This is a genomic window from Pigmentiphaga sp. NML030171, from assembly GCF_002188635.1.
GTDB classification, from domain to species: domain Bacteria; phylum Pseudomonadota; class Gammaproteobacteria; order Burkholderiales; family Burkholderiaceae_B; genus Pigmentiphaga; species Pigmentiphaga daeguensis.
The window spans coordinates 1-55,160 of the sequence record NZ_NINX01000003.1; the positions used below are offsets into that span (position 1 = coordinate 1).

At 68.1% G+C, this 55,160-nt stretch carries 56 protein-coding genes and 1 pseudogene (1 of these 57 running past the window's edge); 32 read left to right on the forward strand and 25 right to left on the reverse strand.

Annotated elements, in window-relative coordinates:
• Positions 1-172: 172 nt before the first annotated feature.
• Together CDO46_RS00110 and CDO46_RS00115 are read right to left on the reverse strand one after the other, a co-directional pair.
• The gene (locus tag CDO46_RS00110) at positions 173-880 is read right to left on the reverse strand and encodes a GntR family transcriptional regulator (protein WP_087836549.1); all 708 of its coding nucleotides are present in this window, start codon (positions 878-880) and stop codon (positions 173-175) included.
• A gap of 16 nt (positions 881-896) precedes the next feature.
• Complete coding sequence (locus CDO46_RS00115) at positions 897-1,913, reverse strand: ABC transporter substrate-binding protein (protein WP_165963367.1); 1,017 nt, start codon at positions 1,911-1,913, stop codon at positions 897-899.
• A 379-nt stretch (positions 1,914-2,292) separates the two neighbouring features.
• On the opposite strand from CDO46_RS00115, the gene CDO46_RS00120 reads away from it, so the two are divergent.
• The 12 genes from CDO46_RS00120 to CDO46_RS00175 all read left to right on the forward strand — a co-directional run bounded on the left by CDO46_RS00120 (position 2,293) and on the right by CDO46_RS00175 (position 15,590).
• Positions 2,293-3,285, forward strand: coding sequence for a tripartite tricarboxylate transporter substrate binding protein (locus CDO46_RS00120; RefSeq protein ID WP_165963366.1), 993 nt, complete (start codon positions 2,293-2,295; stop codon positions 3,283-3,285).
• A 119-nt stretch (positions 3,286-3,404) separates the two neighbouring features.
• Positions 3,405-4,973, forward strand: coding sequence for a sulfatase (locus CDO46_RS00125; RefSeq protein WP_087836552.1), 1,569 nt, complete (start codon positions 3,405-3,407; stop codon positions 4,971-4,973).
• Positions 4,974-5,025: 52 nt separating this feature from the next.
• On the forward strand, positions 5,026-5,751 hold the full coding sequence (locus tag CDO46_RS00130) for a FadR/GntR family transcriptional regulator (RefSeq protein WP_176400614.1): 726 nt from the start codon (positions 5,026-5,028) through the stop codon (positions 5,749-5,751).
• Positions 5,748-6,668: an SMP-30/gluconolactonase/LRE family protein gene (locus CDO46_RS00135; RefSeq protein ID WP_087836554.1), complete on the forward strand. Its 921-nt coding sequence runs from the start codon at positions 5,748-5,750 to the stop codon at positions 6,666-6,668. Before CDO46_RS00130 ends, CDO46_RS00135 begins: the two co-directional genes overlap by 4 nt.
• 9 nt (positions 6,669-6,677) lie before the next feature.
• On the forward strand, positions 6,678-7,604 hold the full coding sequence (locus tag CDO46_RS00140; RefSeq protein WP_087836555.1) for a YncE family protein: 927 nt from the start codon (positions 6,678-6,680) through the stop codon (positions 7,602-7,604).
• Positions 7,605-7,635: 31 nt separating this feature from the next.
• Positions 7,636-8,664 (forward strand): 4-hydroxythreonine-4-phosphate dehydrogenase PdxA, encoded by a 1,029-nt coding sequence (locus CDO46_RS00145; RefSeq protein ID WP_087836556.1) that lies wholly within the window; start codon positions 7,636-7,638, stop codon positions 8,662-8,664.
• A 20-nt stretch (positions 8,665-8,684) separates the two neighbouring features.
• Positions 8,685-9,857 carry an L-rhamnonate dehydratase gene (locus CDO46_RS00150; protein WP_087836557.1) on the forward strand — a complete coding sequence of 391 codons (1,173 nt, stop codon included), beginning with the start codon at positions 8,685-8,687 and terminating at the stop codon, positions 9,855-9,857.
• Between the two features lie 5 nt (positions 9,858-9,862).
• Entirely contained in the window at positions 9,863-10,852 is a 990-nt protein-coding gene (araD1, locus tag CDO46_RS00155) for an AraD1 family protein (protein WP_087836626.1), read from the forward strand.
• 49 nt (positions 10,853-10,901) lie between these two features.
• Positions 10,902-12,302 (forward strand): aldehyde dehydrogenase family protein, encoded by a 1,401-nt coding sequence (locus CDO46_RS00160; RefSeq protein WP_254914534.1) that lies wholly within the window; start codon positions 10,902-10,904, stop codon positions 12,300-12,302.
• A 20-nt stretch (positions 12,303-12,322) separates the two neighbouring features.
• Positions 12,323-13,303: a tripartite tricarboxylate transporter substrate binding protein gene (locus CDO46_RS00165; RefSeq protein ID WP_254914527.1), complete on the forward strand. Its 981-nt coding sequence runs from the start codon at positions 12,323-12,325 to the stop codon at positions 13,301-13,303.
• Complete coding sequence (locus CDO46_RS00170; protein ID WP_087836559.1) at positions 13,304-14,752, forward strand: sulfatase-like hydrolase/transferase; 1,449 nt, start codon at positions 13,304-13,306, stop codon at positions 14,750-14,752.
• Complete coding sequence (locus CDO46_RS00175) at positions 14,742-15,590, forward strand: cytochrome b561 domain-containing protein (protein WP_254914528.1); 849 nt, start codon at positions 14,742-14,744, stop codon at positions 15,588-15,590. Before CDO46_RS00170 ends, CDO46_RS00175 begins: the two co-directional genes overlap by 11 nt.
• Here the strand turns inward: CDO46_RS00175 and CDO46_RS00180 are convergent.
• Together CDO46_RS00180 and CDO46_RS00185 are read right to left on the reverse strand one after the other, a co-directional pair.
• Positions 15,587-16,531, reverse strand: coding sequence for a VOC family protein (locus CDO46_RS00180; RefSeq protein ID WP_176400615.1), 945 nt, complete (start codon positions 16,529-16,531; stop codon positions 15,587-15,589). The two genes, CDO46_RS00175 and CDO46_RS00180, sit on opposite strands and share 4 nt — an antisense overlap.
• Positions 16,528-17,400, reverse strand: coding sequence for an alpha/beta hydrolase (locus CDO46_RS00185; RefSeq protein ID WP_087836561.1), 873 nt, complete (start codon positions 17,398-17,400; stop codon positions 16,528-16,530). Before CDO46_RS00185 ends, CDO46_RS00180 begins: the two co-directional genes overlap by 4 nt.
• Before the next feature lie 221 nt (positions 17,401-17,621).
• Between CDO46_RS00185 and CDO46_RS00190 the strand changes: the two genes are divergently transcribed.
• Both CDO46_RS00190 and CDO46_RS00195 read left to right on the forward strand, forming a co-directional pair.
• Complete coding sequence (locus CDO46_RS00190) at positions 17,622-18,740, forward strand: NAD(P)/FAD-dependent oxidoreductase (protein ID WP_087836562.1); 1,119 nt, start codon at positions 17,622-17,624, stop codon at positions 18,738-18,740.
• 60 nt (positions 18,741-18,800) lie between these two features.
• Entirely contained in the window at positions 18,801-20,204 is a 1,404-nt protein-coding gene (locus tag CDO46_RS00195) for an MFS transporter (RefSeq protein ID WP_087836563.1), read from the forward strand.
• Positions 20,205-20,210: 6 nt separating this feature from the next.
• Here CDO46_RS00195 and CDO46_RS00200 read toward each other — a convergent pair whose 3' ends face one another.
• The 12 genes and pseudogenes from CDO46_RS00200 to CDO46_RS00255 all read right to left on the reverse strand — a co-directional run.
• Entirely contained in the window at positions 20,211-20,705 is a 495-nt protein-coding gene (locus tag CDO46_RS00200) for a MarR family winged helix-turn-helix transcriptional regulator (RefSeq protein ID WP_087836564.1), read from the reverse strand.
• A gap of 62 nt (positions 20,706-20,767) precedes the next feature.
• Complete coding sequence (locus CDO46_RS00205) at positions 20,768-21,649, reverse strand: alpha/beta hydrolase (protein ID WP_087836565.1); 882 nt, start codon at positions 21,647-21,649, stop codon at positions 20,768-20,770.
• Entirely contained in the window at positions 21,630-22,370 is a 741-nt protein-coding gene (locus CDO46_RS00210) for a GntR family transcriptional regulator (RefSeq protein ID WP_254914529.1), read from the reverse strand. Before CDO46_RS00210 ends, CDO46_RS00205 begins: the two co-directional genes overlap by 20 nt.
• A gap of 84 nt (positions 22,371-22,454) precedes the next feature.
• Positions 22,455-23,231 (reverse strand): Asp/Glu racemase, encoded by a 777-nt coding sequence (locus tag CDO46_RS00215; RefSeq protein ID WP_087836567.1) that lies wholly within the window; start codon positions 23,229-23,231, stop codon positions 22,455-22,457.
• A 4-nt stretch (positions 23,232-23,235) separates the two neighbouring features.
• Positions 23,236-24,264, reverse strand: a complete 1,029-nt coding sequence (locus tag CDO46_RS00220) for a carbon-nitrogen hydrolase family protein (RefSeq protein WP_087836568.1) — start codon at positions 24,262-24,264, stop codon at positions 23,236-23,238.
• Positions 24,265-24,284: 20 nt separating this feature from the next.
• Positions 24,285-24,983 carry an ABC transporter ATP-binding protein gene (locus tag CDO46_RS00225; RefSeq protein WP_087836569.1) on the reverse strand — a complete coding sequence of 233 codons (699 nt, stop codon included), beginning with the start codon at positions 24,981-24,983 and terminating at the stop codon, positions 24,285-24,287.
• Positions 24,977-25,744: an ABC transporter ATP-binding protein gene (locus CDO46_RS00230; RefSeq protein WP_176400616.1), complete on the reverse strand. Its 768-nt coding sequence runs from the start codon at positions 25,742-25,744 to the stop codon at positions 24,977-24,979. The genes CDO46_RS00225 and CDO46_RS00230 overlap by 7 nt, the downstream gene beginning before the upstream one ends.
• The gene (locus CDO46_RS00235) at positions 25,737-26,753 is read right to left on the reverse strand and encodes a branched-chain amino acid ABC transporter permease (RefSeq protein WP_087836571.1); all 1,017 of its coding nucleotides are present in this window, start codon (positions 26,751-26,753) and stop codon (positions 25,737-25,739) included. The genes CDO46_RS00230 and CDO46_RS00235 overlap by 8 nt, the downstream gene beginning before the upstream one ends.
• 5 nt (positions 26,754-26,758) lie before the next feature.
• Positions 26,759-27,664, reverse strand: coding sequence for a branched-chain amino acid ABC transporter permease (locus tag CDO46_RS00240; protein ID WP_087836572.1), 906 nt, complete (start codon positions 27,662-27,664; stop codon positions 26,759-26,761).
• Positions 27,665-27,666: 2 nt separating this feature from the next.
• On the reverse strand, positions 27,667-28,833 hold the full coding sequence (locus CDO46_RS00245; RefSeq protein ID WP_087836573.1) for an ABC transporter substrate-binding protein: 1,167 nt from the start codon (positions 28,831-28,833) through the stop codon (positions 27,667-27,669).
• Positions 28,834-28,897: 64 nt separating this feature from the next.
• Positions 28,898-29,809: a fumarylacetoacetate hydrolase family protein gene (locus CDO46_RS00250; protein ID WP_087836574.1), complete on the reverse strand. Its 912-nt coding sequence runs from the start codon at positions 29,807-29,809 to the stop codon at positions 28,898-28,900.
• Positions 29,810-29,898: 89 nt separating this feature from the next.
• Positions 29,899-30,504, reverse strand: a pseudogene (locus CDO46_RS00255) (cupin domain-containing protein); the annotation flags it as partial.
• Here CDO46_RS00255 and CDO46_RS28220 point away from each other — a divergent pair.
• The 3 genes from CDO46_RS28220 (at position 30,476) to CDO46_RS00265 (ending at position 32,562) form a co-directional block, all read left to right on the forward strand.
• Positions 30,476-30,715: a hypothetical protein gene (locus CDO46_RS28220; RefSeq protein ID WP_176400613.1), complete on the forward strand. Its 240-nt coding sequence runs from the start codon at positions 30,476-30,478 to the stop codon at positions 30,713-30,715. The pseudogene CDO46_RS00255 and the gene CDO46_RS28220 overlap by 29 nt on opposite strands.
• Complete coding sequence (locus CDO46_RS00260; protein ID WP_087836575.1) at positions 30,712-31,488, forward strand: alpha/beta fold hydrolase; 777 nt, start codon at positions 30,712-30,714, stop codon at positions 31,486-31,488. The genes CDO46_RS28220 and CDO46_RS00260 overlap by 4 nt, the downstream gene beginning before the upstream one ends.
• Positions 31,489-31,596: 108 nt before the next feature.
• Positions 31,597-32,562: a helix-turn-helix domain-containing protein gene (locus CDO46_RS00265; RefSeq protein ID WP_087836576.1), complete on the forward strand. Its 966-nt coding sequence runs from the start codon at positions 31,597-31,599 to the stop codon at positions 32,560-32,562.
• Between the two features lie 9 nt (positions 32,563-32,571).
• On the opposite strand, the gene CDO46_RS00270 is transcribed toward CDO46_RS00265, so the two are convergent.
• The 5 genes from CDO46_RS00270 to CDO46_RS00290 are packed head-to-tail and all read right to left on the reverse strand — an operon-like array spanning position 32,572 to position 37,554.
• A complete protein-coding gene (locus tag CDO46_RS00270) occupies positions 32,572-33,762 on the reverse strand; it encodes a Xaa-Pro peptidase family protein (RefSeq protein ID WP_087836577.1) in 1,191 nt (396 codons plus the stop codon).
• Positions 33,759-34,745, reverse strand: coding sequence for a D-2-hydroxyacid dehydrogenase (locus CDO46_RS00275; RefSeq protein ID WP_087836578.1), 987 nt, complete (start codon positions 34,743-34,745; stop codon positions 33,759-33,761). Before CDO46_RS00275 ends, CDO46_RS00270 begins: the two co-directional genes overlap by 4 nt.
• 7 nt (positions 34,746-34,752) lie before the next feature.
• Complete coding sequence (locus CDO46_RS00280) at positions 34,753-35,247, reverse strand: aromatic-ring-hydroxylating dioxygenase subunit beta (RefSeq protein ID WP_087836579.1); 495 nt, start codon at positions 35,245-35,247, stop codon at positions 34,753-34,755.
• Positions 35,240-36,604, reverse strand: coding sequence for a Rieske 2Fe-2S domain-containing protein (locus CDO46_RS00285; RefSeq protein WP_176400617.1), 1,365 nt, complete (start codon positions 36,602-36,604; stop codon positions 35,240-35,242). The genes CDO46_RS00280 and CDO46_RS00285 overlap by 8 nt, the downstream gene beginning before the upstream one ends.
• A complete protein-coding gene (locus CDO46_RS00290; protein WP_087836581.1) occupies positions 36,601-37,554 on the reverse strand; it encodes a tripartite tricarboxylate transporter substrate binding protein in 954 nt (317 codons plus the stop codon). Before CDO46_RS00290 ends, CDO46_RS00285 begins: the two co-directional genes overlap by 4 nt.
• Positions 37,555-37,862: 308 nt before the next feature.
• Here CDO46_RS00290 and CDO46_RS00295 point away from each other — a divergent pair, with 308 nt between their 5' ends.
• The 9 genes from CDO46_RS00295 to CDO46_RS00335 all read left to right on the forward strand — a co-directional run bounded on the left by CDO46_RS00295 (position 37,863) and on the right by CDO46_RS00335 (position 46,314).
• Positions 37,863-38,837 carry a tripartite tricarboxylate transporter substrate binding protein gene (locus CDO46_RS00295; protein ID WP_165963361.1) on the forward strand — a complete coding sequence of 325 codons (975 nt, stop codon included), beginning with the start codon at positions 37,863-37,865 and terminating at the stop codon, positions 38,835-38,837.
• Positions 38,838-38,871: 34 nt separating this feature from the next.
• Positions 38,872-40,425, forward strand: coding sequence for a sulfatase-like hydrolase/transferase (locus CDO46_RS00300; protein ID WP_087836583.1), 1,554 nt, complete (start codon positions 38,872-38,874; stop codon positions 40,423-40,425).
• Positions 40,426-40,446: 21 nt separating this feature from the next.
• Positions 40,447-40,845, forward strand: a complete 399-nt coding sequence (locus CDO46_RS00305; RefSeq protein WP_087836584.1) for a 2Fe-2S iron-sulfur cluster-binding protein — start codon at positions 40,447-40,449, stop codon at positions 40,843-40,845.
• A gap of 22 nt (positions 40,846-40,867) precedes the next feature.
• Positions 40,868-41,812, forward strand: a complete 945-nt coding sequence (locus tag CDO46_RS00310; RefSeq protein ID WP_087836585.1) for a catechol 2,3-dioxygenase — start codon at positions 40,868-40,870, stop codon at positions 41,810-41,812.
• Between the two features lie 163 nt (positions 41,813-41,975).
• Positions 41,976-42,884, forward strand: a complete 909-nt coding sequence (locus CDO46_RS00315; protein WP_087836586.1) for a LysR family transcriptional regulator — start codon at positions 41,976-41,978, stop codon at positions 42,882-42,884.
• A gap of 108 nt (positions 42,885-42,992) precedes the next feature.
• Positions 42,993-43,910, forward strand: a complete 918-nt coding sequence (locus tag CDO46_RS00320; protein WP_087836587.1) for a TauD/TfdA family dioxygenase — start codon at positions 42,993-42,995, stop codon at positions 43,908-43,910.
• A gap of 7 nt (positions 43,911-43,917) precedes the next feature.
• Positions 43,918-45,117 carry an alpha-hydroxy acid oxidase gene (locus tag CDO46_RS00325; protein WP_087836588.1) on the forward strand — a complete coding sequence of 400 codons (1,200 nt, stop codon included), beginning with the start codon at positions 43,918-43,920 and terminating at the stop codon, positions 45,115-45,117.
• Entirely contained in the window at positions 45,105-45,881 is a 777-nt protein-coding gene (locus tag CDO46_RS00330; RefSeq protein ID WP_087836589.1) for a fumarylacetoacetate hydrolase family protein, read from the forward strand. The genes CDO46_RS00325 and CDO46_RS00330 overlap by 13 nt, the downstream gene beginning before the upstream one ends.
• A 4-nt stretch (positions 45,882-45,885) precedes the next feature.
• Positions 45,886-46,314, forward strand: a complete 429-nt coding sequence (locus CDO46_RS00335; protein WP_165963360.1) for a nuclear transport factor 2 family protein — start codon at positions 45,886-45,888, stop codon at positions 46,312-46,314.
• On the opposite strand, the gene CDO46_RS00340 is transcribed toward CDO46_RS00335, so the two are convergent.
• Entirely contained in the window at positions 46,315-47,313 is a 999-nt protein-coding gene (locus tag CDO46_RS00340) for a tripartite tricarboxylate transporter substrate binding protein (protein WP_087836591.1), read from the reverse strand. It abuts the gene before it with no gap.
• Positions 47,314-47,444: 131 nt separating this feature from the next.
• Here CDO46_RS00340 and CDO46_RS00345 point away from each other — a divergent pair, with 131 nt between their 5' ends.
• The 5 genes from CDO46_RS00345 to CDO46_RS00365 all read left to right on the forward strand — a co-directional run bounded on the left by CDO46_RS00345 (position 47,445) and on the right by CDO46_RS00365 (position 52,005).
• Complete coding sequence (locus CDO46_RS00345; protein ID WP_087836592.1) at positions 47,445-48,365, forward strand: LysR family transcriptional regulator; 921 nt, start codon at positions 47,445-47,447, stop codon at positions 48,363-48,365.
• Positions 48,366-48,433: 68 nt separating this feature from the next.
• Positions 48,434-49,036: an NADPH-dependent FMN reductase gene (locus tag CDO46_RS00350; RefSeq protein WP_176400618.1), complete on the forward strand. Its 603-nt coding sequence runs from the start codon at positions 48,434-48,436 to the stop codon at positions 49,034-49,036.
• A 31-nt stretch (positions 49,037-49,067) separates the two neighbouring features.
• Complete coding sequence (locus tag CDO46_RS00355; protein WP_207958700.1) at positions 49,068-49,859, forward strand: alpha/beta fold hydrolase; 792 nt, start codon at positions 49,068-49,070, stop codon at positions 49,857-49,859.
• A complete protein-coding gene (locus CDO46_RS00360; RefSeq protein ID WP_087836593.1) occupies positions 49,856-50,992 on the forward strand; it encodes an LLM class flavin-dependent oxidoreductase in 1,137 nt (378 codons plus the stop codon). The genes CDO46_RS00355 and CDO46_RS00360 overlap by 4 nt, the downstream gene beginning before the upstream one ends.
• A 26-nt stretch (positions 50,993-51,018) precedes the next feature.
• A complete protein-coding gene (locus CDO46_RS00365; RefSeq protein ID WP_087836594.1) occupies positions 51,019-52,005 on the forward strand; it encodes a tripartite tricarboxylate transporter substrate binding protein in 987 nt (328 codons plus the stop codon).
• Positions 52,006-52,039: 34 nt separating this feature from the next.
• Here CDO46_RS00365 and CDO46_RS27815 read toward each other — a convergent pair whose 3' ends face one another.
• From CDO46_RS27815 to CDO46_RS00375, 3 genes are read right to left on the reverse strand one after another with little or no spacing between them, the layout of a single operon-like run.
• Positions 52,040-52,471 carry a MarR family winged helix-turn-helix transcriptional regulator gene (locus CDO46_RS27815; RefSeq protein WP_140416810.1) on the reverse strand — a complete coding sequence of 144 codons (432 nt, stop codon included), beginning with the start codon at positions 52,469-52,471 and terminating at the stop codon, positions 52,040-52,042.
• Positions 52,472-52,530: 59 nt separating this feature from the next.
• Entirely contained in the window at positions 52,531-53,562 is a 1,032-nt protein-coding gene (locus tag CDO46_RS27820; protein ID WP_132980668.1) for an aromatic ring-hydroxylating dioxygenase subunit alpha, read from the reverse strand.
• A 13-nt stretch (positions 53,563-53,575) separates the two neighbouring features.
• Positions 53,576-54,538, reverse strand: coding sequence for a tripartite tricarboxylate transporter substrate binding protein (locus tag CDO46_RS00375; protein WP_165963359.1), 963 nt, complete (start codon positions 54,536-54,538; stop codon positions 53,576-53,578).
• 99 nt (positions 54,539-54,637) lie between these two features.
• Between CDO46_RS00375 and CDO46_RS00380 the strand changes: the two genes are divergently transcribed.
• A protein-coding gene (locus CDO46_RS00380) for a LysR family transcriptional regulator (RefSeq protein WP_165963358.1) crosses the window boundary here: on the forward strand, positions 54,638-55,160 show its 5' portion. The gene runs 416 nt beyond the window's last position; 523 of the gene's 939 nt are visible here — the first part of the coding sequence; its start codon is at positions 54,638-54,640; its stop codon lies beyond the right edge, outside the window.

Consider the following 55,160-nt stretch of genomic DNA (forward strand, 5'->3'; position numbering starts at 1 on the left):
TTTTGGCATTGGGCCCTCGGCGCTGACGGAGGCCATGGGCATGCTCAACCACCATTTCGCAGCAGCCGCCTGATCGGCGCAGAGCGACAGCCTACCTCTGACTGCCGCCAATCTTTGCAACAGAGCCGGAGAAAGATTCTTTTCAATCATGGTGGTGGGAGTCCTGTAGCGCCTAACGCTTCATCAGGCGGGAAAGAATGTTGTCGAGAACGTGGTCGAGATGCTCGGCCATGGCCTCTCGTGCGCGAGCCTTGTCGCCGGTGGCCACGGCGTCCAGCAGACGGAGATGCTCGGCCACGGTTTGGCGGAAATCGCCGGGAACCGGCGGCGTGGCGAACAGCATGGACCGGCGGCGCAACTGCTCGATCAGTTCGGCCATGGAACGGCTACCGCAGGCATCGCAAATGGCGCGGTGCAGTTCGAGATCGAGCGCGACGCGCTGCCGGTTGTCCCGGACTTCTCCGGCCAGCAACAGCTCCAGGGCCTTGCGCAGGTCGGCGACCGTGTGGGGTTCGATCCGGCCCGCGGCGTCGCCGGCCGCCTCGACCTCCAGCAGGCGCCGGATCTTGAGCAGCTCGAGAAACTCCTCCAGCGTGATGCGGCGCACTTCCAGCACGCCGTTGTTGCGCTGGATGAAACCTTCGCCTTCGAGCCGCCGCAGAGTCTCGCGCAAAGGGGTACGGGAAACCCCCAGCCGTATCGACAACTGCCGCTCGGAGATCGGCACTCCCAACGGGATCTCATGAGTCAGCAGCATCTCGTGCAACTGCGCATGGAGCCGGTCGACCAGGCCTTTGCCGCCCTCCAGCAGCGGCTCGGTGCCGTCGGCGCCGTCTTCCTCCACGGGACGCACGCCGGCGCCGGAAGAAATGATTGCCATGAAGCGATGCTCCGCTTTATTGCACTGCCGACTTGCCGCCCGGCGCGAACTGCGGGTCGTACACCAGCGACACCGGCGGCGCGGCCGGCAACTCGAAGCTCTCGGTGATGGTGGCGATGTTTTTCTTCATCCGGTCGGCATCGACATAGCCGATCCCGTACTTCTGGACATTCGGCGTCTTGACCTTGTGGTCGATCAGGAACTGCAGGCGCTCGGTTTCGAGCACGGGGTCGATCAGCCGGTTGCGAGCGGCCACCGCCTTCGTCGCCGCCGCCGGGTCGGCTATGGCATCCCGCCATCCTTTCAGCGCGGCGGCGATGAACTTGCGGACCGCCTCGGGCTTGTCACGCAGCAATGCCTGGCTGGCGATGATGGAGTTGCTGTAGACATCCAGGCCGAAATCCGCATATTCCAGAATGTCAACGTTCTCGCGCTTGGCGCCGCGTCCTTTCAGGTTGAACCAGGACGTGTAGTCATTGCCGATCACCGCGTCGACCTGTCCGGTCAACAGCATGGAATCGCGCAACTGCGGCGAGATCTGCTTGTAGGTGATCTTGGACGGATCGACGCCGGCGATGCGCATCAGCGCCGGGAACAGGCGCGCCGGCCCGTCGGCGTTGCCACCGCCCACGGTCTTGCCCGCCAGATCGGCCGGCTTCTTGATGCCTGCGCTGGACAGGCTGATGATCGCCTGCGGCGCGCGCTCGTACATCACGAAAACGACCTTGGGCGTTACCGCGGGCTGGCGGCTGGCGAATTCGACAAGCGTGGAGAAATCGGCCGAGGCCATCTGATAAGTCCCCGACGCCACGCGGGTTACCGCATCGCCCGATCCCGAAGAAGGATCGATGGTGACATCGAGGCCTTGCTCTTTGAAGTAGCCGCGCTCGAGCGCCAGCAGATACGGTCCGGCACTCCCATCGAGCGTGAAGTTGAAGGCGAACTTGATGCGGGTCGGCTCGGCCGCTTGTGCGGAACCCACCACGAACAAAGCGCCCACGGCGAGCAGCTTCAAACCTGAAAACAGTTTCATCGGGATCCTTTCCGGCTGTGGATGACAGGAAAGGCGGCATGCGAACGTGGTGCATACATGTGGCATACCACCTTGATGCCACGGTTATGCAAGTCACATGCCAGCATGGGAACCGGCGTGCGGGAATGACCTGCATCTCCAGTAAAACCGGGGCTTTCAGGGCGAAAGCAAGGACACGACGAAGCAACGCATGCGACCGCCGCAGGAATCAGACGCCGCACCACCAAGGGGCTGGCGCCGGCCTATGTTGGTGCCGGGCGGGGCACGAGCCGACTCGGTCGAATGCGGGTTAACCCTGAATAGTGAGTCCGTTTCAACTGGTCTACTATCCGTACCAGCAGACCAGCACCCGATCCCACCCGCAAGGACCACCCCGCTCATGAGCTTCCGTCTTCCCCGCATTCCGCGCCGCCGGTCGCTGGCCGCGCTGGCCGCCGGCCTGCTGCTGGCCACGGCCGGCACCGCCGCCGCCCAGGACTATCCGCGCCAGCCCATCAAGGTGCTGGTGCCGTCGGTGCCCGGCAGCGCGCCCGACGCCTTCGCCCGTATCCTGGCGGAACCCCTGTCCAGCGGGCTGGGGCAGAAGGTCGTGGTCGAGAACAAGCCCGGGGCGGGCGGGCTGATCGCGATGGAAACGCTGGCCAAGGCGGAGCCGAACGGCTACACGCTGGCGATCGCGCACGACGGCAACATGGCGATCAACACCATCGTCTACAAGCAATTGCCCTACCGGCCCTTGCAGGATTTCACGCCGGTCTCGCTGCTGGGTTTCAACGAGTTCGTGCTGGCGGCCAACCCCGCCCTGAAGATCAAGACCTTCGCCGAATTCGTGGCCTACGCGCGCGGCAAGCAGGGCAAGGCCACGTACGGGTCGGCGGGCGTGGGTTCGCCCAACCACCTGTTCATGGAACAGCTGATGCAGGCCGCCGGTATCCCGCTTTCGCACGTGCCCTACAAGGGCGGGCCGGCCGCGATGCAGGATCTGCTGGGCGGCCAGATCGACGTGATGCTGGTCGGGCTTTCGCCCGCGCTGCCGCACATCCAGGGCGGCAAGCTGGTGGCCGTGGCGGTGCCGCAGTCCACGCGCTCGAAGATGCTGCCCGGCACGCCCACGGTGGCCGAATCCATCCCGGGTTTCGCGACGCGCACGTGGTTCGGGCTGTACGGTCCGGCGGGCCTGCCGGCGGCGGTGGTCGAGCGCCTGAACCGGGAGCTGCGCCGCGTGCTGGCCGATCCTTCGGTGAAGGACCGCATCGCCGCGCAGGGCATGGTGGCCGAGGCCGGTTCGCCCGCCACGCTGGCGGCCATGACGGAAGAAGACATCCGCCGCTACCGCCAACTGGCCGACGCGATCAAATTAGAAGCGAATTGAACCCACCCCTACGCGCTTCGCGCGCCCCTCAAGGGGCGGCACTGGCGGACCGGCAAAGCCGGATCCGCTGTGCCCTGGATCGGACCGCGCACTTCCGCGCGGCGTCATAGAGCATCGAAATGTCTACCCTGCGGCCTAATTTTCTGATCTTCGTGACCGACCAGCAGCGCGCGGACCACCTCGGCTGCTATGGCAACACACAGGTGCGCACCCCGCACATCGACGGCATCGCCGCGCGTGGCACGGTGTTCGAGCGGTGCTACGTGGCCTCGCCGGCGTGCATGCCCAACCGCGCCGCCATCATGACCGGGCGCATGCCTGGCGCGGCCGGGGCGCGCATGAATGGCGTGCCGCTGCCGCTGGACAGCCGCACCTTCGCCGACGCGCTGCGCGAGGCGGGCTGGCGCACGGCGCTGATCGGCAAGAGCCATTTGCAGAACATGACGGACGTCGAGCCGTCCTGGCGCAAGGGCGAGGCCGCCGACCGGCCGCAGGCACGGCGCGAGGACCGCGATTGCGCCGCCTACGAGCAGGAGTCGGTGGTGCGCTGGCGGGACCCGGACCATGCGGTGCGGCTGCCCTACTATGGTTTCGATCACGCCGAACTGTGCCTGGAGCACGGCGACGAAGTCGGCGGCGCCTACGACCGCTGGTTGCATGCCCGCTGCCCCGAGGCCGACACGCTGCGCGGCCCGGACCACGCCCTGCCCGGCGGCAAGACGGCGGCGCCGCAGGCCTGGCGCACCGCGCTGCCCGAGGACCTGTATCCCAGCGCCTTCGTCCGGGACCGCGCCATCGACTGGCTGGAAGACCATGCGGCACGGGGCGGCCAGCCCTTCCTGCTGGCCTGTTCCTTTCCCGACCCGCACCACCCCTTCACCCCGCCCGGCCGCTACTGGGACATGTACCGGCCCAAGGACATCGAACTACCCGCGACCTGCGGGCCGGCCACGCCGGCCGACACGCCGCTCAAGCGCGCGCTGCACGAGGAACTGGCTGCCGGGCGCCGTTCCACGGCCGGCAGCCGGGTCATCGCCGTGACGCAGGACGAGGCCCGCGCGGCCATCGCGCTGAACTACGGCGCCATCACCTGCATCGACGACATGGTCGGCGCCATCCTGGCCAGGCTGCAAGCCCTGGACCTGGCGCGCGACACCGTGGTGCTGTTCCTGAGCGACCACGGCGATTTCATGGGCGACCACGGCCTGCTGTTCAAGGGGCCGCTGCACTACCGCAGCGTGATCCGCATGCCGCTGATCTGGGCCGACCCCCAGGCCGGCGCGGGCGGCCGGCGCGCCGATCTCGCCAGCGCGATCGACATCGGCCCGACCATCCTGGCGCGCGCGGGCCTGGCCGCGCCGCATGGCACGCAGGGACGCGACCTCGCCCCCGCCGCCGCGCCGGCCGCGGCGCGCGCCTCGGTCCTGGTCGAGGAAGAAGGCCACCGCCCCATGCCCGGCAGCGGCCTGCCCAAGGTTCGCACGCTGGTCACGCCGGGCTGGCGGCTGTCGGTCCACGCCTTCGAGGAATGGGGGGAACTCTACGATCTGCGCGAAGACCCCGACGAACGCGTCAACCGCTGGGACGATCCGGCCTGCGCCGCCGTGCGGGCGGAACTGACGCTGGAACTGGTGCGCGCCATGGCGCGCCACGCGGACGAATGCCCGCTGCCCACGCGGATGGCCTGAGGAGACAGGTATGCTTACCGAACCAGTGGCCAAAGTGACAGGGATCACCCGTATGCAGCTTATTTCCCGTATCCCCGGCGATACCCCCAACATCACGCGCCGGACCATCCGCGACCAGATCAGCGACAAGCTGGCCTACATGATCCATTCGGGCCTGCTGCGGCCGGGCGACGAACTGCCTTCCGAACGCGAGCTGGCGACCACGCTGGGGGTGTCCCGCGAGACGGTCCGGGCCGCCATCGGCATGTTGCAGGCATGGCGCATGCTGGAAGTCAGCCAGGGCGCCCGTACGCGCGTGCTGGGTCCGGGCACGGTGGCGGTGCAGGACTCGGTCAGCACGCTGCGCGACCTGGGCGACCGCTCGCTGGAGGAAGTGGCCGAGGCACGCGCCGCGGTGGAGGTGCAGGTGATCCGCCTGGCGACCCGCCGCATCACCCCTGCCCAGTTGAGCCGGCTGGACCGCCTGGTGGCGGACCAGGAAACCATGATGGACGATCCCGTCCGCTTCCAGATCTCGGACCAGGAGTTCCACGAGGTGCTGTACCGCGCCTGCGGCAACGGCCTGCTGGCCGACGTCGTGTTCGACTTCTACGGCTACGCGCTGGAGCACCGGCGCCGCGCCTTGCAGCGGTCGGGCGCCATCGCGCACAGCGTGACCGACCACCGCGCCATCGTCGCCGCGCTCAAGAGCGGCGACCCGGAAACGGCAGTGGCCGCCATGCAGCGGCACCTGGACCAGGTCCATCGCACCACGCTACAGGAAATCGATCACTCATGAGCACTCCCGTTTCCCTGGACCCGCGCGCCGCGGGCCTGTTCGGGCCCGACAGCCGGCTCGAACGCCTGTACACCGGCGCCACCTGGAGCGAAGGCCCGGTGTGGCTGGCGGCGCAGCGCATGATGCTATGGAGCGACATCCCCAACAACCGCATCCTGGCCTGGGACGAGCGCGAGGGCGGACGGGTCTGGCGCGACGAGGTCGACTTCACCAATGGCCACACCGCCTCGGCCGACGGCTCGCTGCTGCACTGCTCGCACGGCATGCGCGCCATCCTGCGCACGCGCTTCGACAGCGCCGGCCGCCCCGGCGCGCCCGAGGTGCTGGTCGATCGCTATCAGGGCCGCCGGTTGAATTCGCCCAACGACCTGGTCGAGAAGCGCGACGGCAGCATCTGGTTCACCGACCCTCCCTACGGCATCCTGTCCGACCGCGAAGGCCACCAGGCGCCGTCCGAGCTGCGCGCCAACTACGTGTTCCGCTACGACCCGGCCACCGGCGCGCTGGACGTCGCCAGCGACCTTGCCGAGGAACCCAACGGCCTGGCGTTCTCGCCCGACGAAAGCGTGCTGTACGTGACCGACACGTCGGCCGCGCTGCGCACGGACGGCAGCGGCAATCACCACATCCTGGCCTTCGACGTGATCGGCGGCCGCACGCTGGCCCGCCCCCGCGTGTTCGCGGTGGTCGAGCCCGGACTGGCCGACGGCATACGGGTGGACGAACGCGGCCGGGTCTACAGCAGCAGCGAGGACAGCGTCCAGGTCTATCACCCCGACGGCACGCGCCTGGCCCGCATCCCCGTCCCCGAGAAGGTCGGCAACCTGACCTTCGGCGGCGCCGCGCGCGACGAACTCTACATCTGCGCGTCGACCTCGCTGTATCGCATCCGCCTGAACACGCACGGCCATTCCTGAGAGCCCGCCATGAGCCAAGACACCCTTTTGCTGGTAGAAAAATGTTCGCACTGCATCAGCTGGTACGACCCCGAGTCGGGCGAGCGGCTGCGCAGCCTGCCCCTGCCCGACTTCCCGCATGAATTCGCGATCGACTCGGCCCAGCGCTACGTCTACGTGGGGCACTATGGCGTCGAGACCTCCGGCCACGTCGGCCCGGGGGGATCCGCGATCCTGCAGATCGATATTCGTTCGGCCCAACTGGTAAGGTCTATAGACCTGTTCCCGTTCAACCGCATCCACGGCATGCAGATGGACCAGCACGACCGGCTCTACGCGCTGAGCGAGGAAAAGGCCATGCTGCTGGTGCTGGACCAGCCCGACACCGACACCGCGCCCAAGCGCGCCATGCCCTCGGGCGGCGTGAAAAGCCATCTGTTCGTGCTGACGCGCGACGGCCAGACCGCCTTCAGCATGAACCTGCTCAGCCACACGGTGACCAAGCTGCGCCCCTGGGAACCGCTGTCCCAGCCCGTGGCCTGCCATCCCGGCCTCAAGCCCGAAGGCTGCTGCCTGAGCGAGGACGAACGCACGCTGTTCGTCAGCAACCGCTGGAGCAACACGCTGTCGGCCATCGACACCCAGACCATGGAAGTGCGCCTGACGGTGCCCTCGCGCGAGGATGCGACCCGCATCTACCGCGCCGGCAACCGCCTGCTGGTGACGAACTACGGCGACCGCAGCGTCTCGGTGGTCGACCCCGTCACCCTGCAGGAAACGGGCTACGTGAAGATGGACGCGCGCGCCATCGCGCTGTCGCTCCATCCCACGCGGCCATTGGCCTACATCTCGCAGGACGACGACCGCGTCGGCGTGCTGGACCTGCAATCGCTGCGCTTCACCCGCTTCATCGCCACGCAGCGCGAACCCGACGTCTCCCGGATCGTCCGGATCTGAGCCCCTTCCCCTTCTTGATGGCTGACATTCCATGACTACCCCTCTTCGTCCCGTCGTCGCGCTTACCCTGGGCGATCCCGCGGGCATCGGTCCCGAACTCGTCGCCCGGCTGCTGTCGCGGCCGGACGTCCCGCGCCAGGCCAACATCGTGCTGGTCGGCGATCCCTGGCTGTGGGAACAAGGCCAGCGTGTGGCCGGCGTACGGGTCGGGACCCGTCCGGTCGAGGACTTCGCCGAAGTCCGCGCGCGTCCGGATGCCGACGTGCCCGCCTTCCTGCCCATGAATACCGTCGACCCGGTGGACGTGATCGTGGGCAAGGCGCGGGCGGCGGGCGGCAAGTCGGTGCTGCAAGTGCTGGACCGCTGCATGACCGCGGCCATGGACGGCCAGATCGACGCCATCTGCTTCGCGCCGCTGAACAAGCACGCGATGAAGCTGGGCGGCCTGCGCCACGAGGACGAGCTGCATCACTTCGCCGAATACCTGGGCGTGACCACCTATTTCTGCGAGTTCAACACCATGGGTTCACTGTGGACCTCGCGCATCTCGTCGCACATTCCCATCAAGGACGTGCCGCGCTACATCGACAAGGACCGCATCAAGGACGCCACGCGCCTGATCCACCGCTCGCTGCTGGCCAACGGCGTCCAGGCCCCGCGCGTGGCGGTGGCCGCGCTCAATCCGCACGGCGGGGACGGCGGCACCTGCGGCCGCGAAGAGGTCGAGATCATCGAACCGGCCGTGCGCGAACTGGTGGCCGAGGGCCTGCCCATCGAAGGCCCGTACCCGGCCGACACCATCTTCCTGAAGGCCCGCGACGGGCTGGTCGATGCCGTCGTCACCATGTACCACGACCAGGGCCAGATCGCCATCAAGCTCCTGGGATTCTCCAAGGGCGTGACCGTGCAGGGCGGACTGCCCATTCCCATCACCACGCCCGCCCACGGCACCGCCTACGACATCGCCGGCCAGGGCCGCGCCGACGACAACGCCATCGCCAACGCCTACGCCATCGCCTGCCGCATGGGCCTGGCCCAGCGCCAGGCCGCCACCCGATAACTTTCCTTTCGCGAACCATCATGAAAATCCAATCCGTCCGCGCCCGCGTCTTCGAATGGAAGGGCAAGACCGTTCCGCCCCAGGCCAATTTCTGCTCCAACGCCATGGACGCCCTATACGACCGCGGCGACTCCATGAAGACCTTCCGCTTCCACGGCTGGACCGTGGTCGAGATCGAGACTGACGACGGCATCGTCGGCCTGGGCAACGTCGCGCTGGCGCCGCACATCGCCAAGGCCATCATCGACCAGTACCTGGCCCCGCTGGTGATCGGCCAGGACCCCTGGGACTACGAATACCTGTGGCAGCGCATGTACCGCTCCACGCTGGCCTGGGGCCGCAAGGGCGTGGCCATGGCGGCCATCTCGGCGGTGGACCTGGCCATCTGGGACATCCTGGGCAAGTCGGTGAACAAGCCCGTGTTCAAGCTGCTGGGCGGCCGCACCAAGGAACGCATCCCCTGCTACTACTCCAAGCTGTACCGGGGCGACCTGAAGGCCATGCAGGAAGAGGCGCAGACCTTCCTGGACCAGGGCTTCACCGCGTTCAAGATGCGCTTCGGCTACGGCCCCAACCACGGCACGCGCGGCGTGGCCGAGAACCTGAAGTCGGTGCAGGCCGTGCGCGAGGTCATCGGCTACGAGTCCGACCTGATGCTGGAGTGCTACATGGGCTGGGACCTGGACTACGCGCGCCGCATGCTGCCCAAGCTGGAGAAGTTCGAGCCGCGCTGGCTGGAAGAGCCCGTCATCGCCGACGACGTGGACGGCTATGCCGAACTGTCGCGGCTGAGCGCCATTCCCATCTCGGGCGGCGAGCATGAATTCACGCTGCACGGCTTCCGCCAGCTGCTGGACAAGAAGGCGGTGTCGGTCGTGCAGTACGACACCAACCGCGTCGGCGGCATCACCGCTGCCCACAAGATCAACGCGCTGTGCGAGGCGCATGCCATACCCGTGATCCCGCACGCCGGCCAGATGCACAACTACCACCTGACCATGAGCACGCTGGCCTCGCCCATGAGCGAGTACTTCCCGCAGTTCGACGTGGAAGTGGGCAACGAACTCTTCTACTACATCTTCAAGGGCGAACCCGTCGCCAAGGACGGCTTCCTGCAGCTGGACGACACGGTGCCGGGCCTGGGCCTGACCCTGAACACCGAGTATCTCGATCAATTCCAGATCAGCGAGTGAACATCATGCGCGTCATCCAATTCATCGAGGACGGTCAGCTTTGCGTGGGCGTCGTGGCCGGCGACGACGAGATCGAAGTCAGCGGCGCCCGCGAGGGCGTGTACGGACTGGCCTTGCAGGCGGCCCGCGAGGGCGTGGCGCTGGAAGCGCTGGTCCGGCGCCTGGACTCGGGCCGCCGCGTGCGCTACCAGTCGCTGGTGGACGAGCGGCGCCTGCTGCCGCCGGTCACCCATCCCGACGCCGCCCGCATGCTGATCTCGGGCACCGGCCTGACCCACCTGGGCAGCGCCGCCTCGCGCGATGCCATGCACGCCAAGCTGCAGGAAGACACCAACCTGACCGACTCCATGAAGATGTTCAAGCTGGGTGTCGAGGGCGGCAAGCCGGCGGCAGGCCAGGCGGGCGCGCAGCCCGAGTGGTTCTACAAGGGCGACGGCAGCCTGCTGGTGGCGCCGGAGTGCGACTTCCCCGTGCCCGGCTTCGCGCTGGACGCGGGCGAGGAGCCCGAGCTGGTGGGCGTGTACGTGATCGACGACCAGGGCGCGCCGCGCCGCATCGGCTTCGCCGTGGGCAACGAATTCTCGGACCACCTGACCGAGCGCTTCAACTATCTGTGGCTGGCGCATTCCAAGCTGCGGCCCTGCGCGTTCGGGCCCGAGCTGCTGCTGGGCGAACCGCCCGCCGACCTGCGGGGCGCCAGCCGCATCGTGCGCGGCGGCGAGGTCCTGTGGGAAAAACCCTTCGTCACCGGCGAGGCCAACATGAGCCACACCCTGGCCAACCTGGAACACCACCACTTCAAGTACCCGCAGTTCCGCCGCCCCGGCGACCTGCACGTGCACTACTTCGGCACGGCCACGCTGAGCTTCTCCGACCAGATCCGCACCGTGGACGGCGACCGCTTCGAGATTTCGCTGGACGGCTTCGGCCGCCCCCTGCGCAACGCCGTCCGCTTCGAGCCCGCGCCGGCCGTGGTCGGCGTCACGTCCCTGTAGAACCGACATGAACACACCGGAATACCATCTGTACATAGCCGGCGAATGGATGCCGGGCGTCTCCGCCCGCCCCAACGTCAACCCCTCGGACACCAGCGACGTGATCGGCCTGTACGCCCAGGCCGACGCCGGGCTGGCGCACCGCGCCATCGCCGCGGCGGCGCGGGCCCGGCCGGCCTGGGCCGCGTCCACGCCCCAGCAGCGTTTCGACGTGCTGGACGCGGTCGGCGGCGAGCTGCTGGCGCGCAAGGAAGAGATCGGCCGCATGCTGTCGCGCGAGGAAGGCAAGACCCTGCCCGAGGGCATGGGTGAGGTCGCGCGCGCCGCGATGATCTTCAAGTTCTTCGCCGGCGAGGCCCTGCGCACGCCCGGCGACTTGCTGCCGTCGGTCCGCCCCAACGTCGGCGTCGAAGTGTTCCGCCAGCCCGTGGGCACGGTCGGCCTGATCACGCCGTGGAACTTCCCCATTGCCATCCCGGCATGGAAGATCGCGCCGGCGCTGGCCTACGGCAACACCGTGGTTTTCAAGCCCGCCGAACTGGTGCCGGGTTCGGCCTGGCTGCTGGCCGAGATCCTGTCGCGCACCGCGCTGCCCAAGGGCGCGTTCAACCTCGTCATGGGCGCCGGCTCGGCCGTGGGCCAGGCATTCGTCGATTCCCCCGAGGTCCAGGCCATCAGCTTCACCGGATCGGTGGCCACCGGCCGCCGCATCATCGCCGGGGCCGCCGCGCGCGGCGCCAAGGTGCAATGCGAGATGGGCGGCAAGAACCCGCTGGTGGTGCTGGACGACGCCAACCTGGAGCAGGCCGTGGAAACCGCGGTGCAGGGTTCGTACTTTTCCACCGGCCAGCGCTGCACGGCGTCGAGCAAGCTGATCGTGACCGAGAACATCCATGACCGCTTCGTGAAGGCGATGCAGGCACGCATGGCCACGCTGAACGTCGGCCACGCGTTGCGGGCCGGCGTGGACATCGGCCCGGTCGTGGACGAGCGCCAGCTCGCGCAGAACCTGTCCTACCTGGACATCGCCCGGCGCGAGGGAGCGCAGGCCATCACCGGCGGCGAAACGCTGGAGCGCGACACCACGGGCTATTTCCAAGCGCCCGCGCTGGTAACAGGCACCGAGCCCGGCATGCGCATCAACCGCGAGGAAGTCTTCGGCCCCGTCGCCAGCGTGCTGCGCGCCCGCGATTACGACGAGGCCCTGCACCTGGCCAACGACAACGAGTTCGGCCTGGCGTCCGGCATCTGCACGACCTCGTTGAAGTACGCCGCGCATTTCCGGCAGCACGCCCAGGCGGGCATGGTGATGGTGAACCTGCCCACGGCCGGCGTCGACTATCACGTGCCCTTCGGGGGGACCAAGGCTTCATCCTACGGCCCGCGCGAGCAGGGCCGCCATGCGGCCGAGTTCTACACCACGGTCAAGACCGCCTACATCGCAAGCTGAAAACCATCCAGGAGACAAACATGCACTTCCCCACCCGCCACAGGCTGGCCCTGGCCGCCGCCTGCACGCTGCTTGCCCCGCCCGCCGTCCAGGCCCAGGGCAACTTTCCCAGCCAGCCGGTCAGGATCATCGTCGGCTCGGAGGCCGGCAGCGCGCCCGACGTGCTGGCCCGCGTGCTGGGCAAGGAACTGTCCGCGGGACTGGGGCAGGCCATCATCGTCGAGAACCGCGCCGGCGCCACCGGCACCATAGGCGCCAATGCGGTGGCCTCGGCCGCGCCCGACGGCTACACGCTGCTGATGGGCACGGTGTCCAACATCGCGCTGGCCCCATCCTTCTACCCCATCAAGTACAAGCCCACCGAGAGCTTCACTCCCATCAGCATGGTCGCCTCGGTACCGCTGGTGCTGGTGGCATCCCCGGCCACCGGCATCGCCAGCGTCGAGCAACTGCGCACCAAGCTGAAACAGGCGGCCAAGGGTTCGTACAGCTATTCCTCGCCCGGCGTGGGCGGCCCCCAGCACCTGGCCGGCGTGCTGCTGGGCAAGCAGATGGGCACGGAACTGCTGCACGTTCCCTACAAGAGCGGCGGCGCGGCGCTGACCGCGGTGGCGGGCGGCGAGACCCAGATCGGCTTCGCCGGCATCGCCGCCGCCATCGGCCTGGTGCAGGCCAAGCGCGTGACACCGCTGTTCGTGACCGCCGGCCAGCGTTTCCCGCAATTCCCCAACGTGCCGTCGGCGCCGGAAGCCGGGCTGCCCGAGCTGGACGTGGACAACTGGCACGCGCTGTTCGCGCCGGCCGGCCTGCCCGCGCCGGTGCGCGCCACGCTGGAGGCGGCGGTGAACAAGGCCTTGCAGTCTCCCGAGGTGAAAAAGCAGTTCGAATCGCTGGGCGCCGCGCCCACGGGCAGCACCGGCAAGGAACTGGCCGAAAAAGTCACCGCGGAAACCGCGCGCTGGACGAAAATCGTCGACGACAACGGCATCAAGGCACAGTAGATGAAACCCTCCAACCTGCTGATCATCATGGACGACGAGCACAACAAGAAGGTGCTCGGCTACAACGGCCATCCCATGGTCCGCACCCCCAACCTGGACCGGCTGGCGGCGCGCAGCACCTCGTTCGAGGCCGCCTATTCCAGTTCGCCCATCTGCGTGCCGGCGCGGGCCGCCTTCGCCACCGGCCGCCACGTGCACGAGACGGGCTACTGGGACAACGCCATCGCCTACGACGGCCGCGTCCCGAGCTGGGCCCACGCGCTGCGCGACGCCGGCCGGCTGGCGGTGTCCATCGGCAAGCTGCACTACACCGGCGACGACATCGACGGCGGCTTCACCGAGCAGATCATCCCCATGCACATCGAGGCCGGGGTGGGCGACCTGTACGGCCTGATACGCGACCCGCTGCCCATCCGCCACCAGTCGGCCGACCTGGCCAAGAGCATCGGGCCCGGCGAAAGCAGCTATACCCGCTACGACCGCGACATCACCGACAAGACGGTCGAGTGGCTGCAGGCACGCGGCCGGCAGCGCCAGGACCAGCCGTGGGTGCTGTTCACCTCATACATCGCGCCCCATTCGCCGCTGATCGCGCCGCCCGAGTTCTACGCGATGTACGACCCCCAGGCCATCCCGCTGCCCAAGCGCGCATCGGGCCCGCTGCATCCCTGGATACAGGCCTGGAACGACTGCTACCGCTTCGACTCGCACTTCGAAAGCGACGAGCAGCGGCGCATCGCCATCGCTTCGTACTTCGGACTGTGCTCGTTCCTGGACCACAACGTCGGACGCATCCTGCACGCGTTGGAGACCAGCGGACTGGCCGCCGACACCCGCGTCATCTTCCTGTCCGACCATGGCGACAACCTGGGCTCGCGCTCGCTGTGGGGCAAGTCGACCATGTACGAGGAATCCGCCGGCATCCCCATGCTGGCCAGCGGCCCCGGCTTCGAGGCCGGACGCAAGGTGCGCACGCCGGTCTCGCACGTGGACATGTATCCCACCGTCATGCAGGCGGCCGGCCTGGCCTGCCCCGCGGGGCTGCCCGGCAAGTCGCTGCTGGAGATCGCCGCCGGGCCGGACGACGGCCAGCGCGCCATCCTGAGCGAGTACCACGCGGCCGGTTCGGTCAGCGCCGCCTACATGCTGCGCCGTGGCCACCACAAGTACATCCACTACACCGGCTACGCGCCCGAGCTGTTCGACCTGCAGCAGGACCCCGAGGAATTGCACGACCTGGCGGGCAAGCCCGAGAGCACGCCGCTGCTGGCCGGATTCGAGGCGCACCTGCGCGGCCTGCTGGATCCCGAGGCGGTGGACCGGCAGGCCAAGCGGGACCAGGCCGCGCTGATCGCCCAGCATGGCGGCGCCGAGCGCATCCTCAAGCGGGGCGGCAGCAGCTACACCCCCATCCCGGGCGAAGAGGTCAAGCTGCTCAATGAACAATGACCCGCTCGGACGCGGCCCGCTGCTGCCCGGCCCCGGCGTGCTGGCCGGCGCCGGCGCGGCGATTCTGGTGGCGCTGGCCGTGCTGGCCTGGGTAGCCGGCGCCGACGCGCTGGCATGGCTGCAACAGTCGATGGTGGACGGCCGGCCGCACCGCATCGACATGGCCCAGGCCTGGCATGCGCGCGCGATGGTGCTGGCCTGGGCGGTCATGATCCCGCTGGGCATCCTCGCGGCGCGTTTCTTCAAGGTCATGCCACGGCAGGCGTGGCCGGCGGCGCTGGACAACAAGTGTTGGTGGCACGCGCACCTCGCGCTCCAGATCGGGGGGGTGCTGGCGACCACGGGGGCGGTGGCGCTGGTCTGGCAAACGTCGGGGTCGGACACGGGGCTGGCCCGCGTGCATCGCGCCTCGGCCTGGGCGACCTGTGCGCTGGCCGCGTTGCAGGTGCTGGGCGGCATGCTGCGCGGTTCGAAGGGAAATCCGGACGAACCGGGCGACCATTACGACATGACCGGCCGGCGCGTCGTGTTCGAGGCTGCGCACAAGCTGGCGGGCTATCTGGCGCTGGCCGTGGCGGCCGTGGCGATCGTTACCGGACTGCTGTACGTCAACGCGCCGCGCTGGATGCCGGTGCTGATCGGCGCCTGGAGCCTGGCATGGGCCGGCGCGTTCGCGTGGCTGCAATGCCGCGGCTGGTGCATCGATACCTACCAGGCGATCTGGGGCGCCGACCCGCGCCACCCCGGCAATCGCCGGCCGCCCATCGGGCCGGGCATCCGGCAACTGCGCGCTTCCGGCGTGCGCTCGAGCCAGGTCGGAACACCACCCGCCGCCTAGGCCGCGCTCAACGCATCTTCCAGCCTGGCCAGGTCGGCCTCGCCGGCCTGGGCGAACTCCACCAGGAAGCCATCGGGATCGACGGCCGTCAGGCTGCGCGCCGCTGGCGCGCCCGTCAGGCATCCCAGCGACCGCAGCCGCCCGGCGGCCGCGTCCAGGTCCGTGGCGCCAGCTACGTCGAAGCTGTAGTGGTGCATGCCGGCCACGTCGCCCTGGATGATCGCCAACTGATAGGCGGTCGGGTGCCCCGAGGCGCGCAGCAGGATGCCGCGTTCAGATCGCGCCACCATCTCCAGCCCCGCCACTTCGGTATAGAACGCCTCCATGGGCGCCAGCGACGTCGTCGTCAGCACGACGTGCGACAGCCGCAAGGGTTGCATGACCGCGCCGGGCACGGGCCGGCGATCTGGCTCGGCGCTCCAGCGCCGGTCGGTCGCGGGCGCCTCGCTGCCCGGCTTCCAGGTCGATGTGATCAATTCGACGTCGCCGTGCAGAACGGCGCGCCAGTCCTTGATGGTGTCGGCGTAGAACTCGTTGGTGTTGCCGTCGGGGTCCTTCAGATAGACGCTGTGGGCGATCTGGTGGTCGAGCGTGCGCGGCACCGCGATGCCGGCGGCGCGCGCGCGCTCGTAGGCGCGCACCAGCTCGGCTTCGGTGTCCATCTCCCAGGCGATGTGGTTCAGGTTGATCGCCCGCGCCGTGCCCTTGGCGATCTGCGTGTGGCCGTCGCGGCCCTGGCGGGCCTCGCTCGTGCGCTCCATCATGCCGACGTCGTGAGGCGTATGGCCGGTGCCCATGAAGGCGGCGCGCAGCCCGCTTTCGGTGAACTCCAGGTTCAGGCCGCAGACGTCGCGATAGAAGTCGATGGACCGCTGCAGATCGGCCACGACGAGGTTCACGTGCCCCAGGCGGCGGGGTTGGAAGATGGCTCCCTGGTTCATTGTGGTTTTCCTGTGGTGAGGGTCGAAAGTAGAAGGCCGGCCGCGCGCGACCATTCGCTGGCCGGGTCGGCGCAGGCTTCGTGCGAGGTGAAGTGGTCGCCAGGCAGCACCTGCCAGCTCACGCGGGCGCCGGGCTGCGCGGCCAGCGCGCGCGCGAACGCCTGGTTCTGTTCGCGGGTGCGCGCAAAATCGTGTTCGCCCCAGGCCAGGTGGAAGGGCACCGCGTTGCCCGCCACATGCCGCGCGGGGCTCCAGGCGTCCAGGCCGCCGCCCAGCGCTTCCCGCATCCTGCGATCGGCCTCGGCCGCGGGCCGTTGCAGGAAATCCAGGTCCAGCGGCGCGCTGGAAGGCAGGCAGGCCTTGACCACGTCGCCAGGCAGCCCGGCGTCGCGGCACAGGTCCGGACGCAAGGCCAGCACCGCCGCAAGATGCCCGCCGGCCGAATGCCCGCCTACCGCGATCCGGCCCGGGTCGCCGCCCAGCGCGGCACAGTGCTGGTAGACCCAGCGCAGCGCGGCCACGCAGTCGTCCACGATCTCGCTCATGCCCACGGACGGGGCCAGCCGGTACGAAGCGGAGACGAACACGGCCGGCATGGCCAGCACCGGCGGCGCCAGATAGCCCATCCATTCCTTGTAGCCGTTCATCCAGGCGCCGCCATGGAAATACAGCAGCACCGGCAGCGGACCCGGCGGCGCATCGGGCAGGTAGACGTCGACCTTCTGCCAGTAGTCGCCGCCATAGGGCTGGTCGGCCAGGACGCGATGCCGGCCCATGGCGTCGGCGGTCGCCGCCAGCGCGCGGCGGGCATAGTCGGCCGCGCCGGCGTGCAGCATGGGAGGTAATGCCGGAAGATCGTCGAATGCCATGGATGCTCCGCAGACAGGCCGGACGATGCCGGCCGCGATGGGGACAAGGTAGCTCACGCAGCTTATATATGCAACTACATTTAAATTGAAGATTACTTCTACACCAAATCTACTTGGTGTTTATCCTAGTCATAAAATCATTTAAATGTAATTGCATATATAAAGCAAAGAGTCTAACTTAGCCGACATGGCGAGAACCGCTCGCCCCCAGGAGTCAGCAGATGGCAAGGCGTCACGCAGAAATCTCCGGAGCCGGCTTCGCCGGCCTGACCGCGGCGGCCGCGCTGGCGCAGCGCGGCTGGTCGGTCCGCGTGCATGAACGGGCGGGCAGCCTGCGCACCGCCGGCGCCGGCATCTTCATCTTCGAGAACGGCCTGAAGGTGCTGCGCGCCATCGGCGCCTACGACGAAGCCGTGGCGGGCGGGCACCAGGCGCCGGCGCGCGAGACCCGCGACGCCCGGGGCAGGCTGCTGGCGCGTCTGAACACCAGCCAGGACGGCAGGGTCTACACCGTGGTGCGGCAGCAGTTGCTGGAAGCGGTGGCCCAGGCGGCGCGGCGCGCCGGCGCCGAGATCGTCATGAATTCCGAGGTGATGTCGGCCACGCCGCGCGGCGAACTGACGCTGGCCAGCGGCGAGCGCGCCACCGCCGACCTCATCGTGGCGGCCGATGGCGTGAATTCGCGCATCCGCGATGCGCTGGGCCTGCTCAAGTCGCGCGTCACCATGGGCGACGGCGCGATCCGCGTGCTGATGCCCCGGCGCGGCGACGCCGTCGATTCCGCCGACGAGATCGTCGAGCACTGGTCCGGCAAGCGCCGGCTGCTGTACGTGCCCTGCGGCAAGCCATGGCTGTACCTGGCGTTGACGACGCTGCTGGACGACACCGCCGGCCAAGCCCTGCCGCTGGATGCGCGCACCTGGGGCGCCTCGTTCCCCCACCTGCGGCCCTTGCTCGAACGCATCGGCACGCTGGGACGCTGGGATCCGTTCGAGACCATCCACCTGCGCACGTGGTCGTCGGGCCGGGTGGCGGTGGTGGGCGACGCCGCCCATGCGCAGGCCCCCAACCTGGGCCAGGGCGGCGGCTGCGCCATGATGAACGCGCTGGGCCTGGCCGTGGCGGTGGACCAGGACCCCGACCTGGGCAGCGCGCTGCGGCGCTGGGAGGCGCGCGAACGGCCGCTGACCGAACACACGCAGCGCGTCTCGCGCCTCTACGGCGCGGTGGGCAGGTGGCCGGAACGGCTGCGGTCGTTCACGTTCAACCTGGCCGGCCGCTCGCACTGGCTGCTGGAGCAGCGCATGCGCACCGCCCACCACTCCCCCACCGGAACCTGAGACCCGGCCCCGCGCCGCCTGCCTTCCTGCCATTCACGATCAACCCGACGGGGGATACTCATGGGTGTTTCCGATCTTTCCCTGGGCGCCGAGGCCGACGGCCGGCGCGCGCCGCTCCTGACCAGCGGCACCATCATCGCGCGCATCGAACGCCTGACCGCGAGCGGCATGCAGATACGCGCCCGGCTGCTGGTGGGCATGGCCACCTTCTTCGACGGCTTCGACGCCATCGCGATCGCCACCACGCTGCCGCTGCTGATCAGGCAATGGGGCCTGAGTTCCACGCAGATCGGCCTGCTGATCGCGGCGGCGGCGGTCGGCCAACTGATCGGCACCTTCCTCTTTCCCCTGTACGCACAGCGCCACGGCCGGGTGCGCGCCATCGCCTACAGCTCGGGCATCATCGGCATCACCAGCATCGCCTGCGGCTTCGCGCCTTCGTTCGAGATCTTCCTGCTGCTGCGGGTGATACAAGGCATAGGCCTGGGCGGCGAACTGCCGGTGGCCGCCACCTACATCAACGAGATCACGCGCGCCGGCAACCGCGGCCGCTTCGTCTTGCTGTACGAGATCATCTACCCCATCGGCCTGCTGGCCTCGGCCGCCCTGGGCGCTTGGCTGGTGCCGCGCCACGGCTGGGAGATCATGTACTACCTCGGCGGCGTGCCTGTCGTCCTGATGTTCCTGCTGCCGCGCGTGATTCCCGAGTCGCCCCGCTGGCTGGCCGAGAAGGGCCGGCTGGCCGATGCCGATACCGCGCTGGCGCGCTTCGAGTCCAGCGCGCGCGTGGCGTTGGCCGAGCCGCAGGACGCGCACCGCTACGACGCCATGCTCGCGTCGCATCCCCGCCGCACGGTGCGCGACCTGTTCAGCCGGGCCTACCTGAGCCGCAACGTCGTCGTGGCGCTGCTATGGTCCTCGTGCGGCTTCATCCAGTATGGCCTGTCGACCTGGCTGCCCACCATCTACCAGACGGTGTACAAGGTGCCGCTGCAACAGGCGTTGAACCTGTCGCTGGGCGCATCCGCACTGGGCGTGGCGGGCTCTTTGGTGGCGGCGCTGACCGTGGACAGGTTCGGCCGCAAGCCCGTCATCGTCGCCGCCTTCCTGCTGTGCGCCATCACGCTGGGCCTGGCCGGCGCGCTGTCCGGGCAGAGCATCTATGTCGTGGCGACGCTGTGCTCGCTGGCCTGGGGCTTCCTGGCCTGCGGCTTCATCATTTCCTACGTCTACACGCCCGAGATGTATCCCACCAGCATCCGCGCGCTGGGATGCGGACTGGGCGGGACCTGGGTGAAGCTCTCGGCCATGATCGCGCCCATGATCGTGGCCGCGCTGATGGCCAAGGGCAGCATGGACCTGGCGTTCTACGTGCTGGGCGCGGTGCCGCTGCTGACGGCGCTGGCGGTGGCCTGGCTGGGTATCGAGACGCGCGGCAAGGTGCTCGAGCAGTTGCACGCCTGACGGCGGTCAGGCCTGCTCGCCGTCGTCCTGCTCCAGCTTCTGCACCTGCTCGAACAACCGGCCCAGCAAGCCATGCAGCTGCCGCTGCTCGGCCGGGTCCAGCACCGAGGTCGTGGCTTCGACGATCTTGCGCGCCTGCGGATCGAGCGCGTCATACACCGCCACGCCCACCGCCGTGAGCTTGACCTCGACCACCCGGCCGCTGGCGGCGCTGCGGCTGCGCGAGGCGAAGCCGCGCTGCTGGAGCTGGTCGACGATGCGGCTGACCACCGATTGCTCGATGACGGTGCCCTTGCAGATCTCGCTGATCGAGGCCACGTCCACCCAGCGCAGGAACTGCATCACGCGGAATTGCTGGATGGTCAGGTCGGTGGGCCGCAGGGCCTTCATCAGGCGCGCGTTCAGCCCGTTCATGAGCCGGCTCAGGGCGTGCGGCAGGTAGCCTTCGGCCTGGGCCGGCGTGGCGAGCGGCGAACGGGACGAAGGGGAGGACTGGTTCATGGTGGCTCGGGCCCGGAAGCGGCTGATTATATAAGCGCCCCCCGCGCCACGGAACCCTGGGGTCAGGTGCCGCGCCCGATCATCTCCAGCGTCGCGCGCGTAAGCGGGCTGTCCGCCTTCGCCAGCTCGCACAACAGGTTGAAGTGGTTGCAGTGGGCCGCCTCCACCCGCGTGACCTCCACCCCGGCTTCGCGGCACGCGTCCTCGTAGGCGGCGGTCTGGTGCTTGAAGCCGTCGGTCTCCAGCCCGCCCACCGCGGTGACCACCGGCAGCCCGCGGCGCGGCAGCGAGAACATCGGGCTCAGGCGCTCGGCCTGGTCGGGATACAGCCGCAGCCATTCATTGACGTTGATGTCGCACAGCGGCCGCAGGTCGAACAGGCCGCTCAGCGCCAGCACGCCCTTGATCACGTCGTCGGGCACGCGGTATTTGTCCTGCCAGCCGGTGGCGGCCAGCATGCCGGCCAGGTGCCCGCCCGCCGAGCTGCCGCCCACGTAAATGCGATCGCGGTCCAGTCCGTAGCGGTCGGCATGATGGTAGATCCAGGCCACGGCCGAACGCACCTCGCGCACCGTCTCGGCCAGCGTGCCCTCGGGCAGCAGCGTGTATTCGACCGGCACCACGGCCACGCCGGCAGCGTTGAACACGGGCGCCATGATGGGTGCGTCTTCCTTGGTCTGCGAACGCCAGTAGCCGCCATGGATGAACACGAACACGGGCGCCGGCCGGTGCGCCGCAGCCGGCAGGAAGATGTCCAGGCGTTCGGCCGCGCCCATGCCGTAGTGCAGGTCGCATACCGCGGCGCAGCGGTCGCGTGCCGCCTCGGCCAGCTCGGCGTACTCGCGCACGCAGGCGTCGAAGTCGGGCACCGAGGCGCGGGCGTTGTACTGCACGGCGCGCTGCGCCAGGTCGGCGAACAGCAGGTCAGGCTTCCTGGGAGTCATGCGAGGCGATGTCCTTGAAGGGAGTGAAGCGTTCGATCAGCGCCACCGTCTTGCGGTAGTGCTCGGCCAGCAGCGCGACGGCGCGCTTGCTGTCGCGCGCCAGCGCGGCATCCATCAGGTCCTGGTGCTCGCGGCCGACGTCGCGGCCCACGTCGCCCCATCCGGAGCGGCCGCGCAGCGTGGGGCGCCGGTAGCGTTCGGTTTGCGTGTACATCTGCAGCGACAGCTCCATCAACCAGCGCGAGCCACAGGCCGCGATCAGCGCGCGGTGGAAATCCAGGTGGCGCTGTTCCAGCATCTCGCTGGCCTCGTCGTCGGGCGCCGGCATGTCGTGGACCCGCCGGGCAGCCAGATTGAGCGCGTGGTAGGCCGCCACCAGGCGGGTTTCCCAGACATCGTCGCCGTTCTTGAGCGACCGGCGCATGGCCTCGCAGTCGATCAGGATGCGGGTCTCGGCTGCGTCCCACATTTCCTCGCGCGAGAACGGGGCGACCCGGAAGCCGCGCGAGGCGGTCGATACGACCATGCGTTCGCTCTGCAGGCGGTTCAGCGCCTCGCGGATGGGCGAGAAGCTGATGCCGTAGCGCTGTTTCAGGAACTCCAGGCGCAGGGATTGCCCAGGCTCGATGTCCCCCGAGATGAGATCGCGCCGCAGCGAGCGGTAGACCTGTTCGGCCAGGGTAATCTCCTCGACCTCGCCGTCCGGCGCATCGTAAGGCACGCCGGACTCCTGTCGGGCTGCCTTCACTCGTGGTTTCAACTCGCTTCTCCTGGGCAAGGCCCGCCCCGCGCGGGGGCGGCGGATTCAGAACTTCCCAGATAATAATTCGCCGCAGCCGGGCACGCTCGTGGACAGTCCCAGTTTGCGCATCATCTGCCACGAAGTGGCCACCGCCGCCGAGACCGTGGGGATGCCCGATTCGTCCTGCACCTTCTGGATCGAGGGCAGCGATTGCATCTGCACGCAGGCCGACAGCACCAGGGCGTCGATGTTGCCCCGGTCCAGGCGCTTGTAGATCTCGACCAGGCGCGCCGGGTCCTGGGCCGCCACCTGCAGGTTGTCCGGGATCTCCAGCGCGACGTAGTCCTTGACCTCGATGCCCTCGCTTTCGATGTATTCCACGACCAGCTTCGTGAGCGGCTTCATGTAGGGGCAGACCACCGATACGCGTTTCGCGCCCATGGCGTGCAGGCCGTCGACCAGCGCGCCGGCGCTGGTCACCACCGGCGCCGGCGCGCCGTTCTCTTCGGTGCGGCGGGTCAGGCGCTCCTCGGACACGCGGTGGTACCCCTTGCCCATGCTCATGATGGCCACCAGGCAGGCGTAGCCCAGCACGTCCACGCGCGCGTCCGACAGCTCGATCGCGCAGCGGTCGCTGTCGTGGTCCATGGCCTCCAGCTCTTCCTTGGTCACCTTCTTCATGCGCATGCGGCTGGAATGGAAGGTGAAGCGTTCGGGCGCCACGGCTTCGCGGGCGCGGAACATGGCGGGAATCTCGGTTTCCATCGTGGTGTTGGACGACGGAACGATCTGGCCGATCTTGATGGGCGCGCCGGCGGCGCGGGTCGGAATGGCGGTCATTGGGTCAGGCCTCGGGGGAAGTCGGGGATGGCGGCGCGGCGTCGACGGACTGGTCCGGCAGCGGATCGGGATCGTCCAGGAACTGCGCGGGCTGCTGGGTGCGCCGGTTCACGCGCAGGTCGAATACGTCGAAACGGTTGTAGTGGCCGATGATGTCGTGCATCTGGCGCGGCTGGATGCAGCGCGACAGGTCCACGTCGGCGTAGACGATGCCTTCGCGGTCGATCAGCGGTTCGCCGATGACGCGGCCGTCCGGGCCCAGGATGCCGGAGAACGCGCTGTTCGAGCGGCGCAGGAGGTCGCGCGTGTGCGGATGGGAGGCCGCCATGGCCTCGACGATCTCTTCCGAGATGGTGGAGCACGACACCACCGTGTAGACCTTGCCTTCGAAGCTGTGGGCGGCCGCGCGCACGCGTATGGCCTCGGCCATGTCGTAGTCGGCCGGCGCCACCGGCAGCGAGATGTAGCTGGCCACGTGCACCAGTTCGCCTTGCGCCAGCAGCGAGAAACGCGCCAGCGTGTTGGTGTTCTCGCCGCAGGCCAGCGCGCCCAGCCGGCCGATGGCCGTGTCGTGCACGCGCAGGGAGGAGCCGTCGCCATTGGCCCAGGTCAGCTTCTCGGCCCAGGTCGGCACCAGCTTGCGGTGGCGGCCCAGCAGCTTGCCGTCGGGGCCGATGGTGACCAGCGTGTTGTAGATCGTGCCCAGGCCGTGCGCGGCCCGCTCGTTCACGCCCACCACCACGTGCACCTTGCATGCCTGCGCGGCGGCGGCGATGCGCCGGATCTCGGGACCGGGGATCTCGATGGCGCTGCGGCACAGCTTCTCGAACCACGGGCTGCCCTCGATGGGCGTCATGATCCAGTTCCAGTATGGATAGCCTGCCACGAACACCTCGGGAAAGGCCACCAGCGAGGCGCCGTTGCCGGCGGCCTCCTCGATCAGCGCGCACACCTTTTCCACGGTGGCGTCGGTGTCCAGGAAGACCGGAGCGGCCTGCACGGCCGCGGCCTTGAAACGGGGGAGATTCAACATGATGTTCCTTGCGTCCTCGATCAGAGTCCCAGATAGCGCTGGGCCAGTTCAGGCTGGCCCGACAGTTCGTCCGGCGTGCCCGCCCATACCACCCGCCCCTTCTCGACGATATGGTGGCGGTCGACCAGCGTGCGCATCTCGGCCAGGTTCTTGTCTATCACCACGATGGTCAGCCCTTCGCGCTTGAGCACGTCCAGGCAGCGCCAGATCTCCTGGCGAATGATGGGCGCCAGCCCCTCGGTGGCCTCGTCCAGCACCAGCAGCAGCGGGTTGGTCATCAGCGCGCGGCCGATGGCCAGCATCTGCTGCTCGCCGCCCGACAGCGTGCGCGACGACTGGCGGCGCCGCTCGCCCAGCCGGGGAAAGAGCTGGTAGATGCGAGGCAGGTCCCAGCCCGAGGCGCCGCGGCCGGCGCGGCGCGTGGCCACCAGGTTTTCCTCCACCGTGAGCGAGCCGAACACCCGCCGCCCCTCGGGCACCAGGCCCTCGCCCAGCCGCGCCACCGTGTGCGGCGCCTGGTTGGCGAGGTCCCGGCCCTGTATGGCGACGCGGCCGGCACGCGCGGGCAGCATGCCCATCAGCGTGCGCACGGTGGTGGTCTTGCCCATGCCGTTGCGGCCGATCAGGGACACGACCTCGCCCTGCCTGGCCTCGAACGACAGGCCGAACAGCACCTCGCTCGATCCGTATCCCGCCCGGATGCCGTCCACGCTCAGCATGCCGCGTCTCCCAGATAGGCGCTGCGCACCTCGGGATGCTGGCGCACCTCGTCGCAGTTGCCGGTGAATATGAGCTTGCCGTAGACCAGCACGCTGATGCGGTCGGCCAGGGCGAACACCGCGTCCATGTCGTGCTCCACCAGCAGGATGCCATAACGCTCGCGCATGCCGGCCAGCAGCCGCGTCATCCGCGCCGATTCCTCGGGCCCCATGCCGGCCATGGGCTCGTCCAGCAGCAGCAGGCGCGGCTCGCGCGCCAGCGCCACCGCCAGTTCCAGCTGGCGCCGCTCGCCATGGGCCATGTCGGCCGCCGGCACGTCGGCACGGTCGGCCAGCCCCACCCGCTCCAGCCACGATTGCGCGCGCTCGGCCAGCCTGGCATCGCGCCGGGGATCGGACCAGATCGAAAAGATCGTGCGCGGCCCCACGGTCAGCGACAGCATGACGTTCTCGATGGCCGTGTACTCCAGGCACAGCTGGGTGATCTGGAACGACCGCCCCAGGCCGCGCCGTGCCCGCTCGTAGGCCGGCATCGCCGTCACGTCGCGCCCGGCAAGGTGGATTCGGCCCGCATCGGGCCGGATCTCGCCGCAGATCTGCGTGATCAGCGTGGATTTGCCCGCGCCGTTGGGACCGATCAGCGCGTGGATCTCGCCCGCGCGCACGGTCAGGTCCACGTTCTGCGTGGCCGCCACCGCGCCGAAGGACTTGCGCAGGCCGCGCACGTCCAGCAGGACTTCTTCCATGACCGCGCTATCCATGGCGCTTCCCTAGCCAGTGGCCGAAGAGCCCATGCTTGCCGGCCAGCACCACCAGCACCAGGATGGGTCCCATGATGAACATCCAGTGCTCGGTCCAGGCGGACAGCGCCTGCTCCAGGCCCAGGAACACGCCGGCGCCCGCGATAGGCCCCAGCAGCGTGCCCACGCCGCCCAGGATGACGATGGCCATCAATTCGCCCGACTTGGTCCACGCCGCCATGTCGGGCGTGACCAGCTCGGCGTAGTTGGCCCACAGGATGCCGGCCATACCGGTGCCCACGGCCGAGATCACGAAGGCGCTGAGCCGGTACGGCATGGGCGCCACGCCCAGGTTGACCGCGCGCCGCTCGCTCTGGCGCAGCGCCTGCAGCACCATGCCGTAGCGCGAGTTGACCAGCTTCACGCAGAAGACGGTCCACAGCGCCAGCACGGCCAGGCTGAAGTAATAGAAGCTGACCGGGTCCGCCAGGTCGATGCCCGGCAGCCGGCTGCGCTGCGACATCATCAGGCCGTCGTCGCCGCCGTACACCTGCAGCGACACCAGGATGAAATACACAATCTGCCCGAAGGCCAGCGTGATCATGATGAACTGCACCCCGCTGGTCCGCAGCGCCAGGTAGCCCACCACCCAGCCCAGCAGCGCGCAGCATGCCAGCGCGATGGGCCAGACGACCAGCGCCTGCGTGCTGCCGGCCCAGCCGAACAGCGGCCCGGCCTCTACCGCATGGAAGGTGATGATGGCCACCACGTAGCCGCCCAGGCCGAAGAACATGGCGTGGCCGAAACTGATCAGCGCGCCGTAGCCCAGCACCAGGTCCAGGCTGACCGCCGCCAGCCCGTAGATGACGAAACGCGTCATCGCGTTGATCAGATAGGGCGTATCGGTGGCGTGCGAAGCCACCGGCACGAGGGCCAGCAGCAACAGGCCCACCCAGCCGAACACGGCCCGGCGATTCCATTGCGTGAACAGGCCCGCCGTGCCGCGCCCGGGTACCGCGATTCCACTCATCCGGATCATCCCAGGAGTCCCTTCGGTCGGAAGATAAGCACCAGCGCCATCAGCACGTAGACACTGGCCGACACCAGCCCGGCCGCCAGCATGTCGGCCACCTCGGGCGACAGCATCGCGCCCAGCAGTTGCGGGAAATAGGCGCGGCCCAGGCTGTCCACCATGCCGACCAGCAGCGCACCGGCCATCGCCCCGCGCACCGATCCCACGCCACCGATCACGATGACCACGAAGGTGGTGATCAGCACGCGCTCGCCCATGCCGATTTCCACCGCCAGCAGCGGCGCCGCCATCACCCCGGCCAGGCCGCACAACAGCGCACCCAGCCCGAATACCACGCTGTAGAGCTTCTGGATGTCGATGCCCAGCGCGTCCACCATCTCGCGGTCGTCGGCTCCGGCGCGCACCAGCATGCCCACGCGCGTCCGGTTGATCAGGAACCACAGCCCCAGCGCCACCAGCGCGCCCACCACGATGAAGGCCAGGCGCATCAGCGGGTAGCGGAAGCCCGGCGCCAGCGGCACCGTGCCGTCCAGGAAGGCGGGGATCTCGACCATGGGCGGCTGGCGCCCGAAGATCATGCTGACCGCCTCGTTGGTGAACAGGATCAGCCCGAAGGTCGCCAGCACCTGGTACAGGTGGTCGCGTTTGTACAGGCGCCGGATCACCGCGAACTCCACCAGCAGCCCGTACAGCGCGGCGCCGGCCAGGGCGGCCACCACGCCGGCGGCGAACGAGTTGGTGTGCCCGAGCGCGAACGCGCCGCAATAGGCTCCGACCATGTAGAACGACCCGTGGGTCAGGTTGATGACCCCCATGATGCCGAAGATCAGGGTCAGGCCCGACGCCAGCATGAAGAGCATGGCGCCGAACTGCAGGCCGTTCAACAGTTGTTCGAAGAGCAGGGCCATGGTCAGAGCTTGCACTGGCCGGCGTAGGCGTCCTGGTCGTCGCTGACTACCTTGCGCACGACCTTCGGCACCAACTCGTTGCCGCTGCGTTCGATCCGCATCAAGTAGTAGTCCTGGATGGGATGCTGGTTGTGGTTGAAGCGGAACTTGCCCCGCAGCGTCGGGAAGTCGCCCTTGAGCAGCGCGGCGCGGAAGGCATCGCCCTTGGAAAGGTCGCCGTTGACCGCCTTGAGCGCCGAGCCGATCAGCAGCGCCGTGTCATAGGCCTGCATGCCGTAGTCGGTAGGCTTGCGGCCGTAGGTCTCGGTAAAGGCTTTCACGAAGGCGCGGCTTTGCGGATTGTCCATCTCGGTCGACCACATCCCCACGGTATAGAAGCCTTCGGCCGAGGCGCCCGAGGCCGCCAGCATGCGGCCATCCATCGAGAAGGCCGGCATCAGCATCGGCACGGTCTTGTTCAGGCCCGAGTTGGCGTATTGCTTGGCGAAATTGATGCCCGCGCCGCCCGGGTGGAACTGGTAGACCGCATCCGGCGCCAGCGACCGCACGCGCGCCATTTCCACCGAGAAGTCCGACTGGTCGAGCTTGGTATAGATCTCGGCCACCACTTCGCCCTTGTAGGTGCGCTTGAAACCGGCCAGCGCGTCGCGGCCCGCCTGGTAGTTGGGCGCCAGCAGCACCACGCGCTTGTAGCCCAGCTCGTTCGCGGCATGGCCACCCGCCGAGTGATAGGCATCGTTCTGGTACGAGGCGACAAAATAGTTCTTGTCGCACTTCTCGCCGGCAAAGGTCGAAGGGCCGGGGTTCAGGCTCACGTAATAGGCGCCGTCGCGCAGCACGCCCGGCGCCACGGCCGCCAGCACATTCGAGAAATTCACGCCGGTGAACAGCTTGATGCCCGATTGCAGCATGCGGTCCGCGGCCTGCTTGGCATTGGCCGGCTTCAAGGCGTCGTCCTCGACCACCAGCTCCACCGGCACGCCGCCCAGCTTGCCACCGCCCTGCTTGATCGCCAGGTTGAAGCCATCGCGCTCGTCCTCGCCGATGTAGCCGGCGGGCGTCGACAGCGTGGTGATGAAGCCGATCTTCACCGGCGCCTGGGCTTGCGCCGCGCCGGCACCCGCGAGAAGGAGCGCGCACAGTCCGCCCCGGATCATGTTCCTGACCATTGTTGTTCCCTATGGATGTACTGCAACAGCTGGAATGAACCCGCGCGGGCGCGGGGCTTGGACCCTAGACGGCCACCACCGGATGGCGCAGCGAGCCGATCTTCTCGACGTGGGCCTCGACCACGTCGCCCGGCCACAGCCACTCCTGCGGCGTGCGGCCGGCGCCCACGCCCTCGGGCGTGCCGGTGGCGATGATGTCGCCCGCCTCCATGGTCATGGCGGCGCTGATGTCGGCGATCAGGTGCGGCACCTTGAACAGCATGTGGCGGGTGTTCGAGCTTTGCTTGGTCACGCCGTTGACGGTCAGCGACAGGTCCAGCACGTGCGGATCGGGGATCTCGTCGGCGGTCACGATGCAGGGGCCGAAGGGACCGTAGGTGTCCTGGCCCTTGGAATAGATCCACTGCCCGGCGCGGCGGCAGTCGCGCGCGCTGATGTCGATCATCACGCTGTAGCCGAACACGTAGTCCAGCGCGTCGGCCTCGGCCACTCGGTGCGTGCGCCGCCCCATGATCACCGCTAGCTCCACCTCCCAATCGAGCTGCTGGGTGATGTTGCCGTTGTGCTCGATGGCTTCGCCCGGACCGATCACGCTGGTGGGCGGCTTCGAGAAGATGACCGGCTTGGTGGGCAGGTCCTTCGAGGTGTCCAGCGTGCGGCTGGACTCTTCCACGTGCTCGACATAGTTCAGACCGATGCCGAAGATGTTCTTGCGCGGCCGCGGGATGGGCGCCAGCAGGCGGGCGTTCCCGGCCGGGATCGCCGTGCCCACCGGCCACTTGCCTTCGTGGGCCTTCAACAGCTCGGTGGCCGACCGTACCGCGTCCGGACCGAGGTCGATGAAGGCCAGCATGTCGTCGGGCAGCGGCACGCCGGCCACGGCCCCCAGACGGGCCAGGTCCACCACGCGGTCGTCCACCACCGCCCCCAGGCGGGCTTGTTCGGCAACGGTGGTGCGGTAGGTCACAAGACGCATTTCTGTTCTCCATAGGGTCGCGCGAGGCGACAAGAATCCCGCCGCGGGCCGGACCCGCGGTGTATGACAAGCATCGAATCAGGTGGGGACTAGCCGATCAGCGGTTGGTGGCCATCGTTTTCCGCCAGCGCTTCCTCGCGGTAGAGCTTGAGCGCATGCATGACCGGCAGGTCGTTGAAGCAGAACAGGCAGGCGTCGTCGCTGTCCGACGCGTTGGCGTGCTCGTGGAAAGCCCAGGACGGCACGCAGAAAATGTCGCGCTCCTGCCAGTCGTAGCGGCGGCCGTTGATGATGGAATAGCCCTTGCCCTTGGCCACCTGGTAGAGGAAGCTGCCCGTGTGCCGGTGGGCCTTGGTCTTTTCGCCGGGCCGCAGCATCTGCATGCTGGCGCCCATGGTCGCCATGACCGGACCACCGGTGGCGGGGTTGGTGTAGTTCATCAGCACGCCGTCGTACGGGCTGCCGTCGGTGGTCGCGGCGTAGCGCCGCAAGGCCTCGTAAGTCGGTTCCCACTCGTACTTGAACAGCGGCGAATACGGCTTGTTCCAGGTCTCGCCATAGGGCCGCAGCGCCACGCCGCCCCAGGCGGCGGTGGAATCGTCCACCGGGTGGGTCACGGCCTGATTCAGGTCCGGGTGCACGGCGTAGAAGCCGGCTTCCAGCGCGTTGACCAGCGGAATATCCAGCCCGTCCCTGGAGCGCCTGGTCGCGGGCGATGCCGAGGCGCTGCTCCGGCATGCCGAAGAACACGTCCACGAAGCGGGTAACGGCGCGGAAGAGATCCGCACCTGGCTGGTCGCGGACGGCGCCGCCGGCGCGCCCTTCCGGCCGCTCTATTACAAGGCCGTCGCCGGCTGGTACACGGGCATAGGGCTGGGCACCTGGGACATGGATGCCGCGCGATGACCTCTTCCGGCCTTTCCTGGCAGCTTGCCGGCGCCGCCGACGGCCCGGCCGTGGTGCTCCTGCATCCCATCGCAACGAACCGCAGCCTGTGGGATCCGCTGCTGCCCGTCTGGGCACGCCACTTCCGCCTGATATGCGTGGACCTTCCCGGACATGGCCATAGCCCGCTGCGGCAGAACTGGCGGCTCGACGACGCCGTGCATGATCTCGCCCGCATCCTGGACCAGGCCGGTGCCGCATCGGCCGCCATCGTGGGTACCTCGCTGGGCGGCATGGTGGCTCAGGCATTCGCCCTGGCGTACCCGGCACGATGCTCCGCCCTCGTCCTGGCCCATTGCGGCGCGTACACCGCCCCCTCGGTGGCAAGGGTGTGGGAGCAACGCCTGGCTGCCCTGCGCACGGACGGATTCGACGCGCATGTGGAAGCCACGCTGGGCCGCTGGTTCACGCGCGACTTTCTCCTGGGCTCGCCGTTGACGGCAGACTGGCTGCGCGCCTTGATGCACCGCACGCCCATCCAGGGCTACGTGGATGCCGTGGGTGCCATCCAGCGGCTGGACCATCGGGAACGCCTGCGGGAACTGGCCCGGCCGACGCTGGTCGTGGCCGGTCGCAACGATTCGGCCATCCCGCCGGAGATCGCCGCGGAGCTGGCCGGCGCCATACGGGGGGCGACGCTGGAACTCTGCGACGCGGCCCACATGGCCTGCGTGGAGCAACCTACATGGTTCACCGAAACGGTCGGCCGGTTCGTCCTTCGGCATGGCCGCTGACGCGGCAACCCTTGCGGGCAAAGTCCGATTGACTTGCCAGCCCTCGAACCGGGAAACTTTGCGAAGACGGATTCGGTTCGACCGATCTGCGCTGGAGACAGACATCCCATGACGACCATCCGACAGTTCACCATCCACGGCGAGAACCCGGGCGCAGGCTCGGCGATCTTCCGCAGGGAAATGCAGGATGCCTTCGCGGTCGGCCTATCCGTGCAGGGCAACCAGGAACATCCGTTCAGCACCCAGGTCAAGGGCTACAGCGGCGAGCGGCTGCGCTTTGCCGCGCTGCGTTTTTCGCCCCACACGACCTGTTCGCCCCGCGCGACCGGCCTGCGCTCGCGCCTGCTCGTATCGCTGCACCGTGAAGGCGTCGCCCTCGTGCACCAGGAAGGCCGTGAAACCCGCATCGAACCCGATGACCTGTTCATCATCGATCCTTCGCGGCCGTTCTTCATCGAAGCCGGCAACGTCCTCGCCCACTCGCTGTACATCGAACACAGCGCGCTGCGCGCGATCGTGCCCGAAATCGAACTGCACACCGCCCGGCAGGTACGGACCACCTACGGCGCGGGCGCGGTGCTGCGCCACACCATCGACCAGCTCCTGGCCCAGACCGACCGGCTCTCCGACCTCGAGGCCGACCGCCTCGCCGACGCCCTGCCCTTCCTGATAGCGGCCAGTCTCGCGGGAACCAGTCCCGATACGCGTCCGCCGCCCTCGCGCCTGCGGGCCCTGCACAAGCAGCGCATCATGGGCTACGTGAAAGACAACCTGCGCAACCACGAGATCGACGCCGCCCATATCGCCGCCGCCATCAACCTGTCGACCCGGTACATCTACGAGCTGTTCGAGGACGAAGATGTCCCCCTGATGAAGTGGATCTGGCAGACGCGGCTGGAACGCTGCCGCGCCGACCTGGCCAGCGCCGCGATGCGGTCGAGATCGATAGGCGAGATCGCCTTCTACTGGGGTTTCAACGACATCACCCATTTCAGCCGGGCATTCCGGCAACGCTACGGGGTATCGCCGCGCGCGTTCAGGAAGACAGCCCTGTCGCAGGCCGCGGCGCACTGATCTCCTCCCCTAACGTTCGAATATCTGCTCGGGTGTCCTGTGCAGGCGTTCCGTGGTCCCGTCGAGCTTGACCAGATAGTTGTCGCATATCCAGCTGAATGTCGTCGCCGTCGCATAGGTCGGATGGCAGGCCAGCACGGTCCTTGGACGCAAGGTCATGGATTCGTCATGGCGCATCAGCGGCCGCTCCACCATGTCGTAGCCCTGGCCATGGCAATGCAGCCGTTTCTCCTCGGGCCGGCCGTTCGCACGCATGAAGGCGTTGTAGTCCTCCCATAACGCACGTCCCGAACATCCAGGGACGAGGCGATCGGTGGTGAACTTCCGGGCCTCGAGCACGAAGCCGAACTCGTCGCGCATGTCGTCCGACGCCTTTCCGAGCACCACGGTACGCCCCAGCTCGGTGAAATAGCCACCCGGGCCGCTGCTTTCTATCAGCAGTGAAAAGTAATCGCCTTGCTGGATGACCCGGTTCTGGAAATAGCGATTGCCGAACATGGCCGCCGTGCCTACCGGAGCGGAAGCGCACAGGTAAAGCCCCTGTTCGCTTCCCGCCTTGCGGCACTCGTACTCGGCCAATGCAGCAAGTTCGTTGTCGCGGATGCCGGGGCGTATCGCGTCCAGCACCGCCTGCCAGGCGCGATCCTGCATTGCCGCCGCCGCGAACATCCGGTCTATCTCGGCATCGGACTTCTCGACCTTGATCCGATCGACCATTTCGCTCGCGTCGAGCCACTGCGTCCCTGCCGGAACGCCGCGCCTGACGGCATCCAGAAATGCCGACGAGATGATGCTGGCTCCAACCACGCCGATCCGGCCCTGCGCATAGGGCGCGAGTGCCTCGATGGCAAGCTGCGCGTCGTAGGCCACGGTATATCCGATCGGCAGGTAGCTGGGCGTCCCGAGGTAGCGCCCCACCCCCCGTCTCGCCGGCGACGGCCGGGACCGGAAATCCTGCACCATCCCGAAGGTCCCCTGCCCAATGACCGTCATCGGCGCATCACGGGGAAACAGTACCGTCACGGGATATCCGTTGGTGGCGGGAATATCGGTGAAATACTTGATGTATCCCCCCATGAAGTCATTGCTGCCCTGCATGAGCAGCACATCGATCTTCTCCTCTTGCATGCGCAGGCGGACGGCGGCCCACCGGCGCTCGAGCTCATCGTCGGAAATCGGGTTCAAGAGCCTTTCGTTCATGGATGTCTCACAAGATTGATCATGTCGGTGGTTGCGCCGCGTTGGTAGAGGCGGATGTTCTCTACCAGGATGGGCAGCGCGGCGTCCGCATAGCCGTTGAACATTCCCGCGGCATGCGGTGCGATGACGACGTTGTCCAGCTGCCAGAACGGGTGCCCGGGCGGAAGCGGCTCCGTCACGAAAGTATCGAGATAGGCGCCTGCTATCCGTCCCTGTTGCAGGGCAGCCAGCAGCGCGGCCTCGTGGACCACGCTTCCCCGCGCCAGGTTGATCAGAAATGCCGTTCGCTTCATGCGCTCGATAAACGCGCCGTCCACCAGGTTCCGCGTCTCGTGCGTGGACGGCACAAGCAGCAGCACGAAGTCCGCTCGCGCCACCGCATCCCCGGCTTGTTTCCTGGAATACATGTGGTCGAACCCGGGTACCGGACGCGGTGCAGCGCTGATTCCCAGCACGGTCATGCCCAATGCCTTGCAGATAGGAGCGAGATAGGCGGCTATCGACCCGCTGCCGACGATGGCGAGCGTAGATCCCGACAGGGTCTGCGACGCGAACCGATCCCAGCGCTGCTGTCCCTGGTTGCGCAATAGCCTGGGCACCGACCTTGCCAGGCACAGCATGGCTGACAGCGCCGCCTCGGCCATGGGCGGACCGTGTATTCCCCTCATGTTGGAAATGATGACCTCGGGGCCGAGCGATGGCTGGTCGACGATGCCGTCCACGCCCGTCCCCAGCGCCTGGATCCACTTCAACCGCCGGCCCGCCGCGATCAGCCGGTCGTTCAACGCAGGGCCGAACGCCATCAGCACCTCCGCGTCCGGAATCAGGCGTCCCGCCTCCTCGGCCTCGCCGGCGAACGACAGGCGGATACCCGGCAAGGCTTCACGCAATCCCTGCTCGTAGCGCCGGATCTGCCGCTCCGGCAGCTTGGCGAAAAACAGATAGGACGGACCTTCGCCTTGCACCTTCTGGTCTGCTCGCATGCCGTCCTCAGAAACAATAGATGTCGATGAAGGTCGGGATATAGTCGTTCTTGAGTTCGATGCGCTTCCTGCTGATGAGCCAGCTTTCCTCCTGCCGGCCGAATTCCGTCAGCGACGTACCGAAGAACGTATAGGTCTTGCGCTGCCTGACGTTGAACATCTGGGTGCTCCACGTCGTCCAGATCCGGATGCCATCGTCCTCCTGGCCTTCTTCAAGGTGGAAGTTGCACAACATATGCGTCGTCCGAGGCGCCGGCGTCGATGCCGCGGACCGTCCCGACATGATCCTCAGCACTCGGTCCTCCAAGCCCGCGCGGTTCGCATAGTAGATGTGCGAGAGCTCCGTATTCGGGTCCTGCGTCAGGGTTTCGTCGCTGCGCCTGGCGGGTACCCAGTATTCGCAGTCCGGCGCATACATCGACAGCCATCCCTTCCAATCCTGGCTGTCGAGCAGCCATGCTTCGCGCAGCAGCAGCTCTTTCGCCGTCTCCAGCTTATTCATAGGGACGTTCTCCTTTCACGCCGGCCAGCAGCAATCGCTGCCACTCCCTGTATGGCCCCTGGAAGGCAACCTCGCTGTAGGTGTCGTAGCGCCCGAGCGCACTCGATACCGGCTGGATGCCCAGGGTCGATACCACTTCGTCCGCGTGGCTCTGCTGGAAGCCCATCCCCCGTGAAGTCCCCTGGAGATAATCCAGCGGCATTGCCGACAGGCCACGCTGGCAGTCTTCGTACAGCACGGCATCATCGGGCGTGGCCATGCCTCCCGGATTGAAGAAATCTTCGTACTGGCGTAGCCGCCATGCCCGCTGGGCGGTAGGCTCTCCCACCGGTGCGATGCAGTACGCGCGCATTTCGGTCAGGTTCACCGCCAGCGGACGGAAGATCCTCAGCATGGGCGATATGGCATCGGCAATCTGCATGTTGGGGAAGATGCCCACGTTCCGCCCCTTGAGCATCCAATCGGCCCTGGTATTGCCGACGCGGCTGCGGATCTCGTCAATGGCCGGGTAGATGGGGCGCTTGTCCGGCTCCGGCTGCTCCAGCCACACCGCGGAATGGCCATGGTCGAAATTGATCGCTCCCGCCGGAAGCCCATCGCGGCGCGACCAGTCGAATGAGCGGGAATCGACATTGCCCATGCCTTTGCGGCGGCGGGCCTGAACATCGAGAAACGACGCGTGCGCTTCCGACAGATGGTAGGGGTCGACGCCATTGTCCAGCTGCAGCTTCCAATTTCCCTCGTAGGTATACAAGGTCCGGCCCGGCACGAGCTCTACCCCGTGGGGGCTCTGGTCCACGATGAGATCGATCAGCGTCGCCGCCGAGCCGAGGAACGCGGCCAGCTCGGGAACATCGCGGTTGAGGGACCCGAACAGGAATCCCCGGTAGTTCCCCAGGTGCGCGATGGGAATCAGATGGTGGTCGTCTTTCAGGAAAGCTTCCGAATAGCCGGCCGAGGCGCCGTACTTGAGCAATGTGTTCTTGCCCGCCGAGTCGAACACCCAGCCGTGGTAGGGACACACGTGCGCGCGGGCTCGTCCCTGCTCGCGGCTGCAAAGCAAGGCGCCCTTGTGCCGGCAGGCGTTCACGAAGGCACCGAGCCGGCCCTCGCCGTCGCGGCTGACCAGGATTGGCGTCGAGCCGATCTGGGTGGTGATGAAATCGTGCGGTTGGTGCAGTTGAGACTCATGGCCGAGGAAGCACCATGTTCGCTCGAAGATGTAGCGCTGCTCCAGTTCGAATATCTGGGGGTCGACGAACGCCGCCCGGTGCACCCGGAAGATTCCCTGCGGGAGCCTGTCATCCACGCAGGCGGCGAGCCGCGAGGCAAGAGAGTCCAGGTCGGTGCGCATCATTCGACCTGCTCCAGCTTCGCCGCCTTGCGCACGGCAGTCCATTTTTCGATATTTGACTGTATCCGGGCCCGCAGCACCTGGGGTTCCTCGGGCCAGGGCTGTACCCACCTCGCCTTGAGCGTGGTTCTCACCTCCTCATCGGCCAAGGCTTTGCGAACCTCCGCCGAGATGCGTTCGGATACCCCACGCGGCATGTTGGCCGGCGCGAAGAGCGCCATCCAGTACTCGGCCTGCAACTCCGGAAAGCCCAGTTCCGCGAAAGTCGGAACATCCGGAAACTCGGACAACCGCTCCGGTGACGTGACGGCCAACGGACGCAGCAGGCCGGACTGGATCGCTCCGAAGGCCGGACCGACGTCCGAGAAGGTCATCAACACCTCCTTGGAGGCAACCGCCTGGACCGACTCGTTCGCGCCTCGGAACGGAACGAACGTGATGTCCAGATTGACGCGTTGTGCAAGCGCGGCGGTTTGCAGCTCGAACGCATAGCCCGACCCGGCCGAACTCGCCTGGCGGGGGTTCGCGCGGATGTATTTCACGAGTTCGTCGAGCGAGCGCGCGGGCGTCGCCGAGTTCACGACCAGCAGCATCGGGAATGTCCCGATCAGGGAAACCGGCGTGAAATCGTCCACCGAATAGGGCAGTTTCTTTTTCATCACGACGTTGCCGACCATTACCCCGCTCGGCGCCATCAGCAAGGTATGGCCGTCGGCCTGCGCCTTGGCGACCAGGTCCGCGGCGATGATGCCCGACGCCCCGGTCTTGTTCTCGATGACGACCTGCTGCCCAAGACCGTCGCTGAGCTTGGGCGCCATCGAGCGCATGACGATATCCGTGCCGCCGCCGGCGGCCTGGCCGATGATCACCTTGATGGGACGGCTGGGATAGGACTGCGCATGGCCGGCGAGCGGCAGGTGTAGCGCAAGAAGCAGGAAGAGTGTCGCCTTCATTTTGTTGACCCGTGTTGGTTATGGTGGTCTGCCGCCATGCGAAGCGGTGTCTCCAACAAAGTGACGCATGAGCGAGGAAGGTTTTTGCATGCGCTCCACATGGCCGTCAACGTGAGGGCCGAGCCAGCGCGGGGCTGTCCAAGACGCAGTGCGCGGGCAGTCAAGTGCGGGCGCCGGCGCCGCCCCATGTCGTCCGTTTATGCCCCATGCGCAAAACGACTTGCCGGGCCCGCGGCGGACTGCGAAAGTCCCGCCAACGACTTGCCGGGCCCCCCAGGAAGACCACGGTTCAAGCAAAGGAGACATCCATGACCTTCACGTTCGGGAAACTGGCGCTGGCCGCCACGCTCGGCCTGGCCGCCATCGGCGCGCAGGCCGAGACCTGGCCGGCCCGCCCGGTGCGCATCATCGTGCCGTACAACGCCGGCACGCCGCCCGACATCAGCAGCCGCATCATCGCGCAGAAGCTGACCGTCAAGCTGGGCCAGACCTTCTACGTGGACAACAAGCCCGGCGCCTCGGGCAGCCTGGCCGCGGGCGACCTGGACCGCTATCCGGCCGACGGCTATACCGCGATGACGCTGCTCACGCCGGTGGTGGTCGGCCCGGCGCTGTTGTCGTCGTTCAAGAAGGACTTCGCCCGCGACTACGCGCCCGTCGGGCAGTACGACTGGACCTACAGCGTGCTGGTCGTCAGCCCGTCCCTGCCCGTGCACGACGTGAAGGGGCTGATCGAACTGCTGCGCGCCAAGCCCGATACCTACAGTTTCCCCTCGGGCGGCTACGGCACGCCGGCGCACCTGGCGGGCGAACTGTTCAAGCAGCGCTACGGCGTCACGGCCACCCACGTGCCCTACAACCAGTTCACGGCCGGGCTGGCCGACCTGGTGGCGGGCAGGGTGAACTTCATGTTCCTGACCAGCACGGTGGCGACGGCGCAGGTCCAGGGCGGCAAGGTCAAGGCGCTGGCCATCGCCTCGCGCGACAGCCGGCTGCCCGGGCTGCCCGACGTGCCGACCATGGAGGAACAAGGCTTCAAGGGCTTCGACGTGCGCAACTGGGACGGCTTCGTCATGCGCAAGGAAACGCCCAAGGACGCGGTGGCCGGGTTCACGCGGGCGCTGAACCAGATCCTGGCCGATCCCGAGACGCGCAAGGCGCTGGCCGACGCGGGCGCCGACCCCGTCGCGAACACAACGGCGGAACAGTTCGGCGCGCTGATCGCCAGCGAACAGGCCCGGCTGACGGACCTGGTGCGCCAGACCGCCATCAAGATCGACTGATTTCCGAACGACCGACTTTCTTGCGGACACCAGGATGCGCAACGTCCTCTTCATCATGTGCGACCAACTGCGGGCGGACTACCTGTCCTGCTACGGCAGCTCCTGGCTGCGCACGCCCAACATGGATGCCCTGGCGGCGCGCGGCGTGGCCTTCACCCAGGCCTACGTGCAGTCGGGCGTGTGCGGACCGTCGCGCATGTCGTTCTATACCGGTCGCTATCCGTCCTCCCACGGCGCGACCTGGAACTTCATCCCCATGCCCATGAGCGAGCTGACGGTGGGCGACTACCTGTCGCAGGCCGGACGCGCGCTCCACCTGGCGGGCAAGACCCATTTCGAACCTTCGGCCGAGGCGATGGCTGCCTGGCGCGGCGGCGCCTCCGATCGGTCCGCCGCCAGCCTGCTGCAAGGCGGCTTCGAGGTGGTCTGCCGGCACGAGGGCGACCTGCCCACCGGCAAGGAAGACTACCGGCGCTACCTGGAGTCGGCCGGCTACGCGGGCGACGACCCCTGGCTGCAGCATGCCAATTCCGGCCGCCATCCGGACGGCTCCGTCGCCAGCGGCTGGCAGATGCGCCATGCACACCTGGCCGCCCACGTGGCCGAGCCGCACTCGGAAACCGCCTACGTCTCGAACGCCGCCATCGATTTCATCCGCCGCCATCGCGACGAACCGTGGTCGCTGCACCTGTCGTACATCAAGCCCCACTGGCCCTACATCGCGCCGGCGCCCTACCACGACATGTATCGCCGCGCCGAGCAGGCGCCCATCCGGCGCAACCGCGCCTCCGAAGCCGCCGAGCATCCGGTGCTGGCCGCCTACCGCTCGCATGACGAATGCCGCAGCTTCGACCGGGAGGACGTGGCACGCCACGTGCGTCCGGCCTACATGGGCCTGATCCGGCAGATCGACGACCACCTGGGCCGCGTGCTGGAAGTCCTGGAGCAGACAGGGCAGGCGGACCGGACGCTGATCGTCTTCACCTCGGACCACGGCGATTTCCTGGGCGACTACGGCTTCGGCGAGAAGGAGCTGTTCCACGACGTGGTCCAGCGCGTACCGCTGATCGTGGTCGATCCGTCGCCCGCCGCCGATGCCACGCGCGGCACGCACGACGGCCGCTTCGCCGCCGCGGTGGACGTGGTGCCCACCATCCTGGACGCGCTCGACCTGCCCGCGCAGGCCCACCGGGTGGAAGGCCGCTCGCTGCTGCCGCTGGTACGTGGCGAAGCGGCGGACGACTGGCGCGACTGTGTCTTCAGCGAACTGGACTACGCCACGCGTCGCGCCCGCCATGTCCTGGGCCGGCCGCGCGACGCCGACTGCCGGGGCTGGATGGTGCGCACCGCCGACTGGAAGCTGGTGGCCTGGAACGGCTATCGCCCGCAGCTCTTCCACCTGGCCGAGGACCCGGACGAATTCCACGACCTGGGCGCGGACCCCGCGTTCGAACCGGTGCGGCAATCGATGTCCGCGCGGCTGCTGGCGCATCAGTTGACGCTCAAGCGCCGCATCGCCGTCGACCTCGACCGCATCGAGGCCATGACCGACAACCTGCCGCCGGGCATACACATCGGCCAGTGGTAAACCTCTCGCGCAAGGAATCCCATGCATCCGGCCAAGCAGGACCACGAAACGCGGATCGACAGCGCCGCCCCGGCCGGGCAGCGCTTCGAGGTCCATATCCTGGATACGGGCGAACGCTATACCTGCAGCGGCTCGCAGACGCTGCTGGCCGGCATGGAGGCGCTCGGCCGCAAGGGCATTCCGGTCGGCTGCCGCGGCGGCGGGTGCGGCGTATGCAAGAGCCGGATCGTACGCGGCGACTACCACGCCGCGAAGATGAGCCGCGCCTGCGTCAGCGCCGACGAGCAGGCGGCCGGCGTGGTGCTGGCCTGCCGTGTCGTGCCGCGCAGCGACATCGAGATCGAAGCGCTGGACCGGATGCGGCGCTGCGTGACCCGTCATTTGGCGCCGGCGGCCCGGCCGCCTGCACACCTTACCTAGCAACGACAGCAAGGAGACCATCATGGCGATCACAGGAGTGATGCGGCCGGGACACGTTTGCATACGGGTTCTGGAGATCGAGCCGGCGGTGCGGCACTACGTCGATACCATCGGGCTCAGGGAAGTCATGCGCGACACCGCCGCCGACGGCAGCGCGCGGGTGTTCCTGAAAGCCTGGGACGAAGCCGACCACCACAGCGTGGTGCTGCGCGAGGCCGATGAAGCCGGCATGGATTACATGGGCTGGAAAGTGGACTCGGATGCCACGCTGGACAAGCTGTCGGCCGATGTCGAGGCCAGCGGCCTGGCGACCGCGATGAGCTGGGTGAAGGAAGGCGAGCATCCGATGACGGGACGGCGTTTCCGCTTCACCGTCCCGACGGGCCACGTGATGGAACTGTATGCACACCGCGAGACGCCCGGGTGCGCGGTAGGCTACCTGAATCCCGACCCGTGGCCGGACGACATGCACGGCATGGGCGCGCGCCGCTTCGACCACTGTCTGCTGTACGGGGACGACCTGGCCGGCACGTTCAAGCTGTTCACCGAGGTCCTGGGCTTCAGCCTGACCGAGGCGGTCGTGGCCGGGCCGGACGAGCAGATGATAGGCGCCTTCCTGAGCTGCGCGACCAAGGCCCACGACGTGGCCTTCATCCAGCAGCCGGTCAAGAACAAGCTGCATCACGTGTCGTTCCTGCTGGACAACTGGGGCGAAGTGCTCAAGGCAGCCGACATCATCTCCAAGCGGCGCGTATCGCTGGACATCGGGCCGACGCGCCATGGCATCACGCGCGGCGAAACGGTGTACTTCTTCGATCCGAGCGGCAACCGCAACGAGGTGTTCGCCGGCGGCTATACCTGGTACCCGGACAAGCCGGTGATCAAGTGGACGGCCGAGGAGCTGGGCACGGGCATCTTCTATCACGACCGCAAGCTGAACGAGAAATTCCTGAGCGTGTTTACCTGAGTCGCGCGGGCGCGTATCCTCGCCCTCCTGACTGTATCTGGCGCCTGCCCCGCGAGACGATCATGAACCTGGATTCCGCCCCCGTCGCCGCGCCGTCCGCGCTCCCGCATGACTGCTGGGACCAGGCGGGCGGCGCCCGGCCGACGCCGCGTCCGGCCTGAGCATGCAGCTCCACCAGCTCCGGGCCTTCGTGGCGGTGGCCGAGGCGGGCAGCATCAGCGCCGCCGCCAAGCTGCTGGACCTGACGCAGCCCGCCATCACGCGCGCGCTGCAGCAACTGGAGTTGTCGGTGGGCGCCACGCTGCTGACGCGCTCGGCGCACGGCATCGAACTGACCCCCTACGGGCAGGCCCTGCTGGAACACGCCCGCTTCATCGTGCGCGCCGCGGCCGACGCGCACACCCACATCCGGCAACTGGCCGGCGACCTGTCGGGCAAGCTGTCCATCGCTTCGTCGGCGGCGCCGTTCGCGCTGGTGGTACCGCGGGCGATCGAGATCATGCGGCTGCGCTTTCCCGACGTCTACATCCATCTCCAGGAAGCCACCTACCCCACGGTCATGGACCTGTTCCGCGAAAAGGGCCTGGACTTCGCCATCGGCCCGCTGCCCGCGGGCGGCCCCGGCGAAGGCTATCGGCACGATCCGCTGTTCACGCTGGACCTGGTGGTGGCGGTGCGGCAGGGCCACCCCAAGGCGCGGGCGAGGTCGCTGCGGGCGCTGGCCGACGTGCCCTGGCTGGTCACCGGTCCCGCCGACGGACCGGGCATGGTCATCCAGCGGTCGTTCGTCGACACCGGCCTGCCGCCGCCCCAGTGCGTCATGCATTGCGAATCCGTGGGCGGCGCCATCCAGATCATCGAGCACGGCAACATCGCCAGCTTCGTTCCGCGCTACCTGGCCGAGGAAGCCCGGGCCGCGGGCCGGCTGGCCATCGTGCCGGTGGCCGAGACGCTGCCCTCGCTGACCATCTCCGCGTTCATGCCGGCGCAGAAGATCCTGAGCCCGGCGGGGCAGGCGCTGTATTCGGCCATCCACGGCATCAGCCGCAACTTGCGGCCCCAGGACGCCTGACTCCCGGTTGTTTCCGTTCAGGAAATAACAAGTTTGCGCCCGGCGGGATGTCCAAACCGGCCGCCGATGCCTACCATTTCGCCATCGATCAGCCAGACAGGACTCAAGATGACGGATATCGTCCCCACCGGAAAGATACTCGGGGCCACGGTGCGCGGCCTGGACCTTGCCCGGCCGCTTTCGGAGCAGGATTTCGCCGCGCTGCTGGCGGCGCTGGGCGCGCACGGCGTCCTGCGCTTCCCGGCGCAATCGATCTCGCCGGCGCAGCTGCGGGATTTCTCGGCCCGCTTCGGCGGCCTGCAGCGGACCGTATCGGACGCCAACGAACCCGGCATTCCCGAGGTCAGCATTCTTTCCAATATCGTGGAGAACGGCCGGCTGATCGGCATCGCCGACGCCGGCCAGGACTGGCACACCGACATGTCCTACAACCCGACGGTAGGTTTCGTGAACGTGCTGCATGCCCTGAAGGTGCCGCGCCGCGACGGCCGCGCGCTGGGATCGACCAGCTTCGCCAACATGCATGCCGCCTACGAGGACCTGCCCGCCGACGTCAAACGCGAGCTTGAACACGCCACCGCCCTCCACGACTTCAACAAGTTCTGGGAGAACATGCGGGCGCGGCCCGGCAGCGAACGGCCGCCGCTCACGCCCGAGCAGCGCGCCAAGCGGCCCCCGTCGACGCATCCGGTGTTCCTGACACACCCCATCACCGGCCGCAAGGTGCTGTACTGCAATCCCGGCTATGCCATCCGGATCAACGAACTCGATGCGCGCCGCAGCGACGAGATGCTGGAATTCCTGTTCGCGCACCAGCTCCAGCCCAAGTACCAGTACACCCACGAATGGACCGAGGGCGACGTGCTGATGTGGGACCACATCGGCACGCTGCACAACGCCTGGCCCGACTACCTGCCCCACGAGCACCGGCTGATCAAGCGCTGCCAGGTCATGGCCGACCGCATTTTCGATCCGTCCTTCCTGCCGGCCGCGATCCGCCCCGCGCGCGCCGCGGCCGCGCACTGAGCGCGCCATGGGTCTGTTCGATCGCGGCATCGGCCGCGCCCAGTCCATCGATGACCTGCGGGCGGCGGCGCGTCGCCGCCTGCCCAGGCTGGTGTTCGACTTCTTCGACGGCGGCGCCGAGAGCGAGGCCACGCTGGCCGACAACCGCCAGGCCTTCGAGCGCGTGCGCCTGTTGCCGCGCGCCCTGGTGGACGTCTCCCAGGTTTCCACCCGCTGCACCGTGCTGGGCGCGCCGGCCGACTACCCGCTGGCCATCGCGCCCACAGGCGGAGTCGGCTACGGCCGCCACGGCGGCGACCTGGCCATCGCCAAGGCCGCCGCGCGGCACGGCATCCCCTATACGCTGTCGACCAGCGCCACGGCGTCGATCGAGGAAGTCGCGCGCGAGGCGCCCGGCCGCCTGTGGTTCCAGGCCTACGTGCTGAAGAACCAGGACTTCTTCCACGGCCTGATCGAACGCGCGCGGGCGGCCGACTACGAAGCCCTGGTCATCACCGTCGACCTGCCGGTGGGCGGCAAGCGCGAGCGCGACGTGCGCAACGGTTTCCGCACCCCCTTCCGGCTCACGTATCGCAGCTTCGGCGACGTGGCGGCGCATCCCCGCTGGGCGCTGGCGCTGCTGCGCCACGGCATGCCGGTGAACAAGAACCTGATCGGCCTGCAGCGCGACGTGACCTCCGTGGCGGGACTGGCCTCGGCGGTGGGACGCAACTACGATCCCTCGTTCGACTGGGACCGCCTGGCCCGGGTGCGCGACCGTTGGCCGCGCAAGCTGATCGTCAAGGGCGTCCTGCGGCCGGACGACGCCGAGCGGCTGGTCCGGCTGGGCGCCGACGCCGTGGTGGTGTCCAATCATGGCGGACGCCAGCTCGACGGCGCCTGCGCGACGCTGGACGCGCTGCCCGGCGTGGTGGACGCGGTGGCCGGCCGCATCCCGGTCTGGCTGGACGGCGGCGTGCGGCGCGGCGTGGATATCCTGAAGGCCCGCGCGCTGGGCGCCGAAGGCGTGCTGGTCGGGCGCGCGACGCTGTACGGCGCGGTGGCGGGCGGCGAGCCCGGCGCGCACCGGGCACTACAGATACTGACCGAGGAACTGGTGCGCGCGATGAAACTGTGCGGCGCGCCCGGCATCGGGGACATCGACGAAACCCTCCTGGCGCGGCCACCGCGCCGGGCAACCCACGAAGGACGGACATGCGCTGGCTGAGATACACGGATTCGACGGGCACCCACTATGGACTGATCGAGGGCGAACGCATACGCCGGGTCGAGGGCTCGCCCTTCGACGGCCATGTGCCGACGGACGACTGGACCAGCCTGGACCAGGTGCGCCTGGAGGTGCCGGTGATCCCGCGCACCTTCTATTGCGCCGGCCTGAACTACGCCGAGCACGCCATCGAGGCGGCGCGCAAGCGCGGCCAGGAGCCGCAGTTGCCCACGCAGGCCGACATCGGCTATCGGGCCAACAACGCCCTGGTGCCGCACGGCCACGACGTGGTGATGCCGCCCGACGCCCGCACCATCCACTACGAGGGCGAATTGGTGGTGGTCATCGGCAAGCAGGCGCGCCACCTGACGCCCGACAACGCACTGGACTGCGTGCTGGGCTACACCATCGGCAACGACGTCAGCGAACGCAACTGGCAGCGGTCGGACCGTACTTTCTGGCGCGCCAAGAACTCGGACACCTTCAAGCCCATGGGTCCTTGGATAGACACCGAATTCGATCCGTCCCGGGCCCGCACCCAGGTGCGCGTGAACGGCCGGACCACCATCGACTTCGCCACCGCGGCGATGATCTTCGACGTGCCCACCTTCCTGTGCGCCATGACGAAATACCTGACCCTGCATCCCGGCGACGTGGTGTGGATGGGCACCGACGGCCAGTCGCCCGACCTGCATGCCGGCGACGTGGTGGAGATCGAGATCACCGGGCTGGGCACGCTGCGCAACACGTTCGTGCGGGGATGAGGCCATGACCGACCTGGAACGCTGGGCCGCCGTGACCGGCTGCCAACAGGCCATCCATGGCTTCTACCTGGCGCTGGATGGCGGCGACTTCGACGCGGTCGCCGGCTGCATGGCCGGACAAGGCGTCTGGCATCGCCAGGGCCGAATGCTGCAAGGCCCGGCCGAGGTGCGAGCGGCGCTGGCCGACCGGCCCGCCGGACGCACCACGGCCCACCTGGTGCAGAACCTCGTGATCGACCTGGATGGTCCGGACCGGGCCACGGCGCGGTACATGACGCTGGTCTATCGCGTCGATGCGACGGCCCCGCATGCCGGACCGGTTCCGCTGCCGCCGCCCCTGTCCATTTCCCTGCACCGCGAGCGTCTGTCCCGCGCACCGGACGGGCGCTGGCTGGTGGAAGAGAAGCAGGGCCAGCGCCGATTCGGGGGCTGATTACTGCAGCGTGTTCTTGGCCTGTTGCAGCAGGGATTTGTACTGGGTGGTGTCGCGCACCAGCAGGTCGCGCAGCTCGGCCGGCGTAGTGGTCTTCACCTCCATGCCCTGCGCCGCCAGCGTCTCGACGATCTTCGGCGACTTGCCGGCCTTGGCCAGCGCGGCATTCAGCCGGTCGACCACCGGCGCGGGCGTGCCGGCCGGCGCCAGCACGGCCTGCCAGGTCTCGGCCTGGAAGCCCTTGACGCCGCTTTCGTCGACCGTGGGCACGTCCGGCGTGGCGGGCGAGCGCTTGATGCCGGTGGTCGCGATTAGTACCAGCCGGCCGTCGGCCACGTGCTCCATGTTGCCCACCAGCGAGCTGAACATCACGTCCACTCGCCCGGACAGCAGGTCCGCCATGGCCGGCCCCGTTCCCTTGTAGGGAACGTGCACCATCTTGACGCCGGCCGCCTTGGCGAAGGCCTCGCCCGCCAGGTGTTGCGCCGAACCGTTGCCCGACGAGGCGAAGTTCACCTTGCCCGGGTTGGCCTTGGCGTAGGCGATGAAATCCTTGACCGTGCGGATCTTCAGCCCGGGCGTCACCAGGATGCCCAGCGACTGCACGGTGGCCTGGCCGATGGGCTGGAAATCGGCCACGGGATCGTAGGTCTTGGCGTCGTGCAGCAGCGGCGTGATCACGAAGGCGTTGGTACCGAACAGCAGCGTATAGCCATCGGCCGGCGAACGCCTGACGGACTCGGTCCCCACCAGGGTGCCCCCGCCCGCGCGGTTCTCCAGCACCACGGTCTGCCCCAGGCTTTCGGACATCTCCTGGGCGAACATCCGTCCGACGATGTCCGTCGCGCCGCCCGGCGCGTAGGCCACGACCAGGCGCAGCGGATGCGACGGGAAGCCCTGCGCGCCGGCCGGCGCGGCGGCCCAGGAACCGGCGGCGGCGAGCACGAGCGCCAGCGCGGTCAGCCGGCGGCGGGCGGGGGACGATGAGGATCGAGTCATGGGAAGTCTCCGGATTTTCGTATCGAATGCGAAACAATGGATGAGGGCATTATTCGTTCGCCCCGCCAGCTCAACAAGGCGGCGGTGCTAAATTTGAAATTTCCTAAGAAGAAACCGGCAAGGACAAGCACGTGGACCAGCTCAGTTGCCTGCGCATGTTCCTGGAGGTGGCCCGGCGCAACAGCTTCGCCGGCGCCGCGCAACACTTCGGCGTATCGCGCGCCACCTGCACCAAGCAGGTGGCCTGGCTGGAGCGTTCCCTGGGCGTCAAGCTGCTGAACCGCACGACCAAGCAACTGGGGCTGACGCCGGCCGGCCTGCAAGTGCTGGAGAACGGTACCGAGCTGCTGCAGCGCTACGACGACCTGCGCGAATCCGTGCACGACCTGTCGCGCGACGTGGCCGGCGTGGTGCGGGTGGGCGTGCCGCCCGCCTTCGGCACGCAGCGCCTCTTGCCGGTGATCGGCGAATTCCACGAGCGCTATCCCGACGTCCAGATCGCGCTCAGCCTGCTGACGGTGCGCAAACAGGAAACCTTCGTCGAGCAAGGCCTGGACGTCGGCATCATCATCGTTCCCGTGCTCAAGGACGCGAGCTTCATCGCCATCCCGCTGGCAGAAGCGCGCCAGGCGCTGGTCGCCTCGCCGGCCTACCTGGCCAAGGTCCCGCCCGTCACCCATCCCCGCGATCTCCAGCACTGCAAGTGCCTGGTCAACTGGAACAAGTCACCCACCGCCACCTGGAACTTCACCGGTCCCGAGGGGCCGGTATCCGTCCGGGTCCAGGGGCCGCTGCGCTCGGACTTCGGCGATGCCCTGAAGGAAGCCGCGCTGGCCGGCATGGGCATCTCCATGCACCCCTACTACATGATCGCCGACGAGATCGCGCGCGGCGAGCTACGGGTCGTGCTGCCCGACTACGTGCCCTCGGGACTGGACGTCTACGCCATCTACTCGTCGCGCAAGAACCTGCCCATGCGGGTGCAGGTTTTCCTGGAATTCCTGAAGGAATGGGCCCGCACGCCCAAGTCCTGGAGCAAGGGCATGGAATGACGCCCTCTTGACATTCCGGCCGCATGCGCGCGTAATACATAGCTAGCTATGTATTAACGGAGACAGGCATGAACACCTCCCCGCCCCGCGTGGTGGCACTGGGCGGCACCACCCGCCCCGACTCGTCCACCGAGCGTGCGTTGCGACACGCGCTGGACGCCGTGGCCGCCACCGGCGCGCAGGTCGTCCTGTTGGCCGGCGACGACCTGGTCCTGCCCATGTACGCTCCCCACGAACCGGGACGAACCCCGGCGGCGCTGCGCCTGGTGGCCGAGCTGCGCCGGGCCGACGGCGTCATCATCGCCTCGCCCGGCTACCACGGCAGCCTGTCGGGCCTGGTCAAGAACGCGCTGGACTACACCGAGGACCTGCGCACCGACGCCCGGCCCTACCTGAGCGGCCGGGCGGTGGGCTGCATCGCCAACGCCGCCGGCTGGCAGGCCGCGGTGACCACGCTGGGGGCGCTGCGCGACATCGTGCATGCGCTGCGCGGCTGGCCCACGCCCCTGGGCGTGTGCATAGGCGGCACCGAGCCGGCGTTCGCGCCCGACGGCCGCTGCATCGACGCGCGCGTGGACGAACAACTGCGCACGCTGGGCCGCGAGGTGTCCGACTTCGCCCACCGCATGCGCGAACCCCAGGCCGGCGCCGCCATGCGCGCCGCCGCCTGATGCGGCGCCCCTTTTCCACCTAGGAGACATCATGACCGCCATGGATGCGTCCACCCTGCGCATACGCGATACCGCGCTGAGCGTCGCGCGCGCCGGCCAAGGCCAGCCGCTCTTGTTCCTGCACGGCCCCGGCGGGCTGGCCGAATCGCAGGCCTGGCTGCCGGCGCTGGCCGAACATTACGACTGCCACGCCCCCGAGCACCCCGGCTACGGGGGCAGCGCCGTACCCGCCTGGCTGGACAACGTCCGCGACCTGGCCAATTTCTACCTGGACTACCTGGACCAGCAGAAGCTGCGCGGCGTGCACCTGGTGGGCTACGACCTGGGCGGCTGGATCGCGGCCGAGCTGGCGGTGCGTAACAGCCACGCGCTGGCTTCGCTCACCCTGATCTCGGCCCAGGGCATCCACGTACCCGACGTGCCCACCACCGACGTCTTCCTGCGCACCGACGATGATCTCGTGCGCGACACCTACCACGACCCCGCCCGGGCCGCGCGCGTGCTGGAACGCGCGCTTACCGAGGAAGAGCTGGACGTGGCCGTGCGCAACAAGGAAGTCACCGCGCGCCTGACCTGGCAGCCGCGCGGCCACGATCCCGACCTGGCCAAGTGGCTGCACCGCATCGCCGTGCCCACGCTGGTGGTGTGGGGCGCCAACGACCGCATCCTGCCCGCCGAGTATGGCCGCGCGTGGCGCGACCGCATCGCCCGCGCCACGCTGGCCGAGATGGGTGACTGCGGCCACGCGCCCCACCTGGAGCGCACGGCCGAGACCGTGGCCGCGCTGACACGATTCACCGCCTCGACCGGGAGCCCCGCATGAAGTTCTTCAATTTCCACCTGATGCCCTATCGCCATGCGGACCTGGAAGCGATCCAGAAGAACGGTTCGGCGTGGGTGACCTTCTCCAATCGCCACTACGATCCCCGGCTGGGCGCCGAGCTGTACCACGAATACCTGGACCAGATGGAGTACGCCGACCAGCTGGGCTTCGACGGCGTCTGCCTGAACGAGCACCACCAGACGGCCTACGGCCTGATGCCCATTCCCGGCGTGCTGGCCGGCGCCCTGGCGCGCAGCGTCAAGCGCGCGCGCATCGCCGTGCTGGGCCGCGCGCTGCCGCTCCTGAACAACCCGCTGATGGTGGCCGAAGAATTCGCCATGCTGGACAACCTGACGCGCGGCCGCTTCATCGCCGGCTTCGTGCGCGGCATCGGCGCCGAATACCACGCCATGGGCATCAATCCGGCCGAATCGCAGGCGCGCTTCGCCGAGGCCCACGACCTGATCGTCCGCGCGTGGACCCAGCCCGGCCCCTTCTCGTACACCGGCAAGCACTACCAGTTCCAGTACGTGAATCCCTGGCCCCGGCCCTACCAGGACCCGCACCCGCCCATCTGGGTGCCTTCGCAGGGCTCCAGCAGCACCATCCGCTGGGCGGCGGGGCTGCGCTACACCTACTGCCAGACCCTGAGCCCCATCGCCACGGTGAAGAAATTCTTCGACATGTACCGCGAGGAAGCGCGCAAGGCCGGCTACGAAGCGGGCCGCGACCAGCTTGCCTGGTCCAACTGCATCTACGTGGCCGAGACCGACGAGCGCGCCATGGCCGAGGCCAGGCCGCACCTGGAGGCCCTGATGACCCGCCTCTTGAAGATGCCCATGGAGATGCTGCTGCCGCCGGGCTACACCAACATCGAGGCGATGAAGCGCATCAAGTCCACGCGCGCGGTCGGCGCCAAGCCTCAGTCGGTGGAAGACCTGGTGAAATCCGGGCTGGTCATCATCGGCAGCCCTGCCACCGTGCGCGAGAAACTGGCCGAGTACGAAGAGCTGGCGGGCTTCGGCACCACGCTGACCAAGACCCAGTTCGGCACCATGCCCGATAGCATGGTCCGCGCCAACATGCAGGCCATCGCGCAGGAAATCATCCCGCACTTCAAAGACGCCGCCTGATCGGCCAACAAGGAGGAGACAGATACATGGCTTACACGCTATCGCGCACCCTCGCGCCCTGGCTTGCCCTGGCGGGCATCCTGCTCGCCCCCGCCGCCGTGGCCGACACCGCGGCCGGCTACCCCGAGCGGCCGGTCAAGCTGGCGCTGCCCTTCCCGCCCGGCGGCTCGGCCGACACCATCACGCGCAGCATGGCCGAACGGCTCCAGGCCCAGTTGCACCAGCCCTTCCTGATCGAGAACCGGCCCGGCGCGGCCGGCAACGTCGCCACCCGCTACATCGCCAAGGCGCCGGCGGACGGCTACAACCTGCTGGTGGGCGTGACCGGCGCCATGGCCATCAATCCCAATCTCTACACGCTGGACTACGATCCCGCCAAGGACTTCGTGGCCGTCTCGATGGTGGCGCGCGCGCCGGTCGTCGTCGTGGCCGATCCGCAGGCCGGCATCGGCAGCATCAAACAACTGATCGAACAGGCCAAGGCCAGGCCCGGCATGCTGACCTACGCCACCAACGGCGTGGGCACCAGCCACCACCTGGCGGCCGAACTGTTCCGCCAGGCCGCCGGCCTGGACATGCGCAACGTGCCGTACAAGGGCACGCCCGAGGCCCTGCAGGACATCATCGGCGGGCGCGTGCCGCTGGGCTTCATGGACCTGACCGCCTCCATCCCGCTGATCGCCTCGGGCAAGCTGAAGGCACTGGCCACCACCGGCACCAGGCGCTCGCCCGCGCTGCCGGATGTCCCCACAGTGGCCGAGGCCGGCGTGCCCGGCTTCGCGGCCGACACCTGGGTAGGCATCTTCGCGCCCAAGGGCACGCCCCAGGCCATCGTGGAAAAACTCAGCGCGGAGATGAAGACCGCGCTGGCGCTGCCCGAGCTGCGTGCCCGCGCGCAGACGCAGGGCCTGGAAGTGGCAGGCAGCACGCCGGCGGAACTGCAGCGCTTCCTGCAGGAAGAATCGGCGAAGTGGAAACGGGTGGTGAGCGAGGCGGGAATCAAGCTGCAATAACGCGCTGCGCTTGCGAGGGGCGGCGCCGGCCGCCCTACTTTTCCTCTTCCAGGTTCTCGATCATCTTCGCGCCTATCCGCAGGAACTCCGCCACCTCGTCCGGCGTCAGGTCCTCGCACGCATCCTTGTAGACCTCCATCGCCGAGTCGGTCATCAGGGTCAGCATTTCCTTGCCCCGCTCCGTCAACGACACCAGCCGGCGGCGCGCGTCCTGCTCGTCCGATACGCGCGCGATCAGGCCGTTCTTCTCCATGCGGGTCAGCGTGGCAGCCATGGAGGGCTGCTCGACGCCGACCATGCGCGCCAGTTCCATCTGCGTCGAGACCTGCACGTCGCGCAGGCAGCGCAGCACCGGGAACTGCCCGGGCATCACGCCGTGCGGGCCGGTCAGTTGCGCCAGGCGCCAGACCACGCGCCGGTTCAACGTGCCGACGACGAAACCGAGGCTTTGCGTGCGTATGTTCATAAGCGGGGAAAGGGGCGGCGGAGCGGGAAAGTTAGCACAAGTCCGCGCCCTTCCTTCCCCTAGCGGGCGCCGCCCGCCTCCTCCTCCAGCAACTGCCTGACCACCCGCCTGGCCCGCACCGCCGCCGTGTCGATGGGCAGCAGGATGGGCTTCAGGCTCATCAGGTCGGCCGTGCCCATGGCCTGCTGGACCGCCTCCAGCATGGGCTTGTCCTGCTCGCCGAAGCCCACCTGCTGCCAGTGCGCGATGGCCTGGTCCATCTCTTCGTCGGCCACGCGGAAGTTGCGACTGTGGGCAAAGAAGTAGTGCGTGGACGTTTCGGTCTCCGGCGTCACGATGTGGGCGGTGAAGCTCTGCCCTCCTTCGTCCCTGGGCCGCCCGGCGGGCGTGACGCCCGTGTCCAGGCGCAGCAGGCAGGGCGGGTCCCAGCGCATGTCCAGCCATTGGTCCACCGGCGAGCGGCCATCGTAGCCGGGCAGGCGCTTGGCGAACATGGGCGAGGCCTCGCCGTCGGGGCACCACAGGTTGCTGTGCACGGTGCGCCCGTCCTGCCGGACCTCGTGCCGGCCCTTCAGAATGGCCTCGCTGGAATGGAAGTTGGCATGCACGAACTGGGTGTGGCTCAGGTCGAGCAGGTTGTCGGTCTCCAGGAGGTAGTTGGCCTGCACGTGCAGGTAGCCGTCCACCCGGCGCCGCGCCGGATCGTCCAGGAAGGAGAAGTCCGGAATGATGGACGGGTCGGCCAGCGACGGCTCGCCCAGCCACACCCATAGCAGCGTGTATTTCTCGACGGCGGGAAAGGCCCGCACCTCGGCCGCCTGGGGAATCCTGCCGTCGCCGTGCGGATTGCCCACGCATTTGCCGCCACCGTCGAACCGCAGTCCGTGATAGCCGCATTCGACGACGTCGCCGTCCACACGGCCCCGGCTCAATGGCGCGAAGCGATGGGGGCACCGGTCATGCAGGGCGGCCGGGCGGCCGTCCTGCCTTCGATAGAACACCAGCGGCGTATCGGCGATGCGCCGGGCCAGCATGCGGCCCTCGATCTCGCTCGACCATCCCGCCATGTACCAGGTATTGCGCAAGAACATGCACGGCTCCGTGTCAATCGACCTTGATGCCCAATTGCCTGACGATCGTCCCGTATTCCTCGTACTGCGAGGTGAAGAAGCGCAGGAAGGCCGTCCGGTCCAGCCCGCCGGGCTCGACCCCCAGCTGGGCGATGCGCCGCCGGGTGTCGGGATCGGCCAGCGTGGCCTGGGCCGCGGCGGCCAGCTTGTCCACCGCCGGCCCGGGCGTGGCGGCCGGCGCGAACAGGCCGAACCATTGCGTCATCTGCACCGGCGCGTAGCCCGCTTCGATGGTGGTGGGCAGCTCGGCCAGGAAGTCCGTCCGCTTCTTCGCCGTCACAGCCAGTGCCTTGAGCTTGCCCGAGCGGATATAGGTAATGGTCGACGCGATGGGCAAGATCGAGAAATCGAGACGGCCGGCGACCAGGTCGTTGACGATGGCGGGCTCGCTCTTGTAGGCGATCTCGGTTACCGGCAGCGAGGCCGCGTGCCCGAAGAGCTGCGACACGATGTTGGTCGTCGCCCCCGTTCCCAGCGACCCGAAGTTGATCGGCCGCCCGGTCTCCGCCGCGGCCGCGGTGAAGTCGCGCAGGTTGCCGGCCGGGGTCTCGGCCGACACCAGGAAGACGCTGGGCGAGGACGCCACGTAGGCCACTGCCGCGAAATCCTTCCTGGCATCGTAGGGAACGCTGGCATACACGTGCGGGTTGATGGCCATCACGCCCGAGCTGCCCAGCATGACCGTATACCCGTCGGCCGCTGCCTGTGCCGTGGCCCGCGCCGCGATGAATCCGCTGGCGCCCACCCGGTTCTCGACGATGACGCTTTGCCCCAGGCGCGCGGCCATGCCCTGCGCCAGGATCCGGCCCAGCAGGTCGGCCTGGCTGCCCGGCGCATTGGCCACGTAGATCGATACCGGCCGCGACGGAAATTCGTCGGCGCGCACCGGGCCGGACAGCGCGCTCGAACAGGCGGCCGCGCACGCCGCATACACCATGCTTCGTCTCCACATGTCTCCAACCCCTTCTTGTCGGCTTCTATCGGGTGAGAAAACATGCTATTGATACGGCCAGAATTGCTCAAACAAATTCTCATCATGGCCACTATTGATGATGTAGATGTTCTGGCGGGCCGGCTGGACTTGAACCTGCTGCGGGTCTTCATGGCCGTGATGCAGGAACGCAGCATCACCCTGGCCGGATCGCGGCTGGGCCTGACCCAATCGGCCACCAGCGCGGCCGTCAATCGCCTGCGCCAGCAGTTGAACGACCAGTTGTTCGTGCGCACGCGCCAGGGCATGGAGCCGACCAGCCTGGCCATCGCGCTGGCCACGCCGGTAGGCAACGCGCTGGGATTGATCCGCGATGCGCTGGAGGAATCGCGCGGCTTCGATGCGCGGACGACCATGCGGGAGTTCCGGCTGTTGATGACGGACGTGGGCGAACTGATGTTCATGCCGCGGCTGACGGCCTGGGTGCACGAACATGCCCCTGGCGTGCGCCTGAGCTGCCGGCAGGCGCCGCGCGACCGGTACGGCGCCGAACTCGAGACCGGCGGCGCCGACCTGGCCCTGGGCATGCTGCCGCTGGGCGAACGGGACTTCGTGCAGCAGCGGCTCA

Excerpts from the sequence above, each read along its gene's own strand:
- CDO46_RS00110 (WP_087836549.1), bottom strand. The coding sequence starts at position 880 with ATGGCAATCATTTCTTCCGGCGCCGGCGTGCGTCCCGTGGAGGAAGAC.
- CDO46_RS00125 (WP_087836552.1), top strand. The coding sequence starts at position 3,405 with ATGTCTACCCTGCGGCCTAATTTTCTGATCTTCGTGACCGACCAGCAG.
- CDO46_RS00285 (WP_176400617.1), bottom strand. The coding sequence starts at position 36,604 with ATGATGCGCACCGACCTGGACTCTCTTGCCTCGCGGCTCGCCGCCTGC.
- CDO46_RS00305 (WP_087836584.1), top strand. The coding sequence starts at position 40,447 with ATGCATCCGGCCAAGCAGGACCACGAAACGCGGATCGACAGCGCCGCC.
- CDO46_RS00145 (WP_087836556.1), top strand. The coding sequence starts at position 7,636 with ATGACTACCCCTCTTCGTCCCGTCGTCGCGCTTACCCTGGGCGATCCC.
- CDO46_RS00140 (WP_087836555.1), top strand. The coding sequence starts at position 6,678 with ATGAGCCAAGACACCCTTTTGCTGGTAGAAAAATGTTCGCACTGCATC.
- CDO46_RS00350 (WP_176400618.1), top strand. The coding sequence starts at position 48,434 with ATGAACACCTCCCCGCCCCGCGTGGTGGCACTGGGCGGCACCACCCGC.
- CDO46_RS00365 (WP_087836594.1), top strand. The coding sequence starts at position 51,019 with ATGGCTTACACGCTATCGCGCACCCTCGCGCCCTGGCTTGCCCTGGCG.
- CDO46_RS00215 (WP_087836567.1), bottom strand. The coding sequence starts at position 23,231 with ATGACCGCCATTCCGACCCGCGCCGCCGGCGCGCCCATCAAGATCGGC.
- CDO46_RS00265 (WP_087836576.1), top strand. The coding sequence starts at position 31,597 with ATGACGACCATCCGACAGTTCACCATCCACGGCGAGAACCCGGGCGCA.
- CDO46_RS00320 (WP_087836587.1), top strand. The coding sequence starts at position 42,993 with ATGACGGATATCGTCCCCACCGGAAAGATACTCGGGGCCACGGTGCGC.
- CDO46_RS00165 (WP_254914527.1), top strand. The coding sequence starts at position 12,323 with ATGCACTTCCCCACCCGCCACAGGCTGGCCCTGGCCGCCGCCTGCACG.
- CDO46_RS00190 (WP_087836562.1), top strand. The coding sequence starts at position 17,622 with ATGGCAAGGCGTCACGCAGAAATCTCCGGAGCCGGCTTCGCCGGCCTG.
- CDO46_RS00120 (WP_165963366.1), top strand. The coding sequence starts at position 2,293 with ATGAGCTTCCGTCTTCCCCGCATTCCGCGCCGCCGGTCGCTGGCCGCG.
- CDO46_RS00330 (WP_087836589.1), top strand. The coding sequence starts at position 45,105 with ATGCGCTGGCTGAGATACACGGATTCGACGGGCACCCACTATGGACTG.
- CDO46_RS00360 (WP_087836593.1), top strand. The coding sequence starts at position 49,856 with ATGAAGTTCTTCAATTTCCACCTGATGCCCTATCGCCATGCGGACCTG.
- CDO46_RS00235 (WP_087836571.1), bottom strand. The coding sequence starts at position 26,753 with ATGAGTGGAATCGCGGTACCCGGGCGCGGCACGGCGGGCCTGTTCACG.
- CDO46_RS00150 (WP_087836557.1), top strand. The coding sequence starts at position 8,685 with ATGAAAATCCAATCCGTCCGCGCCCGCGTCTTCGAATGGAAGGGCAAG.
- CDO46_RS00310 (WP_087836585.1), top strand. The coding sequence starts at position 40,868 with ATGGCGATCACAGGAGTGATGCGGCCGGGACACGTTTGCATACGGGTT.
- CDO46_RS00205 (WP_087836565.1), bottom strand. The coding sequence starts at position 21,649 with ATGACTCCCAGGAAGCCTGACCTGCTGTTCGCCGACCTGGCGCAGCGC.
- CDO46_RS00355 (WP_207958700.1), top strand. The coding sequence starts at position 49,068 with ATGACCGCCATGGATGCGTCCACCCTGCGCATACGCGATACCGCGCTG.
- CDO46_RS00295 (WP_165963361.1), top strand. The coding sequence starts at position 37,863 with ATGACCTTCACGTTCGGGAAACTGGCGCTGGCCGCCACGCTCGGCCTG.
- CDO46_RS00340 (WP_087836591.1), bottom strand. The coding sequence starts at position 47,313 with ATGACTCGATCCTCATCGTCCCCCGCCCGCCGCCGGCTGACCGCGCTG.
- CDO46_RS00315 (WP_087836586.1), top strand. The coding sequence starts at position 41,976 with ATGCAGCTCCACCAGCTCCGGGCCTTCGTGGCGGTGGCCGAGGCGGGC.
- CDO46_RS00200 (WP_087836564.1), bottom strand. The coding sequence starts at position 20,705 with ATGAACCAGTCCTCCCCTTCGTCCCGTTCGCCGCTCGCCACGCCGGCC.
- CDO46_RS00245 (WP_087836573.1), bottom strand. The coding sequence starts at position 28,833 with ATGGTCAGGAACATGATCCGGGGCGGACTGTGCGCGCTCCTTCTCGCG.
- CDO46_RS00300 (WP_087836583.1), top strand. The coding sequence starts at position 38,872 with ATGCGCAACGTCCTCTTCATCATGTGCGACCAACTGCGGGCGGACTAC.
- CDO46_RS00240 (WP_087836572.1), bottom strand. The coding sequence starts at position 27,664 with ATGGCCCTGCTCTTCGAACAACTGTTGAACGGCCTGCAGTTCGGCGCC.
- CDO46_RS00130 (WP_176400614.1), top strand. The coding sequence starts at position 5,026 with ATGCAGCTTATTTCCCGTATCCCCGGCGATACCCCCAACATCACGCGC.
- CDO46_RS00185 (WP_087836561.1), bottom strand. The coding sequence starts at position 17,400 with ATGGCATTCGACGATCTTCCGGCATTACCTCCCATGCTGCACGCCGGC.
- araD1 (WP_087836626.1), top strand. The coding sequence starts at position 9,863 with ATGCGCGTCATCCAATTCATCGAGGACGGTCAGCTTTGCGTGGGCGTC.
- CDO46_RS00180 (WP_176400615.1), bottom strand. The coding sequence starts at position 16,531 with ATGAACCAGGGAGCCATCTTCCAACCCCGCCGCCTGGGGCACGTGAAC.
- CDO46_RS00375 (WP_165963359.1), bottom strand. The coding sequence starts at position 54,538 with ATGGTGTATGCGGCGTGCGCGGCCGCCTGTTCGAGCGCGCTGTCCGGC.
- CDO46_RS27820 (WP_132980668.1), bottom strand. The coding sequence starts at position 53,562 with ATGTTCTTGCGCAATACCTGGTACATGGCGGGATGGTCGAGCGAGATC.
- CDO46_RS00275 (WP_087836578.1), bottom strand. The coding sequence starts at position 34,745 with ATGCGAGCAGACCAGAAGGTGCAAGGCGAAGGTCCGTCCTATCTGTTT.
- CDO46_RS00260 (WP_087836575.1), top strand. The coding sequence starts at position 30,712 with ATGACCTCTTCCGGCCTTTCCTGGCAGCTTGCCGGCGCCGCCGACGGC.
- CDO46_RS00325 (WP_087836588.1), top strand. The coding sequence starts at position 43,918 with ATGGGTCTGTTCGATCGCGGCATCGGCCGCGCCCAGTCCATCGATGAC.
- CDO46_RS00225 (WP_087836569.1), bottom strand. The coding sequence starts at position 24,983 with ATGCTGAGCGTGGACGGCATCCGGGCGGGATACGGATCGAGCGAGGTG.
- CDO46_RS00220 (WP_087836568.1), bottom strand. The coding sequence starts at position 24,264 with ATGTTGAATCTCCCCCGTTTCAAGGCCGCGGCCGTGCAGGCCGCTCCG.
- CDO46_RS00280 (WP_087836579.1), bottom strand. The coding sequence starts at position 35,247 with ATGAATAAGCTGGAGACGGCGAAAGAGCTGCTGCTGCGCGAAGCATGG.
- CDO46_RS00195 (WP_087836563.1), top strand. The coding sequence starts at position 18,801 with ATGGGTGTTTCCGATCTTTCCCTGGGCGCCGAGGCCGACGGCCGGCGC.
- CDO46_RS00115 (WP_165963367.1), bottom strand. The coding sequence starts at position 1,913 with ATGAAACTGTTTTCAGGTTTGAAGCTGCTCGCCGTGGGCGCTTTGTTC.
- CDO46_RS00175 (WP_254914528.1), top strand. The coding sequence starts at position 14,742 with ATGAACAATGACCCGCTCGGACGCGGCCCGCTGCTGCCCGGCCCCGGC.
- CDO46_RS00230 (WP_176400616.1), bottom strand. The coding sequence starts at position 25,744 with ATGGATAGCGCGGTCATGGAAGAAGTCCTGCTGGACGTGCGCGGCCTG.
- CDO46_RS00160 (WP_254914534.1), top strand. The coding sequence starts at position 10,902 with ATGCCGGGCGTCTCCGCCCGCCCCAACGTCAACCCCTCGGACACCAGC.
- CDO46_RS00250 (WP_087836574.1), bottom strand. The coding sequence starts at position 29,809 with ATGCGTCTTGTGACCTACCGCACCACCGTTGCCGAACAAGCCCGCCTG.
- CDO46_RS00270 (WP_087836577.1), bottom strand. The coding sequence starts at position 33,762 with ATGAACGAAAGGCTCTTGAACCCGATTTCCGACGATGAGCTCGAGCGC.
- CDO46_RS00135 (WP_087836554.1), top strand. The coding sequence starts at position 5,748 with ATGAGCACTCCCGTTTCCCTGGACCCGCGCGCCGCGGGCCTGTTCGGG.
- CDO46_RS00335 (WP_165963360.1), top strand. The coding sequence starts at position 45,886 with ATGACCGACCTGGAACGCTGGGCCGCCGTGACCGGCTGCCAACAGGCC.
- CDO46_RS00170 (WP_087836559.1), top strand. The coding sequence starts at position 13,304 with ATGAAACCCTCCAACCTGCTGATCATCATGGACGACGAGCACAACAAG.
- CDO46_RS27815 (WP_140416810.1), bottom strand. The coding sequence starts at position 52,471 with ATGAACATACGCACGCAAAGCCTCGGTTTCGTCGTCGGCACGTTGAAC.
- CDO46_RS00290 (WP_087836581.1), bottom strand. The coding sequence starts at position 37,554 with ATGAAGGCGACACTCTTCCTGCTTCTTGCGCTACACCTGCCGCTCGCC.